We start from the raw sequence: 53,572 nt of genomic DNA on the forward strand, positions 1-53,572 counted from the left end.
GCGAATGGGTGAGGACCGGCGTGATGCCAGGGAGCGCGCCACCGCCTGCGCCTCCGCCGAAGATTCCCGACCACAGCGGGTGGATGCCCGGTTTGATCGTGTTCGGTTTGCTGACGATCCTCAAAATCACGTCGTCGGCGTTGGGGCCGGTCCGGTCGCCGGGGCCGCCGCCGACGCCCGCTCCTTTTGTGATCCCACCAGGCGGGGACAGGGTTCAGTCCCTCGTACAGCAAATTCCAAATCCGGCCGTGTCATTCTACAACCGGGGCATTTCCTATGACAAGGCGGGGGAATTCGACCGCGCGATTGAAGAGTATAGCCAGGCGATCCGGTTTAATCCGAATTACGCGTTGGCCTACTACAATCGTGGCCTGGACTATGCCAGCAAGGGGCGGCTTCCCCTTGCGATCGATGACTACGATCAAGCCATCCGGTTGAACCCCAGCAATGCCGACAATTTTGTCAGTCGGGGCGCCGCCTACGACGGACAGGGGAAATATGACCGCGCCATCCAGGACTACGATCAGGCGCTGCGCCTGAAGCCTGGGTATGTCTTGGCGTTTGTCAATCGTGGCATCGCCTACGCCAACAAGGAGTGGTACGACCGCGCGATCATGGATTACGACGCGGCCCTCCGGATCAAGCCAAACGATCCCGATGCGTTGTACAACCGCGGTCAGGCGAAGCGCGCAAATGGGGATATCGCGGGAGGCGACGCTGATATCGCCAAGGCCGGAAAATAATGTTGGAAAATCGCGCTGACCCGCGCTGCCAGTCACCGCGAAGCGCTTCGGCCTTTTAACGTCCTCCCATGTGGAGGACGTTTTGCTTTCTCAGAACAGCTTCGCGACGCTCGTTCCGTCCTTCGGATGGATCTCCACCGTCGCGGTACGGCCGGCAACAAGCTTCGTGGTTGCGGGAACGTTGTCGAGTGCGATGCGTACCGGCACGCGCTGGGCGAGACGCACCCAGCTGAATGTCGGCGTGACATTGGCGAGCAGGTTGCTGCCTGCGGTGCGGTCGCGGTCCTCGATGCCGGCGGCGATGCTCTCCACATGGCCATGGAGGCGGTTGGTGTCGCCCATCAGATGCACAGTGACGTTGTCGCCCACATGAATGCGCGGTAGTTTCGTTTCTTCGAAATAGCCGTCAACATGCAGGCTGTCGGTATCGACCAGCGCCATGATGCCCTTGCCCGCAGCGACATAAGTGCCCGGCCGCAGATCCATGTTGGAGATGATGCCGTTGACGGAGGCACGCACTTCGCTGCGGTCGAGATTGAGCTGAGCCACCGCGCGATCCGCGATCGCCTGATCATAGGCCGCCTTGGCCTGCAACTGGGTGGCCAGTACCTGCTCCTGCTTCTGTTGCGAAACTTCGTCGTGGGTGAGGCCGCGATAGCGCTTCAGGTCCAACTCCGCCTGATCGAGCATGGCATGGCGGCCGGCGATGACGGCGTCGGCCTGTTGCAGGGCCAGCGTGAAGCGCTCGCGGTCGATGCGAAACAGCACGTCGCCGCGTTTCACCTGCTGATTGTCTTTCACCAGGATGTCGGTGACGAGGCCGGAGACATCCGGTGCCACGCTGACGATGTCGGCACGGACGCGGCCGTCTCGGGTCCATGGCGCTTCCATGTAGTAATCCCACAGATACACACCGACCGCGAGCGCGGCGGCGACCGACAGCGCTGTGACGAAGAGGCGACGGATGAAGTCGAGAGGCTTGGTCATGACAGGTACCCGGAAGACAGATAGACGACGCCGCCGAGCAGGCAGACGTACAAGGCAAGATCGAACAGCGCGCGATGCCACACGAAGCGATAAAAGCCGGTGCGTTCAGCCAGCCGGCGCAGCAGTGTGCCGAGTGCATAGGCGACGATGAGCCACATCAGCAGCGTCGGTACGAAAACTCCGAACAGATCGAGGTCGTATCTCATGCGGCTACACTCCGCGCTGTCTGCTCAGCGGCGATCGGCTGATAGGGGAGGGCTGCAGGGAAAAGGCCGCGGCGAATGCCGACGAGGCCGATCAACGCATCGCCGCGCACATCGTCGCGCGCTTCGCTCATCACGTCAGTAAGAGCGCGATCGATCCGCGCGAGCAGCTCTGCCGGCATCTCGCCGCCGTCATGCTTGCGGAAGTTCTGCGCAAGCTCGTCGAGCATCGCATCCATCGCGGACAACGCGTGCGGCGGCAAGCCATGACGGGCGCGGCGCAGGTCCACAATGTTGAGGCCGACGCGCACGTCGCGCAGGCTGTCGACAGTGTGCAGTCCGCTGTCGGGCAGCGCGGCAAGCCGTGGCGCCAGCAATCCGATACGGTTGATCATTAATCCTGCAAAGGTGGCGCGGTCGCGGTTGCCGCGTTGTTCGGCGGTGAGCGCCACAGCGGTCCAGCTCTGGCGCATCAAGCGGCGCACGCTCCACTCCGCACCTACGGAACGCGCCAGCCGGGTGATGATGATCGCGAGCTCGGTTCCGAGGAGAAAGGCGATGCTCGCATTCACGAAGCCCGCAAAATCGGCGCTGTAAGTTTCCTGCAGCGCCATCACGCTTGCGGTGTTCACGGCAAGCAGCATCCCGATGAAAAGCGTTGCCGGCCGCGCGGCCAGGAAGCCGAACAGCAGGAATGCGGGCGCGAGCGCCAGCAGCAATAGTTCAACGCGGGAAATGGCGGGCAGGATGGCGAACAGATAGATAGCAGCAACGATAATGGCGACGATCGACCAGTTGGCGAAACCGCGCAGGCCGACGGTCGGATCATCCTGCGTCGCGAAGAACGCGCAGCCCACCGCCGCCATCATCGGCGCCGAAGCACCGTCGACCCAGCCGCCTGCGATCCAGAACGCGCAACAGACAAGCACGACCAGCACGGCACCTGCCGCTGACCACAGCGCCATGCCGTGATCGATGTGTCTTGCCGCAGCCGCGCCGCCTTCGGGACGAAACGCCAACTCCACGCCGGGCGGGCGGTGGCCATCTGCGATGGCGTGATTGAGCGCGCGGCAGTCGTGCGAAATATCCACCAGTTCGCGCAGCCGCATCAGCAGGTTTGCCACGATGATCTCGTCCCACGACGAATTGGAATTCAGCGCCGGTTGCTGGGCTGCGATGGCGGCGCGCAGCTGTTCGGCAGGCTCGCGTTCGGTATCGCTCACGCCGACCCAGCGGGCGAGGTCATCAACGAGGGTCATCAACGCTGGGTGCGTTGTGCGCACGTCCGGGCCGAGCGCTGTGAGGCGGTCGCCGATGGAGGCAAGCAGCGGCAGCAACATCAGCATGCGCAGCCGCAGCGCGCGCATCCACCGCACCACGGCGGGATCGACCGTTGGATCATAAGCGAGATGATCCGACAGCGTGTCGATCTCGATCGCATCGGCAGCAAGTTGCAGCCGCTGTGCACGCGTTGCTTTTTCGGCGTCACCACCGGCGAGCACGGTCTGGCTGAGCTGTTGCGCTTTGAGAAGCCAGGTATCGACCCGGGACGACACTGCTGCTCCGACGCCGCGCGGCAGCACGATGGTGGAGACAAGGCTGGCGCAGACGATGCCAAGGATGATCTCTTCACTGCGCGACACCGCGACATCGAAAATCGTGCCGGGCTCCGACACCGCGGGAAAACCGATCAGCGCGGCGGTATAGCCCGCGAGCATGAACATGTAGCTGCGCGGTGTGCGGTCGAGCAGCGAGAGATAGAGGCAAAGCCCGATCCACAGTGCGATCGCAAGGCTTAGCAACTCCGGCGCGTTGGCGAGATTGGGCACCATCACCACGGTGGCGGCGGCCCCGATCAACGTACCAGCCACGCGGAAGAATGCTTTCGATCGCGTTGCGCCGGCCAGCGGCTGCGACGCGATATAAACGGTCGCGAGCGCCCAATAAGGCCGCGGCAGATCCGCCCACAGCGCGATCAGCAGCGCCAACACCGCAGCGGCGAAGGTCTTCAGCGAGAAGATGATGTCAGCGTGACGAACCAGGAATGGCGGACGAACGGCTGTCATGATTACGCATCCACATCCTCGGCGATCTCAAGCGAACGCAGCGCAGCCGCTTCGATCCTGCGCAAGACGTCGAAGGTGGTCGCCAGTTCGTCGGCGGAAATGCCCTTGTAAATCTCGGCGCGAACCCGGCGCAGCACGCCGTGCATCTCCTCGACCTTGGCTTCGCCGAGCGGCGTGATCTGAAGCATCTTGGCGCGGCGGTCGGTCGGGTCTTCCTGACGCTCCACTAGTCCTTCGGCGGCGAGCAGATCGATCAGGCGGACGAGGGAGGGGCCTTCCATACCGAGTTCTTCGGCCAATACGCCTTGGCGGACCCGTTTGCCCCCGCGCGCGAGCATGCGTAGCGGATGGGAGGTTGCTTCCGAGATGCCGTGCTCCGCCAAGACCTGATCGACCCGGCGGCGCCAGATGCGCGATAGCCGCAGGACCAGGAGGCCGAGTTCCGATTGAACGTGGGATTGTGTGAGTGCCATGGCCAATTAGATAGCATCCTATCTATTAGGCCGCAAATGGTTTTGACGCTATCTATTCACCTTGCGGTGAGGGCGCCGTCGGCGTCGTGGGGTTCGGACAATGCCTCGATAATTCTGCATTCAGAAACGCGGCCATGACCGCATTCCACGATCATCCGACGAAGCTCTTCGCGAAGTGTCGAAAGCTGCGCGATGCGTCGATCGACATCGAGCAAGTGCCGCCGTGCGATGACGTCCACTTCCTCGCATGAGCGCTCGGGCTGACTGGAAAACGTCAGCAATTCGCGAATATCGTTGATCTCAAATCCGAGATCGCGCGCGTGCCGAACGAAGTTCAACCGCGCGACATCCTCCGGCCTGTAACGCCGCTGCTTGCCTTCCGTCCGAGGAGGCGCCGCCAGCAATCCAATGCTTTCATAATAGCGGATCGTCGGGACCTTGATGCCCGTCAGCCGGGAGACTTCACCTATTGCGTAATCCATTTTGTCCTTGAACCTCTAGTCGCTAGAGGTTGTACGCTCTTTTCCGACCATCGAAAAGGAGCCGCCATGGCTGACCAATGCTGCAGCTCGCACGACAAGTGCGGCACACCGAGTGCCATCGAGATTCCAACCGAGCGCGGAAACTCGGCCACAGCTTTCGGTACATCCGGCGATGCCTGTTGCTCGGGCGGCGTGCCGGTTTTTGATGGTATGGATCCCCGTTACAAGCGCGTCCTTTGGACGGTGATCGCAATCAATGGCCTCATGTTTCTGGTCGAGACAGTCGCCGGTCATGTGGCGGGCTCACAAGCCCTCAAGGCCGACGCGCTCGATTTTTTGGCGGACACTGTGACGTACGGCCTGAGCCTGTGGGTTATCGGGGCCAGTATCAAGGCGAGGTCTACCGCCGCGCTTTTCAAAGGCCTCTCTTTGAGTGTCATGGCCGTATGGGTGTTCGGGTCCACTGTGTACCGAGCTTTTGTCCTCGGCCTGCCGAGCGCGGAAGTCATGGGCAGTATCGGCGCGATGGCGCTGGCCGCCAACGTGACATCGGTCCTGCTGCTGATGCGCTACAAGGATGGCGACGCCAATGTTCGCTCGGTCTGGCTTTGCTCCCGCAACGACGCAATCGGGAACATCGTTGTTATGATCGCCGCGCTGGGCGTTTGGAGTTCATCGTCTGCGTGGCCGGACATTGCCGTGGCGGCTCTGATGGCGGGAATATTCCTCACATCATCTGTGCAGATTCTCCGGCAAGCCTGGAGCGAGTATCGCGCCGACGGCGTCCACCTCAGACCAGCCGAAGAACACAGATGAGGCTCCTATTCCGCCGGGTGAATGCGAACCTCTCCAGCTTTGCTATCAGTTGTAGTCGTTGCGAATTGTTGCGCTTTCACCAATCCGAAGATCGCAGGGATGACAATCAACGTGAGAACCGTCGATGAGATCATGCCGCCGATCATCGGCACGGCAATGCGCTGCATGATCTCTGAGCCGGTGCCGGTGCTCCACATGATCGGCAGCAGGCCCGCCATGATGGCGACCACCGTCATCATCTTGGGCCGCACCCGTTCCACCGCACCTTCCATGATGGCGTCGTAGAGATCGCATCGTGTGAATGCGCGGTTTTCGTTCGCGCATTGCGCCTGCCGCTCTGCGAGAGCGTGGTTGAGGTAGATCAGCATCACCACGCCGGTCTCGGCAGCAACGCCCGCAAGCGCGATGAAGCCGACCGCGACGGCAACAGACAGGTTGAAGCCGAGCCACCACATCAGCCACAGCCCGCCGACCAGCGCGAACGGCAGCGACAGCATCACGATCAGGGTCTCCGTGATCGAACGGAAGTTGAGATAGAGCAGCAGGAAGATGATTAGAAGTGTGACTGGTACGACGATCTTGAGCCGCGCCGTGGCACGTTCGAGATATTCGTACTGGCCGCTCCACATCACGTAGGCGCCGGGCGAAAACTGAATGCTGGCTTCCACCGCGTGCTTCGCGTCCGCAACGTAGCTGCCGATGTCACGATCACGAATATCGACATAGATGTACGTCGCGAGCTGTCCGTTCTCGGTGCGGATCGTGGTCGGCCCGCGTGCGGGTGTGACCTTCGCCACTTCGCCGAGCGGCACCGCGCCGCCTGCGGGCATCGGTACCAGCACATCGCTGGCGATGGCTTGCGGACTGTCGCGTAGGTCGCGCGGGTAGCGCATGTTGACGGTAAAGCGCTGGCGGCCTTCGACTGTCGTCGTGACGGTCTGGCCGCCGAGCGCGGTGGCGATGGTGTCCTGCACGTCCTGCACCATGATGCCGTAACGTGCCAGTGCTTCGCGATCCGGCGTCACGTCGAGATAGTAGCCGCCGATGCCGCGTTCCGCGTACGCCGACGACGTGCCCGGCACGGCTTTCAGCACCTGTTCGATCTGCTTCGCGAGTTTGTCGATTTCGACGAGATCGGTACCGATCACCTTGACGCCGATCGGTGTTCTGATCCCGGTCGACAACATGTCGATGCGCGCCTTGATCGGCATGGTCCATGCGTTCGAGACGCCAGGAAACTGCAGTGCTTTGTCCATCTCGGCAATGAGGCTGTCCACGGTCACGCCGGGTCGCCATTCTTCCCTCGGCTTCAGGTTGACGATGGTCTCGAACATTTCCGAGGGGGCGGGGTCGGTCGCGGTCGCGGCGCGCCCCGCCTTGCCGTAGACCGATGCCACTTCCGGAAACGAGCGGATGATCCTGTCCTGCGTCTGCAGCAGTTCGGCGGCCTTGGTCACGGAAATGCCGGGCAGGGTCGTGGGCATATAAAGAAGCGTGCCCTCGTTGAGGTTGGGCATGAACTCGGTGCCGAGCTGACGCGCGGGCCAGACCGTCACCGCCAGCACCGCGAGCGCCAGTGCGATGACGAGAACCTTCGCGCGCAGCACGCCTTTGATCACCGGACGATAGATCCAGATCAGGAAGCGATTGATGGGATTTTTGTGTTCGGGAATGATCTTGCCGCGCACGAAGATCACCATCAGCGCGGGCACCAGCGTCACCGAGAGTAGGGCAGCGGCTGCCATCGCAAAAGTCTTGGTGAAGGCGAGGGGGCTGAACAGCCGCCCTTCCTGCGATTCCAGCGTGAAGATCGGCATGAATGACACGGTGATGATCAGCAGGCTGAAGAACAGAGCCGGTCCCACTTCGGAGGCGGCCCCAATAAGAATACTGCTGCGCGATTTCCCCGGCTTTGCGCGTTCGAGATGCTTGTGGGCGTTCTCGATCATCACGATGGCCGCATCGACCATGGCGCCGATGGCAATGGCGATGCCGCCGAGACTCATGATGTTGGAGCCGATCCCGAGCAGCTTCATGGCGCCGAACGCCATCAGTACGCCGACGGGAAGCATCAGGATCGCCACCAGTGCGCTGCGGACATGCAGCAGAAACACCACGCACACCAGCGCCACCACTATGCTTTCTTCGACCAGTGTATGCCTGAGCGTGGCGATGGCGGCATGGATCAGGTTGGAGCGGTCGTAGACCGGGACGATCTCGACGGATTTCGGCAAGCTGCTCGCGATCTCGCGGAAACGCTTTTTGACGTTGTCGATGACGTCGAGCGCATTGACGCCGAAGCGCTGCAGGATGATGCCGCTCGCGACTTCGCCGTCGCCGTTCAATTCGGTGATGCCGCGCCGCTCGTCCGGGCCAAGCTCGACGCGGGCGACATCGCGCAGCAACACGGGCGTGCCGTTGTTCGTCTTCAGCACGACGTTGCCGAGGTCGTTGATGCTTTTGAGGTAGCCCTTGCCGCGAATGACGTATTCGAATTCGGAGAGTTCGACGGTTCGCCCGCCGACATCGGCATTGCTGGCGCGGATGGCATCGCGCATCTTCTGCATGGTGATGCCGAGATCGCGCATGCGCTGCGGATCAAGGATCACGTTGTACTGTTTGACGAAGCCGCCGACACTGGCGACTTCCGCCACGCCTTCAGCCTTGGCCAGCGCGAATTTCAGATTCCAGTCCTGGATGGTGCGCGTGTCGGCGAGGTTCAGTTCTTTCGACATCACCGCATACTGGTAGACCCAACCGACCCCGGTGGCGTCCGGTCCGATGGTTGGCGTGACGCCTGCAGGCAATCGCGAACTGGCACCGTTGAGAAACTCCAGCACGCGTGAGCGCGCCCAGTAAATATCGGTGCCATCCTCGAAGATGACGTACACGAACGAGACGCCGAAGAATGAGAAACCGCGCACGACTTTCGATTTCGGCACCGTCAGCATCGCGGTCGTGAGCGGATACGTCACCTGGTCTTCGATGACCTGCGGCGCCTGTCCCGGATATTCCGTGTAGACGATCACCTGCGTGTCGGAGAGATCGGGGATCGCATCGAGCGGCAGATGGATCAGAGCATAGATGCCCGCTGCGGCGGCAAAGCCGGTGCCGAACAGCACCAGCAGAAGGTTGCGTGCGGACCATGCGATGAGGCGGGCGATCATGGCTGGTCTCCCGCGTCCGAGAAGCCTTTCAGGGCAGCCTTCAGGTTGCTTTCCGCGTCGATGAGGAAGTTGGCCGAGATCACGACGGGCTCGCCGTCCGTGAGGCCATCGCGGATTTCGACATAGCCGTTGCCACGGCGACCCAGCTTAACCTCGCGTGGTTCGAAACGGCCTTCGCCTTTGTCGATGAGGACAGCCTGTCGGGTGCCACTGTCCAGAACAGCACTTTCGGGAACAGCTAACACCGGCTGGGCTGCGCCGGTGTCGATATCGGCATCGACATACATATCGGGGCGAAGCAACTCGTCCGGGTTCGTGAGTTCGACACGGATCCGTGCGGTGCGCGTTTGCGCATTCAAATGCGGATAGATCAGCGACACCGTGCCGGAGAAGCTTTGCCCTTGCACCGCGCGCGGCCGAACAATGACCTTCGCTCCGAGCGAGACTTGGGACAGATCACGTTCGGCGACGTCAATCACGACCCAAACCATGCGATGGTCGGCGATCCGGAACAGCACCTCGCCAGGAGCTGCTCGCATCCCGTTTACGGCCTTGCGTTCCAGGATTTCACCGTCTTGCGGGGCTAGCCAGGGCACGGAGAGCGAAATCTCGCGTGTGCGTTCAAGTTCGGCGATGGCTGCGTCAGGCGTATCGAGATTTTCCAGTCTTCGCCGCGCACCCTTCAAGGCCCGGCCCGTCGTCCCAGCACCCAGCGCCGTAAGGTATTCGGCGGCGGCGCTGGAGAGCGCAGAGCTATACACCTTCATCAACTCCTGGCCTTTATAGACATGCTGGCCGGTGGTGACGTCCGCAACGGATTCAACAAACCCCTCAAATCGCAGTGCGACGACGGACACACGACGTTCATCCTCCTGGATCGTCCCGAATGCTTTGACCGTCGACTTGATCGCGCGACGCATCGCGGGTTCGGATTTCGCGCCGGTGCGCTGGATCTTGCCAGGCGTCAGCTTCACCGAGCCGTCGTCAGTATCGTCGCCTTCAAACACCGGAATGTAATCCATCCCCATGGAGTCCTTCTTGGGCATGGGTGACGTGTCCGGCAATCCCATGGGATTGCGGTAGTACTTGATCTTGCGATCGGCGCGCGTCGTCGGTGCCGGCTTGCTTTCGGCTGAAGGCTCCGCATCCGACAGCACGGGCACGTAGTCGCGCCCGTCCGGCGTCTTTGTCGGCGTCGGCGAGTACAGCGGTTTGCCGTCAGGGTCCTGGTAATAGGCAGGCGCAGATGCGGCGTCGTCCGCCGCAGCAGGAGTGGCGATGACGTGTGTGAACGTCGCGGGCCGCTTCGCGCCGGCCACGACGAACGCGCCACCCGCCGCCGCGATCAATGCGACGGCGGAGGCAGCGGCAAGCGCGCGGTTCATTTTCGCGCCGTGATGACGAGCTTGCTGTTCACGGTGCCGGTTTCGCCTTGCACCTTCGCGCCGAGCGCAAGTTGCCAGCGTCCCTCCATGCCGAAGGTCGCCTTGAACTTGTAGGTGCCGGGCTCAGTGCCGGGGACTGGCGTGACCTTGGTCGCCATTTCGCCCATGCCATCCGGCGACATGTCGAGACGGCTGGCGATAATGACGGCATCCGGCACCGGCTTGCCGGTGCGGGTGTCGAGAAGGCGGACGGTGAGCACGCGGTCGGCGCCTTCCTGCACCGTTTGCTCAACGAGTTCGAATTTGTAGTCGTTGATGTCGGCGAGGGCAGCCGTGCTCGCGCTGCCGAGTGCGGCAGCGATCAGCGCGGCCTGCACGGCGCGCGCGAAGTTAAACGTCGTCATGGTTTCAAATCCTCTGATGTCCTGAATCTGCCGCGAGGCGGCATGCGTCATGCGCGCGTCAAGGCGCGCAACGGCGAACGGCGCGAGGCGCCGCTCAGATCAGGTGCCGAGGAGGATGGTCGGGAGGGGGATGATCGAGGCCGGCGAGAAGGGCGTCGTCATAAGCGGACTGAACGGTCCGGACCGGCGAGCGCATCGGGAGCATGTCGTCCATCGACGGATGGGCCTGCGCAGTCTTGAGCGTGCAGAGCGCCATCAATGGGCAATCGGGGCAGGCGTCGTTCTTCTTGTCGTTCGGGCAGCAGGGCATGTCCGCCGCCATCGGCTCCATGCCCGTCATGGACGCCATGTCATGCGTATCCATGGCCTGCATCGAATCCATGTCGGACATATCCGCCATGGATTGCATGTCCGGCCCGGCATCCGCGTGCGACATCGCATGCATGCCGCCACCCATCATACCAATGGTCTTCGCGCTCGCTGGCGTCACCAGCGGTGCAAAGGCCAGCCCTGCGATGATGAGCATCGCAAGCGGCAGGGTAATGAGGCGGCGGAGTGTCATGCCTCATATAATGGCATGTGGCGCGGGCGCGAGAAAGAGGTGCTGTTTCACAACTCTGCCAGCTGTGAGCCATAGTTGCGCGTCCGGAATCGGGTGGCTGCGGCGGGACATCGGCGACAAATTAGGGGCACGCAACGCAAGGAGCGGCACCATGGACTTTCGCATCGTCGGACTACCAGCTGAAAACTTCACCCACCTGTTCACATTGTCGGATCGCGAGCTTGCGGCCGCGGGCGGCGTCCGCCGCGTCGCGGATTATCCCTATCCCTGCCGGGTGAGCCTCACGGACGCCGAGCCGGGCGAGGAGCTGGTGCTGGTCAATTACGAACATCATCCGGTAGATTCCCCTTACCGCATGCGGTTTGCGATCTTCGTGCGCCAGGGTGACGAGACCTACGACAAAGTGAATGAGATTCCTGAACAACTCCGCAAGCGCGTGCTGGCTGTGCGATCGTTCGATGACAATGGCATGATGGTCGCGAACCGGCTGGTGGACGGGCAAGAGGTCGAACCCGTGATCACGGAGCTACTCACGCCCGCGCATGTGGCCTATCTGCATATCCACTTTGCCGCAGCCGGGTGCTACGCGGCCAAGGTGGAGAGGGCATAGGAGAGAAAAGATATAAGGAGGAAAGGGTATAAGGGCGAAGTTGTCGATCGCGCCCTAACATTCCGCGCCGCTTCACATTATATGTCGTCTCCCGTGCCAACTGCGTGCGCGCCATGACCCATGCTTCTCCCCCGGAGGCGACGTTGATTCCGTTTTCTGTTCTGGATCTTTCTCCGATCGGGGAAGGCAGCACCGCGGCACAGGCCTTTCGCAACACTGTCGATCTCGCCCAGCACGCCGAGCGATGGAATTACAAGCGGTACTGGCTTGCCGAACATCACAATATGACAGGCATTGCCAGCGCCGCGACCTCGGTGGTGATCGGCCATGTGGCGGGCGCCACTAAGACGATCCGCGTCGGCTCCGGCGGCATTATGCTGCCGAACCATTCGCCGCTGGTGATCGCCGAGCAGTTCGGCACGCTGGAGTCGCTTTATCCCGGACGCATCGATCTCGGGCTCGGCCGCGCGCCGGGCACGGACCAGCGCACCGCACGAGCGATGCGCCGCGATCTGATGCAGGCCGCCGAAAACTTCCCGCAGGATGTTCTGGAATTGCAGGCGTTGCTCGGCCCGGTGCAACCGGGGCAGGCGATCCGCGCGGTGCCGGGCGCGGGAACGAACGTGCCGCTCTGGATCCTCGGCTCCAGCACATTCGGCGCGCAACTCGCCGCCATGCTCGGCCTGCCGTTCGCGTTCGCCTCGCACTTCGCGCCACAGTCGCTGATGGAGGCGCTGGAGATTTACCGCATGCGCTTTGAGCCGTCAGCGCAGCTCGACAAGCCTTACGCCATGGTCGGTGTCAACGTGTTCGCGGCGGAGACTGATGCGCAGGCGAAGCGCCTGATGACGTCGCTGCAGCAGCAGTTCGTCAATCTGCGCCGTGGCACGCCGGGGCAGCTCAGGCCGCCGGTGGACAACATGGACGATCTCTGGTCGCCCGCCGAGCGCGTCGGCGTCGAGCAGTCGCTGGCCTATTCGGTGGTCGGCACGCGTGATGCCATTGAGCGCGGCCTGCGCGCCATCATCACCGAGACCGGCGCGGATGAACTGATGGTCACCGCGCAGATTTTTGATCACGCCGCGCGGCTGCGCTCGTTCGAGATCGCTGCCGAGGTGCGCGATGTACTCGCCGCCAAACGCGCGGCGGCCAGTGCTGCGATGTGACGCTGTTCAGGCCAGCCGGTATTTGGCGACGGCGTCCTTGTCCCAGGCGAGGCCGTTGCCGGGGCGGTTGGGGATAATGGCCTTGCCGTCCTTGATCTGCAGCGGCTGCTGCAAAATAGGATCGGCCCAATCGACATATTCGAGCCAGTGGCGTCCCGGCGTCGCGGCCATCAGATGCGCACTCACTTCGGGGAAAAGATGAGACGACACTTCGCGGTTGTATGCAGCCGCGAGTCCCACCGCGCGCTGCCAGCCGGTCACGCCGCCGATCCTGTCGAGATCGAGCATGATGTAATCCGATGCGGCGGCTTCCAGCGCCGCCGCCATTGGCGGCAGGCCAGTGAAGTTCTCGCCGATCTGGATGGGTGTTTTCGCCGCCTGCGCGATCAACGCCATGTGGCGGTAATCATCGTGCCGGATCGGCTCCTCGATCCAGTAAATTCCTTCCTCATCGAGGGCGAGGGCGTATTCCATTGCGCTGGAAAAGGTCAGGGCCTGATTGAAATCGACCATCAGCCGCACCGCGTCCGGCAACCGCTTCCGGACTGCCCTGACGGTCGCGAGGTCATGATCCATATGGCTTCGGCCGAGCCTGAGTTTGACGGCGGTGAAGCCGCCTTCCAGCAACGCTTCGGCTTCATCGGCCGCCGCTTCCGGAGACATCAATCCCAGTCCGTTGCTATTGTAGGCGAGGATCGGCTGAGGGCTGGCACCGAGATAGGTTGCGAGCGGCATGCCGGCGGATTTCGCGGCTGCATCCCACACCGCTGTATCGACCGGTGATGCGACCATGGTGATCGGTCCGGCAAGGCCGGGAAGCTTGAAATAGCGCGAAACCGTCTGGGCAAGGTCGAGCGGGACCAGAGGTTGGCCTGCGAGCTGTTCGCTCAGTTCAGCCACGATCGGCACGAGCGACCGCGCGATCGATGGCAGGTAACACCACGCGTAGCCATGGCCCTCGATGCCGTCCTCGGTGAGGAGATCGACCAGCAGCAGGCTCGCCTCATCGATGCGTTTAGCGCTGGTGCCGAGCGGCAGCTTCATCGGCACTTTCACCGCGGTGGCAGAGAGAGAACGGAGTACGGGCGTATCAAGGGTTTTCAATGTGCTTCCTCCGCAAATCCAGGCAATAGCCTCACCGGATCCCTCCTGATTATCTGTTGTGACGGGCTGACCGATCTAGAATGCCTCGCGCCCGCTGGTCAACGGCACGCGGCGCAGCGATGCCACGGTGGAAATGCAGATTGCACTGGTGGGAGAAAGCTCGGCCCGGCCGGCGGCATCCCGCTCTCATGGCAAAGGGTTCCGGCCGGGCCTTAGCCGCTGCTCTCGCTAACGACAGATTTTCAACCGGTCACAGATCGGCGCGTTCCTGCAGAGACGAGCGCGTCTCGGGGAGTTGATGGTTGATGAGATCGCCCACAAGGCGTTATCGCAAACTGGAAACGCGCAAGACGAAGGCCGGTTGGCGGGGAGAGAACGACGCCCCAACCGGCCTTTCGCTTCCCGCGCCGCGACGACAGGCGGCTGCGGTAAAATTTTGTACGCGACCCGGCAGGCTCATGTCAGACCTGCCGGGCCAGGTCTCGCCGTCTGGAATTAGGAGGGGAGCGACGGCGACGACCACGCGCACTTTGTTAAACAACGAGTGCGGGAAACGTTCCGACATTGTGAACGTGTGGTCATGGATGTTGATCGTTGGAAGCTCAGCTCATGAATGTCATGGTGTAGGCAAGGATCGCGATCAGGGCGACGCCGCCAAAGGCCGCTATGCCAAGGCAGACGCGCTGGGGCGTTGAAACCGTATCCAGAACGTCCCTGTTTTCGATGCGTTCGCGAAGTGTATGCTGGTTCTCCATCGCCTTGGTCCCTCGTCAGAGTGGGGCGGGAGCGCGACGGTCTCTCGGTCACCGATGGTTTTGCCGGGAGCTTCGCGACGAAGCAATTGTGGACCGGGCTTGGAAAAACGGCGAGTCCGTTATTTCACGAAATTCACGGAACGATGTAGCCGCCACAGGAAGGGCCAATTGCTGCACGGCAGCGGCGCGGGGCAGTACCCGTTATGGCGCCAGCCAGATGCAGAAAAGCCCGGCCGGCATGCTCATAGGGAAGCAAACCGGCCGGGCCTTTGATCACGCTCTGTGGTTTCCGTGATTAGAACGCGGCTCCCGCGAAATCGTTCCGGTTCCACGCAAAGTCCGGTGTGAACTCCTTAAATCGCTTCTTCCGCACTCTCAATCGCGGCAGGCATCTTGGCGACCGACATCAGCGTTCGTGAGACCTGGTTCAGCAACTGATCGGAATTTTCCTCTTCGGCGAGCGACTTCGACAGCAGTTCCACGAGAGCGCTGTGGCGAAGCTGCAAGGCGAGATTCTTTGCAGTCGTATAGGAGGAAATCTCATAGTGCTCGACCCGCTGCGCCGCGCCGATCAGCGCGAGGTCCGCTGCCGCATCGTCTTTTGACTTTCCAGCGTCCATCACTTCCTGGCCTTCCTCGACCAGGCCCATCATGCCTTTGCAGGGCTTGGCGCGTACGGTTGCGCCCAACAATGAGAGGCATTCATTGAGCCGCTCGACCTGGCCTTCAGTTTCCACGAGGTGCTGGTCGAACAATTCGCGAAGACGCTCGAAGCGGGCAGCCTTCGCCATTTTCGGAAGCGCCTTGGTGAGCTGCTTTTCGGCGTGCAGGATGTCGCGGAGTTCGTCGATCAGAAGGTCGTTCAGTCCCTCAGGTGCCGTGGGCGGTGAACTCTCGGTCTTGATGACGGACGCCTCTTCACCCGGTGGTTGAGCCTGAAGGGCAGGCGCGCTCACGAACTCCCAATCGCCACCCTCGTTCCAGGGGCCGCGGGTATCGATTTCGCCTTCGTCGCCCGCGCCAGTGGAGTCATTGAAGAACTGATTGACCAGTCCCGGCGTGGGCGCGAGCTTGCCGATGGAGAATGCGGGCTTGTTCATACTCTCCAGCGCCGCCGCGAACGCCTTCATGTGTGTGATCTCGCGCGTCATCAGGAACTGCAGCGCGTCCTTGCTGCCGGCATCGTCGCAGAAATTGATCAGCCGCTCGTAGACGATCTTGGCCCGAGCCTCGGCGGCTATATTGCTGCGCAGATCGACATCGAGTTCGCCGGTGATCTTCAGGTAATCGGCGGTCCAGGGATTACCCTGTGAATTGAACAGATTGACGCCGCCGCCGCCCGCAATGGCGATGAGGGGATCGGCCTCGGCTTTCTCGCGATCGAACTTCATCGGCTTGAGGTGCATGCGCGCGAGGCAGCCCACGATTTCCAGATGGCTCAGCTCTTCGGTGCCGATATCCATCAGGAGATCTTTGCGATCCGGATCTTCGCAATTCAGGCCCTGAATGGAATATTGCATGGCGGCTGCGAGCTCCCCGTTCGCGCCACCGAACTGTTCCAGGAGCATGTTGCCGAAGCGAGGATCGGGTTCGTCGACGCGAACGGTGTACATGAGCTTTTTAACGTGATGATACATGGGAGCCTCAGAGGCTGGAGGAATAGCATTGGACAATGCCTCGTATTCACGGGTGTTCCTGTTGCTTGGTTCTTTCGGGCCGCGACGGCCCGAGTGAGGTGAAGCTCGATAAACGAAGCGGTTCGCTAATCTTGGATCCCTGTTCCATAACGACGACAGACAGTGATGTGATCGGGAGACTGAATGGCGGATGCGATCTTCGATGGCGGCATGGGAACGAGCTGAAGTGAACGCCGTTGAGAGGCGACAAGCCGGAATTTGAAATGGCCCTTCCTCTTAAAGCTGCCGTGCGCGAAGATGTCCTATCCCTGCAGCGCGCACTCCATGCGTTGGAGGAGGCGAGGAAATCGCTCAAGGAGTTCTCGCGCACAGCCTCGGTAAAGCGTGATCCATCTCTCGCGGGATCGGTGGATGCAATCCGACAGAGGGTAAAGAAGGCGCGAAAGCTTGGCGCGTCGCTTGCCGAAACATGGACGCAAAAACAGAGCTAGCCTGGCGCGATCGGGCTCCTCCTCAAGCTCTGGCGAGCTTCAAGAGTTAACGTCTCGCCGAGCCCGCAAGCTTCAGCATCGATATGGCGCTGCAGAAGATGCGTCGCCGTGTGCATCACGCGCGTGCGTCATTGCGTGGCCACCCGCCCGGCTGTACCGGGCGGGTGTCCAAGCCTCTCGGGGCCCGATTGCGGTACGCAATACAGAAGTGTCCGCAATCGCGAGAGGAGCAAGTCTCACTTCATGATGGCTGCGTAGTAGATGACAGTTACAATCAGTGCGAAGCCGCCAAACGCGGCTACGCCAAGGCAAATACGCTGTGGGAACGCGATCGTTTCAAAGTCTCGGCACTCGATCTGTTCCCGAATGGTGCGCTGGTTACTCATCACGCACGCCCCCAGGCCATAAACATCGCATGCAGGAAATGACATTTCCCACTTGATGGCTGGCAAAATTTACTGTGAAGTTACCCACATAGATTGAGCCTACGGTGTGGAAAAAGCGAGTCCTTTTTTCAAAAAACACTTGATCTGGCCACGATACCGCTTCTATCGCGCAGTGCGCGTCATTATTCATTATACCAGTGCGGTGACGCGTGTTTCGCCTCTCCCGCTGGTGGTTTTCTCGCGGTGGTATCCATCGAGCACCGCCGATGACCTCAGAAAAATTTGAATCGAATGCGACGCGCTCAAATTATTTCGAAGTCTCCCGGCTTCCGTGACGGAATCCCCGCTGAGGTTCTTCAGCTCGAACAGCAAACGTAGCGCCGCCTTCTTCTGTGCGGTTTGGATCTGCGAACGGGTCTCGGTATCGTACACGGTGACGGACCAGAACAGCTTGCCTGGCAACAGGCAGTGGGGACAGTGAGGCTGTAGCGCACGGGCTGCCTTGAACCAACGCCGATGTGCCTTACCAATGATGGCGCGACAATTTACTTGCGGTGTTCCGTGCTGCGGGCGCCGTAGGTCGCACGGCGGAGTTGCACAAGCCTGTGCAGGACATTAAGTAAACCTAATGATTTTGATCGACGCATTTCCGGAATCACCGCAATTTAACTCACCTGATGGTTTTCCCGCTGACACCCGTGGTTGAACGTTAGAATGGCAAAGTCCTCGAAGCTCGTTGTCGCGAAGCGAGGCCGCGTACTTCTGGTGCGCCGGCGGCGCGATGGCTTGTGGATGTTTCCCGGCGGCCGGCGCCGCGGCGGGGAGAGCGAGAAGCGCTGCCTGCGTCGTGAAATCAAGGAAGAGTTGCCGAAGCTGAAAGTCGGGCGGCTTAAGCTCTGGAAAGATGTTCGCGTAGAGAACAAGTTCTCAGGCCGCAGGATGAGTGACGCCATCTTCCTGGCGGACAAGGTCTCCGGCGAGCTCGAGATCGGCGACAAGCGGGAACTCGATCGCGTCGGCTGGTACAAGCCGCGCGGGCTGCGGCTGACGGCGACCTCACGCTATATCAGGGACAAGCTGTTTCCCCGGCGCAGCAAGAGCAAGGCGCGGCGCAAGACCCGCTGAGCGGATCGGCTTGTGGGCAGGCGATATCGGGCCCGACAAACCCGGTCACGCACAACACGCGTCGCGATGTCCGGCTTTCAAAACTAGTGATAAGCGGACGCCTCTACGGGCGGGTCAGCAGGAGATGGTTCTTTGGTCAGCAGGGTCTTGACCGTCTCCTCGCGCTCCCGGCGCTCCTGCGCGCGAAAGGCGAGTTCGGCCTGTTCGAACGTATCAAGCTCGCGCTCGATCTGTTGAATGAGTTCCTTGTCGTCGCTGAGCCATGGTTCTGAATGCATCGACATCGAGATCTCCAAACGCATCACGCGGTACGCTTCACACGCTACTTGTCACTCTGTGTAGCTTGGCACGCTGTGTCGCTTTGAACGCTGTATAGCTTGGCACGTCGTGTATTCGCACGCTGTGTCATCTGCGTCCGATGATCTAGTGGTCCGATTCTAACATTCGCATCCCGCTTCAGCAGGCACTTCCTGCGAATGTTAGAATCAAAGGACCACTAGCAAATACAGGTTTCTAGTGGAGTTTTGGATTTGACATTCGCTTGACGAACTCGCGGTCGGATGGGAAGCGAATGTCAAATCCACTCCACTTGCATCATCGGCATTGTCTCGTTCGGCAGTCTAAAAACTAAACCGCTGCCGTGGCTGGCAGCAATACTGAAAATGGCTGCTTATACTGCCCGGCCGACCACTCATGCGCGTGATCGGCAACAGAATGATCGACCGGGCCGCGCGCGGCCAAAACCCCCGTCGGGTCGGCACAGCGAGTCCGGACAGTCAAATCCGTGTGGTGTTCACCGTCAAGTGTGGAACCGGAATTGTTATTCTTCAGCGCGTGTCTGCCACATTGATGGCCGGTGGTGTTTGCGGCGTCGCCGGGAGATAGCGTTTTGAGAGCGCGTGATAGACGCTTTCCGGGCAAATGATTTTCGACGTGCTATTGGCGATCAGCACAGTGAGCATGATCGGAATGATCAACGCATGATTTTCCGTCATCTCGGAGACAATGACGAACGACGTGATCGGAGCCTGAACGACGCCGGTCAGATACGCCGCCATGCATAGGATGCCGAGAACGGCGACAGGAACGTTCGGCAACAACAGCGCGAGGTCGCGTCCGATGCCGGCGCCGACGGACAGCGACGGCGAGAACAGGCCGCCGGGAATGCCGCTGACCGACGACAACGCTGTGGCAATCAGCTTGAGCGGTGCAAACGCTGCGGGGCTGTCCTTGCCCTCCAGAATGGCACGCGCCTGCTCATAGCCGGTCCCGTAAATGTCGACATGGCCGGCCATGGCGCAAAAGACGATAAACAATCCGCACAGGATCGCAAACGCAATCGGGTATCTCTTGATGAGTGCGCCAACGCGGCCGGGGAGCCCGCGCGAAACCTCGATGACGAACCGGCTGAAGATCCCACCCGCCAGGCCGCAGACGACGCCCGCCAGCGGCACGGCGATCCAGCCAGGGCCGATGGGAAGTGTCGCAAGCGTCGAGCCGAAATAGGCGTAGTCGCCGACCAGAGCGAGCGACGTGAGGCCAGCCGCGATCACCGTGCCGAGGATGAGGCCGCTGGTACGGATCTCAAACGAGCGGCTCATTTCCTCGATCCCGAAGATAATGCCAGCTAACGGTGCGTTGAAAGCAGCCGCCACGCCGGCCGCGGAACCGGCGAGCAACAGACCCGGCTGGCGATGTGGCTCCAGGCGGCCCAGCGCGAACATGGTCGCCGCGCCGACCTGAATGGTCGGGCCTTCGCGGCCGGCAGACGCGCCGCACAGCAATCCGAAGGTCAGGAGTACGATCTTGAAAATCGCGGTCGGAATGGAGACCAGCGTCTGGCGGACGGATTGCGTATCGATCTGATGGGCGGCGATCACCTGCGGAATGCCGCTACCGGCTGCGTTCGGCGCATACCGCCGCGTGGCCCATGCCGAGAGACCAAGGCCGAGGGGGGTGATAATCAGCGGCGACCACCAATAGGCCGTATGCATTGTCCGGAATAACGCCTGCGCCAGATCGGCGAGATAGGCGATCGCAACCGCAATGCCGCCGACGGCGAGGCCACCGGCCACAAAGAAGATCCGCCGTTGCCAGCGTGGCATCCATTTGAAACGAAATGTTTTGCGCAGAAAACGAAGAAGGAGGGAAGCTTTGGGCATTCGGTTGAAATATCGGCAATCGCATGCGGGCGCTACATCAAACTGAGCAGGGCCCGGTTGCGGGTTCGGCGCCTTTCGCTCTTTGCGCTTGATGGATTCGTGTATTTGCAGAAGGTCGGCAATTTTCCCCTCGCGGGAATCGGCTATAACTCGATCTCGGCGCGGCCTACGCCTCCTCCCTCCATTGGGAAAGTATCATTTCATACAGGGCCATTTCAGTCATCGAACCAACTGTTCGGGCACCAAGCATAAGGAGGGATTGTGGTCATTGCTCGTAATAGGAGGTTCTTAAGATGCAACTCTCTGCACCCATTTATCAATTAAAGCGCAAGGCGAAGCTTTTATCGCGCGAAGAAAAGATTCCGCTGCACGACGCGCTCAATCGGATAGCCTCACGGGAAGGCTTTGATAGCTGGAGCTTGCTTGCGGCCAAAGCCTCCGCAGTTACACCTGCTGAGAAGTTATTTGCTCGATTGGCTCCCGGCGACCTCGTTTTGGTGGGAGCGCGTCCAGGCCATGGCAAAACTCTGATGAGCCTCAACCTCGCCGTGGAGGCAATGAAGTCCGGCAATCGAAGCGCGTTCTTCACGCTGGAGTATACGGAAAAGGACGTGCTGGATTGTTTTCGCGCGATCGGGGTCGAGCCGGCGCGTTTTGATGGCGTATTCGAATTGGATAACTCGGACGACATCAGCGCTGACACCATCGTGAAGAGGTTGGCTGGCGCGCCGCGCGGCACCCTGGCAGTTATAGATTATCTGCAGTTGCTCGATCAGAAGCGCGAGAATCCGGAATTGATGGATCAGGTTCGCACGCTGCAGTCATTTGCACGTGAGAGAGGATTGATCTTCGTCTTCATCTCTCAAATTGATCGCTCGTACGATCCTCTGACAAAGCCGTATCCCGATCTGGGAGATGTCAGACTGCCGAATCCTCTGGACCTGAGGCTGTTTACGAAGACCTGTTTCCTCAACAGCGGTGAGGTTCAGTTCCGCGCGGCAGGTTAGCGCGTAACGATCAGAATATTCGCAAGCCTTAGTGGCTCTTCTGCTCGGGGTCTTTGTCTGAGAAGGCTGCCGATCAGGAGAGTTCCACCGATGAGCGAGCCCGGACGATGGAAGGGGATTCCGTAATCAGCCGACCGGGCTCGCTGCATTTCGACAGCGAGGCTTGAATAGCAAACAGAAGTTAAGATTTAGCCGTCCATGCGCGCGGCATTTGTCAGCGAATTTCGTGACGTGCGGAACTTTGGTCGAGGTTCCCGGTTCCCCATTGGGCTTCAAGAACCGTTGCATGGACAAATCCAACCTTCAAAGGTCGCACCGCTCTCTCGATGCCGCGAATTTCTGTCTCGCCGATGTCCGCGACGGCCTGGATCCATATCTCGCGATCTATCTTCTCACCGAGCAGCATTGGGACGAGGCGCGCATCGGCGTCGTGATGTCGATCGCCGCCATCGCCGGGATTGTGGCGCAGACGCCTGCCGGCGCGCTGGTCGATGCGACACGGGCGAAACGTGCGCTGATGATCGTGGCCGCCATCGTCGTCGCAGCCGGTTCGCTGTTGTTGCCATGGATGCATGGCTTCTGGCCGGTGGCGATGTCGCAATCGGCCGCACAGGCGGCGGGCGTGGTGTTTGCGCCAGCGATCGCAGCGGTGTCGCTCGGCATCTTCGGCCACGCCGGATTCACACGGCGGATCGGCCGCAACGAAACGTTCAACCACGCGGGCAACGCCTGCGCGGCGGCGGCGGCTGGGGCGCTCGCCTATGTGTGGGGACCGAGCGTGGTCTTCGTCGTTCTCGCCGTGTTGTCTTTGTGCAGCATCATCAGCATTCTGGCGATCCCGGCCAAGGCCATCGACCACGATCTCGCCCGAGGTCTTGATGACGGGCAAAAGCAGGATGAGACGGTCTCGGGCCTGAGCATACTGCTGACCTGCCGGCCGCTGCTGGTGTTCGCCGCCTGCACAGTGCTGTTTCACTTCGCCAACGCCGCCATGCTGCCAGTGGTCGGGCAAAAGCTCGCTTTACAAGACAAGAACCTCGGCACCACGCTGATGTCGACCTGCATCGTTGCCGCGCAAATTGTCATGGTGCCGGTGGCGATGCTGGTCGGTGCGAAAGCGGATGCATGGGGCCGCAAGCCGCTGTTCCTGGTGGCGCTCATGGTGCTGCCGTTGCGTGGTGCGCTCTATGTGCTGTCCGACAATCCATACTGGCTGGTTGGCGTGCAACTGCTCGACGGTGTCGGCGCGGGCATCTTTGGCGCGATCTTTCCGGTCATCATCGCCGACCTGATGCACGGCACAGGACGTTTCAACGTCGCGCAAGGCGCGGTGATTACGGCGCAGGGCATCGGTGCAGCCGCGTCTACGGCCTTCGCAGGTCTCATCATCAGCAAAGCGGGATACTCGGCTGCATTCCTAGCGCTTGGCGGCGTTGCCTTGATCGGCGCGGTGCTCTTTGCTTACGCGATGCCGGAGACGATGGAGCAGGGCGCAACACCACACGGTGGGGAACGCGCGGATGCTCTCGCGTCACCCGCCGCGCCGTCGTCCTGATCTCCGTCGCCCGCAAGAGCCGTCGTTCATACCTACGCGCATGCGCCGATAGCCAAAGGCGATGGCGCTCATTCGTTTTCGCGACGTCGCTCAAGCCGGATTTGCCGGCTTGGCCTCCGGGAATTTCCATTTGCCACTGAGAATTTCCGGGCGCGGGCGATACATCCGCACGGTGTAATTCCAGCCTTTGGTGATCGGCAGGCAATTGGGAATCTTGCCGTCGCAGCCGCCGAACTGCACATCCACCGAACCATCCGGGTTCTTCTTGGCTGTGAGGTCGTTCAGCGAATAGGCGTTGTACTTGTTCGGCTCGAAGAAGCCCTTGTCGTTGTAGACGCTGATCGACCAGAACGCCTCCACCGGCACGTTCTTCACGCGCAGTTTGTAGACGGTGTTGCCGTCGTTCTTTGCCGGCGTGAAGCTGGCATAGGCGGCGTCACGGTCCGGATTGCCGCCCCAACCAGCAGCGGTGCCGAGCAAATGGCGGATAGGATCGACCTGACCCTTAGCGCCGAAAGCGTTTTTGAAACCGTCAGCGGTGGAGGCGAGCACGAGCAAGGCGTCGCGCACCTTTTTCTGTGATGTCTCCTCCCAGTTCGGAATCTCAAATTTGCCTTCCGCCTTCTGCTGGACCGTGATCGCGTCCTGCAGCGCATGTACTTCTTTCAGGTCGTTCGGCTCCGTCGGGTTCACCAGCGTACGCACGCCGACCATGACATAGCGCGTGCCGGCCTTGTCCTTGGAGATCGTGAGCTTGCGGGGCGCATAAGCCACCGGGATGGGAACGTAATGATCCTGGTTGATGACCTGTGCTGACATGAAGCGCTTGCCGCTATTCGGGAGCGTGACCGTCACAGGGCCCGCATCGAGATCGAACGTGCCCCACGAGTAAAGCGTATCGCGGTTCATCCGGATCACAGTCTGCTTGTCGATTTCTGTCGGCGTGCGGTTGTGTGCGAACTTGCCGAAGCCGCCATCCTTCGTGGTCTTCGCCATGTACATGTCGGACTCGGCCCGTGGGAAATTGTCGACGGTGACGGGTCCCGGCGATCCTGATTGTGCGTACGCAACGGAAAGGGAAGAAATCAAAGCAATTGCAGCGAAAATTGAACGCATTCTGTCGTCCTCCTGCATGCCGAGGACAGCAGCATAGCAGAGAGAGATGACAGGAGGAGAGGCTAGATCGATCGCGCGGTCGCAGTCACGCGATGAACGGCAGCACTGCGGACGCGACCGCGCGTTTGTAGGTTTCTTGTGGAGGCTTGCGTGCTTACAGCGCGCGGACGATTTGCATCGCCGCGATCAGTGCGCCGACCGACAGCACCACCGAGGCGATCATGTAGGCCATGGCCGAGAAGCTTTCGCCGCGCTCGACGAGAACCCAGGCATCGAGCGAGAAGGTGGAGAAGGTGGTGTAGCCACCGCAGATGCCGACGGTGAGGAAGATGCGCGCTGCCTGTGGCAGGTCCCACTTGCTGGCGAACAGGCCGACGAACGCGCCGATCAGGAATGAGCCGGTGACGTTGATGATCAGCGTACCCCAGGGGAAGTTGGTGCCGAACAATTTGCCGGACCCGATGCCGACCAGATAGCGCATCACCGAACCGGTCGCGCCGCCGACGGCCACCGCCAGAATGAAGAGGGGATTCATACGCTCATGCTCCTGCCCGCGCTCTCGCGCGTTTTGTAGGAGTCATCAGCCACCATGGCGGTTGTCGGGGGCACCCCATCCCCATCACTCTATATAGGGCTTTATTTACCCGCCGCCGGGTTCCGGTTCAAGGCGGAACCAGTGCTTTGTTGCCTTCGGAAGTGGACGTCGAGGGGCGGTCTGGCGACGGGAAGGGTTGATTCAGGGGGAATAGGTCTGCCCAGCGCGGTCCGCGCCTTGCCTCACAGCGGGCGATGCATTTGCGATAGATCAATATCCGCCAGGGTAACGTTCTGTGTCGTGGCCGCACGATGAAGAACACGGCTTCGGAGAGCGATAGAAGAAATAGCGCGCCCGTCGCATCAGCGTGCGACGCTGTCGGCGTATTGATGCAGTTCGCCGCCATGATGATCGGCGCCGGAAACACCGCAACACGAACGCGCGAAATGATGGACGCGATCGCGAAAAAGATGGGCCTTGATAGCCTGGCGGTGAGCTTTTCACTCGACAGCATCACAGCCAGCATTCGCTGCTCAGGGGAATGGATCACGGCAGTGCGCGAGACCGGGCCTCCATCGGTCAATGTTTGGCAGATTGCGGAGTTGGAGCGGCTTGTCAAAACGCTTGGACCGGAGCCGTCGTTGCGAGAAATTGAACTCAAGCTCGCGCATCTCAAATCCACGGCTCATCACTATTCCATGTTGCAGATTGTGGCCGCTGTCGCCATGGCGAGCGGGGCTTTTGCGTTTCTCAACGGCGCCGCCGCGCCGGAAATGATGGCGGCGGCTATCGGCGGCGGAGCTGGCCAGTGGTTACGTATGAGGCTATCGCGCAGCCATCTCAATCACTACGGAACTGCCGCATTGTCTGCCGCTACGGCATCCGGGGTGTTCGTGATCGTCGGCGGGCTGTCGGGATTGCTTGGTTTGAAATTTACGCACTATCCGGCGGGTTTCATTTCGTCCGTGCTGTTCCTGGTTCCTGGTTTTCCTCTGATCGCCGGTTTGTTCGATCTTCTGCAGTACCAGACCGTTGCCGCCGTCAGCCGCTTTGCCTACGGCGCGATGCTCTTGCTTTCGGTCGCTTTGGGGCTGAGCTTTGTGATCGCAATTGCGGGAATTGACATATCGCGCCAGCCACCGCTTGAAGTTGCGTATTTACTGAAATTTGCCCTGCGCGCCGTTCTCAGCTTCGTTGCGGCCGGGGCTTTTGCAATGCTGTTCAACACGCCGGCGCCCATTGCGGTAGCCGCCGGTTTATTGGCTTTGGTTGCGAACAGCCTGCGTCTGGTCCTCAACGACATCGGCATGATGCCGGCTCCGGCCGCATTTTGTGCGGCGCTGGTTATCGGGATTGTGGCCATGCTGACCAATCGTCACTTCAATGTGCCGCGCCTTGCAATGACGGTCTCACCAATCGTCATCATGATACCGGGTGTCTTCGCATTCGAGATGATCGTGCTGTTCAACCACGGACGAATGGTCGAGGCTTTGCAGGCATCTGCGTCTTGCGCGTTCGTCATCGGTGCTTTGACGATGGGACTGGCGACGGCGCGGTTTTTCAGGCCGAAATGAGTTAACTACGCGCCTGCAACGACGCTTGTCCCGTCACTTGCCCTGTTTCGGCGCCGTGCCCGTGGCTGCGCCGGGCTGGGCTTCTTCACACTTCGGGCACACCAGCGAGCGGCGACGGCCCTCGAAGACGACCGTCATCTCCGATTGGCAGCGTGGGCAGAGGTCACGTGTCGTCATTGCGCTCTCAAACATTGAGGCGAAAGCACAAAACTTTCAGTCACCGGTGATGCCAAAGCGGGGGCGGTGATGGAATCGAGGATAGGCCGGGTTCCATCCGGATGCGAGCCCTGTTTACAGGCATGCTAGTGCGCTGGATTTGACGTTCGTATGAGCATGCGGCGAGTCCTGATTACGAACGTCAAATCCAAAAGCGCACTAGTTTCATCAAGTTGCCTAGTGTCCCTTCTGGTTCTAACGTTCGCAAACGAGAGTGCTGCAAAGTAATGCGAACGTTAGAACCGGGACACTAGGTCCGGTTCCCGACCCTGTCTTGAAGGGTTCCAGTGTGCATCGTTGCCGCACCCACTGCGCTACCTCTCGACAGGCGGGAACTTGCGCGACATCCTGAGCGGATTGCCGATCAGGATTTTTTTGAAATGTTTGGACCTTTCAGATTGCACCCGGAGCTCGGGGGCACGGTGATTGTGAATCCGAGCGAGGCCGCGATGTTTATTCAGCGGCTGAACGCGGCAGACAAGGGCAAGCCGCACTGGCGGCTCGCCATGAGCATGATCGAGACGGCAGCGAGTTCAGAGGAGCAGGAGGAGCGGGCGGCAAGCGCCTTCGCCACCGCGCTCAGGACCGAAATGTGGCTCGAGGATTGATCTCACCTGAAGCCGAAAAAGCCTTGGAAGAATGACGGTTGCGCCCACGCTTGGCGCTGCATGTATTGCTGCCGCGGCGGATCGTGACGCGCGATCTTGCGTGGTTTCGGCTTCGGCTTTGACGCGGCAGGCTTGGGCTGATCGACCTGCGCCATTGCCTCGACGCGACGGTCGCCCGTATTAGCGGCGGTTCCGTCAACCTTCGCATACGCCGCTTCAACCGGCTTGCTCGTAGCCATTTTCGATGCCGGTGGCGGCACGATGGTCGGCTGGCTGGTGTCGTAGACGACTGGAGCTTCCGTGACCCTGTTCGACGTGATGCGGATAGTGCTGCGATCAAATCCCGGCGCGTTCGCCTGCATCGGCGCCGGTGGCGGCGGAGCATAGGCATTGATCGCGAACAAGACCGCGATCAGCGCAGCTCCAACATAAAGAAAATAACGGAAGACAGGCATTTGACACCGGACACAAACGCAAAAGACGCTAACAACACTGACGCCGAGAAGTTTCCGACATACGAAAACACTCAGCGCATTCAAGTTGTCTCACAAAGTTTTGTTCCTCGTGGTTAAGCGGCCAGCGTTCACTGCTGCGTGAAAGCGCTCCGTTCACCATCATTCTTTAGACTTATGACGTGCGACGCACGCGCGAGGTTCGATGGTGGCCGACAAAGCGAGCGGCGCGAATTGTGGCAACGCGCTTGAGCTCACGCTTCGTTGCAGGGAGCGACAAAAACCTGCCCGTCTTTAAGGCGGCGAATTGCGTGTGTCCAAACGGTGGGCAGAACAGCTCTCTGAGCGACAGCAGCGGTGACAGATGTGTTCGGCGTCGCGCGTTGGCTTATTGTGCGCGGGCGGCAGTCTTTCCGAGGGAGACAACGGGCCTGCGGAATCCCATCGCGACCCAGGCGCCGAGCAGCTTCAGGATAAATTTGCCGGGAGGACCGGCATAGACAGGCACGTCATTCGCGAGTGTCACGCCCGCGGGCCGTTCCTTCGTCATCATCCGCATCTCGAGGGGCGGCGCACCTTCGGAAATGCGATCGCGATAGACCGACAACCAGTGTCCTTTGGTGAAGTCGAGAAACATCGCCGAATTGCAGCACGTGGAAACGACGCGTCGCGTCGGCGACTCCGGCCTGAGCCGGCGCTCTTCAAGATACTCCTGTCCCATGACGCAATGGACGCGGTCCTTCCGGTAGAGGACGAAGCTCGTTCCTCCATCGGCACCGAGCACCGGCGGCGCGAATAGCAGCTGCTCGATCTGATGTCCGGCTTGTTGGCAGCTCGTGCAATAGCACACCCCGGTCAGGATCGGCGCGCCGATCGCCTCGAGCTTGACCTTGCCGCATTGGCATATCGCAGAAAGATATGTGTGCTGCTTTTGGCTCATGACATCCCCATTCATGAGTTGGATTTGAGACAACTATTCTGTCGGCAGTGTGAAAGTTCGGCAACAGATCATTCGCTGCACTGCGTTCATGCTTGATGATATTAGCGCGTGCATTTCCTGCGCGTTGTAAGCATTTCATTTTAATCGATGTGTCCGAACGCACGACATGTGAGATAGGGCGCAACCGTCAGGGTTGGCCTATCAAACGATACGCGGTAGCATGAGTTCTCTTCGTGGACTGCTTCAACCTCCCTGGAGGATCATTATGACGTCCATGTTACCCCGCCGGCTCGGTTCGGCGGCATCAGTTGTTGCGCTGTTTTCTTGTCTGTTCGCCGTTGCAGCAAGCGTGGCGCAAGCCCAGCAAGCTCCTCCACAAACTCAGCAGCCCAGCGGTCCGGTTACGCTATTCGAAAATGTCAGAGTGTTCGACGGCACCGGCACGCCGCTGTCCGAGCCGACCAACGTTCTGGTGCGCGGCAACCTGATCGAGAAAATCACCACCGCGCCGATCCCGGTGGATCGCATGGCGACCACCACCATCGTCAATGGTGGCGGGCGCACGTTGATGCCGGGGCTGATCGATGCGCATTGGCATGCGATGCTGATCAGGCTCAATCCGTTGCAGTCGATTCACGGCGACGTCGGCTTCGCCAATCTCGCGGCCGGTGCGGAAGCGACCGACACACTGATGCGCGGTTTCACCACCGTGCGCGATGTGGGCGGGCCCGTGTTCGGTCTCAAGCAAGCCATCGACGCGGGCATTCTCCCAGGCCCGCGCATTTTTCCTTCCGGTGCAATGATCACCATCACCAGTGGCCACGGCGATTTCCGCCAGATGTCCGATCTGCCGCGCACGATTGGCTCGCTCACGCGCATGGAGCAGATCGGCGGCGCCATGGTTGCGGACAGTCCGGACGAAGTGCGCATGCGTGTGCGCGAGCAACTGATGCAGGGCGCGTCACAGATCAAACTGACGGCGGGTGGTGGTGTATCGTCTCCGCACAGTCCGCTCGACGTCACCACCTTCACGGAGGAAGAACTGCGCGCCGCGGTGCAAGCCGCGAACAACTGGGGGACTTACGTCACCACCCATGCGTTTACGCCGGAAGCGATCCAGCGCTCGGTGGCCGCGGGCGCAAAGTGCATCGAGCACGGCTTCCTGATGGATGAGGCGACCGCGAAGCTACTCGCCGATAAAGACATCTGGCTGAGCCTGCAGCCGATCGCCGAGGAAATGGTGAACAACTTTCCCGAGGGCTCGGTACAGCGCGTCAAGGCAGGCGTGGTGTTCCAAGGCATCGACAGGACGTATCAACTCGCGAAGAAGTACAAGCTGAAGACCGCGTTCGGCACCGACATTCTGTTTTCGCCTGCGCTGGCACAGCGCCAGGGCGAATTGCTCACCATGCTGGTGAAGTGGTACACGCCCGCTGAGACGCTCGCCATGGCCACAGGGACCAATGCGCAGTTGCTGGCGATGTCCGGCAAGCGCACGCCCTATCCGGGCAAGCTTGGCGTGGTGCAGGAGGGCGCGCTGGCGGACCTGCTGCTGGTGGATGGCAATCCGCTGGACAACATCAAGCTGATTGCTGATCCCACCAACAACTTCAAGGTCATCATGAAGGACGGCAAGATCTACAAGAACACGATGACGCGGTGAGCAAAGGTATGGAGCGCTATCACTGCGCTCTTTTTACCCGCTCAGGATACCAACCGGTGAACTTCACGGCCGCGATGAGCGCGACGATAATCACGATAACGCCCAAGCGGTGCGACATTCCGGGCAGATAAAGCAAAGCCAGTTCAGCGAGCACCATCACGGCAAATGCGAGAGCCCAGGCAGCCGTGATCACGTAATTAGTACGGATAAATTCCGGCCGATCCCAGTACTGCGCATCGACGGTTTCTCGCGCATATTGCAAGGTGAACGGCTTTCCAATCACCATCGAGATCAATACGATCAAGAATAGTCCGGTGTCGACAAGCAGCCTCACTCCAATAATGGACCAGGCTGGTTGAGCCACATAGGTATAAATCGCGAGTCCAGCGAAAAGCGTAAATGTCCCGATTTCCAGAATTTTGGCTGAGCGGCCAGAGGCGATAAAATCTCGCGCTATCAAAATAACGGAGGTCGCGGCACCGGCCATCAAACCAGCCGAAGAACCTACGAGTCTATCGACAATAGCGAAAACGATAAACGGCGCGAAAGCCAAAAGAACGCCCATCAGGCCCCTCCAACCCCAGATAGCCGATGCATAGCCTAGCATCCGGGCCACTGAAGGAAACGGTAAAATGGCAGTGACGCCAGAGACGCCAGGCACCTCCGATGCTCTGCTCACCCATCCCGAAGAGATGCGGGCCACCTTCGATCTGCGGGTCGGCAAGAGCATCAATCTGAAAGGCACGGCGCGCGTGACTCCGGCAGGATTGATTTGCGCTGGGATTGCTGGCGTTGCAATTCTGGTCGCCGCTACGGCGTTGGTCCAAGCCGCGCGGCGCGCCTAAGCCGGCGCTTGGTCGTCGGGATTCGCTATCTATCCGTCGCGGGCAGAAAGGCGAACGGCTTGGCCGGCTCGAATTTGCTCGCGGCGTTTCCGGCATAGACCTTGCCGCCGGCCACCGTCAGCTTCATGGGCGGCGCGCCTTCCGTGAAGTTGAGGTTTGACAACGGCACCCAGAACGCATTGGGGCTGGTCGCGGAGTCGAAATACACGACCTTGTTCTTGTGATCGTGAACCACGCGCCACAGCGTCGAGGAGATGTTGGGCTTGGTCGGGTGCTTCACGCCGAGTGGTGTGCCGACAGAGCGCACGACGCCGAGCACGCTGGCCACTGCCTGGCGCTCGAAGGTGCCGCCGGGCACGGCGCTGATGGTGTTCGGATCAAGCTTGGTCGGAACGGCGCCGATCAGGAACGAGGCGCGGACAAAGCGGTCGGCGGCGCTGATCGAGCCGGGCAGGAAGGTGAGGGGATCGACGCCTTTCCAGTATTTTTCGATGGCCAACTGATCGTCGAACTTTGGCGAATTTGTCATCACCCGGTAGTCCTTGCCATGGTGGACCAAGAGCTTGCCGTCGAGCCATTCGAAGATCGCGGAGTCGCCGTTCGGGTCCGACAGTGACATGTGCACGGTCGCGCCTTTTCCATTGGGGAGTGTCGGCGCGATGATGCGGAAGGTATCGCCGCGCAAGGCCTCGACGGCTTCCGCGACGGTGGCGAAATTGTCCAGCACATACTGTCCGGCGATCATGACGGACATGGTCAAGCGGTTGTCAGGCTTGCCGTAGTCGGACTCCGCGAGGTAGAGCCCATTCATCACTAGGCCTTTCTCGTTCATGCCGTCGGCAATGCCCGCATCATAGGCGGATATGCCGAGGCTGCCGTACTTCGATATCCACGTCATGCTGTTGGGGCCTGCAGCGCCGTCGCGCTTCTGGCCGCGCGGAAACACCCACAGGTTCGAGTGCATGTCCTCGCCCCAATCCATGGAGCGCCCGGTGATGACCAGCCCGCCGTCGCCGACGTAAAGCACCCGTGTGCAGGCCTCGGCGAGACCAAGGCTGGCGGCGGCAAACATGATCGCCGCGAGAGCCGGCGCGCATGTCGTCAACTTCGATCGCAAGACCATTGTCGTCTCTCCCGTTCGATAGCTGTTGCCGTGTGCGCTGAAAGTACCTCACCCGGTTCGACGAAGCTTGATGAAGATTTGCCGCAACAAGACCAGCCTTTGTGGCGCCCGCAATGTCACGCCATCTCCGGTGACGAACGCGAACTCACCGCGCCGTATTGAACCGGATGCTGAAAACCCGCGACCAATGAACGTGCAGGTATCGAGGTACTTGCATTCCATCACGGGGTGCGATTGGATGCCCTGCGGTCTGGGGGGATCGAGGAAATGAGTGCTACAGTTCCGGAGGAGGCCCGCAAACAGGGTTTCGTCCATAAGGCATTGGTGCTGCTTCTTTGGATTGTCAGCGCATTCGTGCTCTTTTGGCTTCTGCAAGCCGTGGATTAGCGCGGATACCGGACGCGGGCCTTTGCCAGCGGTCTTTGCCAAGCGTCGTTGCGTCGGTGGTGATACCGGCCTTCACCATCCCCGCCGTCCTTCAGCAACGAGACTTCGGTATCCATGCTGTGGCTTGGGCTATGGCTGATCACCTGCATCGCCGTGACGCTTCTCGTTCCGGAATTCACGACGATCGCGGCATTCATCATCTTCGCGGTGAAGGGCATGAAAGCGCGATGGATGCGACGGCGCGCAGGCCATGCAAATTAGTCACACCCGCGAACATTGTGCGGATGTTCATCGTGCGTTCACAGGAGTTGATGAGGGCTGCCCATTATCCGCCGTATGATCACTGCATCAATGACCGCATGAGTTTGGGGCCAGAAGATTTGGGGCCGGGAGACTCGGGGTTGGAAGACTTGGGGTACGGGGGCGTTGGGGAGAGCGTTGTGCTCCGCTCTTAAGGAGAGCCGCTATGCCAGCATATAGTCAGCAACAGCATCATGCAATCCATGCGCCTATGATGGTGTGTCCAAGCTGCAACCGCCTGCCGATGCAGTTCACGAACGTTGAGCCACACTGGAGCGCCTCAAAGCTCGATCTGGTGTTCGAGTGCCCGGAGTGTTGCCACGAAGTGCGCGAGACAGTGACAAAACAATAACAGAGGGCCTCACGCGTCGCCGGGGGCGATGCCGACGCCGTAATAATCGGCGCGGCCGGCCGATCTGAATTTTCGCGTCAATTCGCCTGCGCGCTGGAACGCCTTCGTCGTATCGCTCGCGCTGAGCGCGACAGTGGTGGTGATGTCGGTGAGGCTTCCGCCGGCGGAGGCCGCGAGTACCGCTGAGATCATGGTCGGCTCGTCCGGCGCTTCGGCGATGAGCAGCCAGTCGTAGTGTCCCAGAGTTAGATACCAGCCGATCAGCCGGCCACCGGCGGCGGCGAATAGTTCTGCAACGGCTTCCGAGCGGTCTTCAGGCTTCGCGGTCATGCCGCGGATGGCGGCGGATGTGTAACGGCCTTGCGAGATGTAGATCGTCATAAGGATCTCCTCTGTTCACGCTCACTTCCAACATGGCATTCCGCGCTCTAAGCTCAAGATGAGTTATACGCTGATCCCGCCACGTTGGAGTTCAACCATGTGGAGCGTCTCTCGGCATCGATCAGTTCAGTTCGCTTTTTTGGTTTTATGTATTGCGGGCCACGCTTTGCCTGCTGCGTCGCAAGAAAGCACGATATCGCCGGCGGCGGTGACGGTGCGTGCGCCGGATGCGTTCTATGATCCACCCACTGGGCGTCCGGGCAAGCCGGGCGAATTGTTGCGCAGCGAGCCACTGAAAGATGTGACCTTGCCGTATGGCCTGCGCGGCTGGCGCATTCTCTACACCACGACGATTGACGATCAGACGCCCGCGACTGCTGTCGCCACAGTGTTCGCACCCGGCAACATGCCGGAAGGTCCGCGCCCCGTGATCATGTGGGAGCACGGCACCATGGGCCTGCTGCAGAAGTGTATGCCCTCGCTGACCTCCGCGCCGACCATGGGCATTCCCGCGCTTGATCACATAGCGCGGGCCGGATGGGTGATCGTCGCGACGGATTATGCCTTCGCGGAGAAGGGTGGTCCGCATCCTTACATCATCGGCGAGGGCGAGGCGCGCTCGGGCCTCGACTCTGTCCGTGCGGCGCGGCAGATGCCGGAGTTGAACCTCGATCCACGCACGGTGGTGTGGGGCCATTCGCAAGGCGGACATGCCGCGCTGTGGACCGGCATCGTCGGTCCGCGTTACGCGCCCGATGTCGAGATCGCGGGCATCGCGGCCATCGCGCCGCCGGGCAACATGCTGGATCTGTTGAACATGAACCTGCCGCTCGACAAGCGGCTCGGGCCGTATCTGGCGATGGCTTACAGCCGCTTTTATCCGGATATCAAATTCGATGACGTTGTGCGCCCCGAGGCGCGCGCGGCGGCCCGCGAGATGACAAGTCTCTGCGGCTTTCTTCCGCTCGAAGACCCGCCGCGGATGATGACACTTGCCGGGACATTCGACGGCCGCGCGCTGGCCATCAGGATCAATGCGGCACTGGATGCGCGGCTGGCGCAGAACACGGCGAAAGATCCGATCGCAGCACCGCTCGTGATCGCGCAAGGCTTGTCGGATGTCGTCGTGTTGCCGGACGCGACGACCATCTATGTCAAGCAGCGTTGTGCCGCCGGCCAGCAGATCGACTACTGGACGTTCATGGGTATCGATCATGGCACCATCATCCAGCCCGGCTCGCCGTTGGAAGCACCGCTCGTCGCGTGGACCATCGCGCGCTTTGCGGACGATCTGCAGCTTCCCGGCTGCGAGCGGAAGGTGTTTTAATCTGCGGGCGGGATGTTGTGGTTCATGCGAAAGAGATTGAGTGGATCGTATCGCTTCTTGATTGCGGCAAGCCGGTCGTAACGCTCAGTGCCGTAGATCGCGCGCAGTTCCTCAGGCGTGGTGCCTTGCTGCGCACTGAGCAGGTTGGGTGACGTCTCCTGTTGTGCCCAGGGGGCGACCGCGTCCATCAATGCGGCGAGTTGCCGCTCGAACACCGGCGCAAGATCAGGAGGACCGCCTCCCACGCCGAGCAGCGACCAGCGCGCGTCGCGGCCGGGCAGGGCGTCCGGCACCGCGGGCGCACGTTCCAGCGCCCCGCCGAGCGGCCGCAATACGGCGAAGCCTAAATCGGTGCGTGAATTGGGACCAAGCAAAGCGAGCAGAGCGTTGGCGGCTTCGCTCGTGAAGCATCGCAGCATGGCCGCGCGCTCGACCCACGGCACCGGCGCGGCGGGCTCAATGAACAGCGAACCCGCCTCGCGGTAGGGCATATCGGCCATGGTGTCGCGCAGCGTCGGTGCAATTGCGCGCATCGGCGCGAGAACGCCGTCCGATTCCTCTTTCGAGCGCAGCGAGGAGAACCGCACGTGCATCACAAATGTACCCTGTAGCCATTGCGGCACTTCGGGTAGCGAGGGCAAGCGCATGAAGGCGATGGATGAACTCATCTCCGTTGGCAGGTTGACGACCCATTCCCGCCAGCGGTGCAGCACTTTCGCGGCGTGTTCGCCCGCAAAGAAAAGACCGCCGCCGTAGAACCGCCTGATCGGGAACAGCGTGAACTCGAGCGTGGTGACCACACCGAAGTTGCCCTTGCCGCCGCGCAGCGCCCAGAACAGATCCGGCTCCGAGGACGCCGTAACGTGCCGTAGCTCGCCATCCGCAGTGACGATCTCGATCGCCTGGATGTGATCGGACGCATAACCATGCGTGCGGCCGAGAACGGGGCTTGCTCCGCCGCCGAGGTGATAGCCGATCACGCCCACGGTCGGTGACGTCCCGCTCACCGGAGCGAGGCCGTATCTGTCAGTCTCGTTGAGAACCTGTTGCCAGCGGATGCCGCCTTTCACGCGGGCAAGGTTGCGTGTGGGGTCGATCTGCAGCGCGTTCATCCGCGACATATTGATCAGCACCGCGCCATTGGCGGCGTGCACCACCTGATGTCCCGTGGTGAGCACGGCGATCGGCAACTCGCGGTTGGCGGCGAAGCGCACCGCGGCCTGCACGTCCGCCGCGCAGATGGCGCCGACGGCGACGGCCGGGTGCACAGGAGTCATCAGATTGAAGGTGGCACATTCGGTTTGGAAGTCGGCGTCATCGGGCATCAGGACCAGACCGGCAACGCTTTTCATGAGACCGGCAGTTTCGGCGTGACTAAGCACAGCCGTATCGAACACGCTCATACAATTGCCCCTATGAGATCGTGATGGCGGATGCGGCGCGTCTTTCGACACGCTGATCACATCATTGGAGTGGGCTTGCTTGCGGGTGTCCGGTCTCGCGAACAACTGTCGCGACAATCCCGATGAGGCTCGCCGGGTGTGTCTTCCTTGTAAGATAGATAAAGGAACACGGTCCAATCAAAGGGGTGTGAATCGAAACGGCGCCGTGCTCGCGTCGCGTTGCGCGTGATGTGATCTCGCAAGAGCCGGCGCTGCTTGAACTGAAACCGGAAGATCATGGCCTAGACCGCAATGCGGATCATGGACCTTCTACAGAGAGCCACGCAGCTGCATGATCGAGCGCGTGGGATCATTACCAGCGTAACGATGAGGAGAAGTGTTATGCATCGATCGTCGATATTCGCTTGTATCTTTGCAGGACTGTTATTCAGCTCGGCTGGCGCTTCCGCGCAAGAGGCGACCAAACTGAGCGAGCTTGTTTCCGGTATGCCCAAGGGCGAAAAGCAACAAATTCGCGTGCTGACTGCCACCCTTAAACCGGGCGAGAAATCCGTTTTCCATACCCACCGTTTCCAAGTGAGTTTGTACGTGCTGGAGGGCGCTTTCACGCTCGAACTGGAGGGACGTTCGCCGGTCACGGTCAAGGCGGGCGAAGCCATGGTCGAGCCGCCACACGTGAAGATGGTCGGTTACAATTCCAGCACAACTGAACCGATGCGCGTTGTCACCTTCTACGTCAGTGATCCCGACACGCCTTTCCTCGATCCGATTCACTAGACAGTGCTGGCGATGAGTCTGTCAGGTGAGTTAGCCCAAGCGTGGGACTTTCGATCGTCCATCGATAGGGAGTTGCGACCATGAGCCAGCATTCGTGTGCAAATAGATCCGTTTTCGTGGCCGGCGCGTCGGGCGCTATCGGCCGGCAGCTCCTGCCGATATTGATCGAAGCGGGGTACAAGGTCTTCGGCACCACCCGGAAGCCGGACAAAACCGCTCAAATGGAAGCGATCGGAGTTCACCCGGTTGTGGTTGATGCCTTCGACCGCTCCGCGCTGATCGCTGCGGTGGGTGAGGCGAAACCGGACGTGATCATTCACCAGCTCACCGATCTTTCAGCGGCAGATTTCGCGGGAACGGATCGCTTGCGTATCGTTGGCACACGGAATCTGGTCGATGCCGCGAAGGCGGCGGGAGTGCGCCGGATAATCGCGCAGAGTCTGGCGATCGTGTACGCGCCCGGAACGCAGCCCGCCACCGAGCAGGATCCGCTTGCTGATGAGTCACCCACGCAGCGAGACATTGTGAAGGGCGTGCGCGCGCTCGAGACGGCTGTGGCAGAACTCTCCGAGGGAGTCATTCTTCGCTATGCTCTGCTGTACGGTCCCGGCACCTGGTACTCCAAAGTCGGTCCCTTTGCTCATGCGGTGCGGCAGCGTGAGCAACCGGCCGGCAAAGGTGTCTTTTCATTCGTCCATGTCAAAGATGCCGCGCGCGCCGCGATGCTCGCGATCGACTGGCCGGCAGGTGTATTCAACATCGCCGACGACGAACCTGCTGCGGGCACGGAATGGCTACCCCGCTTTGCTGCGGCGATTGGAGCACCGCCTCCGCTGATGGACACACACGGCACCGAGCGAGGCGTCTCGAACAAGAAGGCGCGGCAGGAACTCGGATGGGAGCTGATTCACCCGACATGGCGTGATGGGTTTCAGACGGCCCTCGATTGAGCGGATCAGGTGAAGCTCTTCTGACCGATTTGCTCGTGGCTATGCAGGATCATTCACGCGGCTCATGTAAGCCAAGGCCATGCGCTTTGCGATTTGTTCTTCAATTCAGCGCGAGGTCCGTTGTTCCAATCGTGAGGAGGCGCAACGCCACCGGTCATCACGCACAAATGGAGTTGGTGTATACTCGGCCGGCGCAGCGCGTCCGCGGCCGCCGCCTTGGCGGCAGGGCGGATCATTGTTGGGCGGGAGTTGAACCAATGGCCAGTGTTGAATCGAAGCTGCCAGGAGACGTCGCGCCCAGGCCGATTGCCCATCCGCTTGTGAGCTCGCCACCCTCAGAGACGCCCGCTGTCGTGGGCTATCTTGCGGCATTTGTAATGACTGCCTTCGCCACGGTCGTGGCTGTCGGCGTTGACCTCAATGTGACGATCCCAAACCTCTCCCTCGTATTTGTCGTGCCGGTGGTGGTTGCGGGTATCAGTTTCGGTTTAGGCCCGTCCCTTTGCTCGGCCGTGCTCGGCGCTCTCGCTTACAACTTTTTCCTGACTGAGCCTCGTTACTCACTGGCTGTCGATGACGCGGCAAACATCTGGGCGATTGGACTGCTGTTTCTCGTCGGACTTATCGTGAGTGGCGTTGCCTTCACTTCCAAGCGGAGGGCAACCGATGCGGCGCTCCTGAGAATGCGGGCAACCGTGCTGCAAGGTTACAGCCGCGACATCGTAGCGGCCGGTACCACGAACGAGATCGTCTCAATCACGTCTGAGGCTCTTGCAGCGCTTTTCCAGGTTCCCGCCGTCGTGATGCTCTTTATGGAGGGCGAAGAAGTTTCGGTGAACGGTGCCGGCGGCGCGGAGCCCAAGGAGGCCGACTTCGAGGCGGCGCGATCGTCGCTGGAGACGGGGACTATGGTACGCGCCGGCGTCTATCCTGCTTTGGCTTCGCGGTTTGACTTCTGGCCTGTGGCAACGGCGTTGGGCCAACGTGCCGTCATTGGTGTTGCCTTCGATCCCGACGAACGTCCTTCAGCGCCAGATACGGCCGTCAACGTCGTTGCGAATGTTTTGGCGCTGGCGCTTCAACGCCAGCATTTCAGCGGGAGGCGTGATGCGCAGCCCGCATCATGAACCTTAAGAGAGTGATGGTAGAGTCGTTTCCCTTGGAGACTCGTGAAGGATATCCCGCTCGGCCACGCCTGCCATATCGAACGCGTTACATGTCGAGTTCACCAGGGCACGCAGCGCGGTTTCCTTGTCCATCGGCAGCAGGCCGCGGGTGATGAGGATCTCGCAGTAAGTTGTGAGGCGCGCGACCGCGAGGCGTTGGTCGGAGACATTCATCGTCATGCTGCCTCGTGCTTGCGCAGATCGCGTGCGTGATCGAAGCGCGCGGCTTGGGTGTCGATCGGCTCCAACGGCTCGTCCCACAGGCCCGCTTCGCGCAGCAGCTCCTCGGTCACATCATTGCAGATGTTTTCCGCTGGATTGCATTCGAGGATCGTCATCACGTCGCCCCACTGACCGGAGGTGATGTGCGCCACGGTGGTCTTGCGGTCGGCGTCGTTGACGCTGCGCTCCACCCAGGCGATGCCGGCTTTGCCGAAATCCGCCAGAACGAAGTACGTGAACACGTCATGCGCCCTGGCGCGCTGCGGGCGGGGCGGGCGCCTGTCCTGAAAGCTTGGCATCGCGTCTCGTTCCATCTCCCTGTCTTTCCGTTGCGCCGCGTCGCCGCTCGCAGCAATGACAGTAGAAGATTTTCGACTTTCTCGTAGAGAGTTTCCTATCGTGTTTTCACAACTAAATGTTCTTGATTTGTTCTTTTGATGGAGTCAGGTTGTTGGGAGAGGTGCTCAATGACATCTGTGACTTACTATGTGGCCCAGCCGTTCGAATTCACCAGCGCGGGCCGGCTGGTGGCCGGCGCGCCTCAGCAGGTACAAACCGCATCCGAAGCGGTGCGGCGCGCGGAATACATGGCGCGCAAGGGCGGGGCCATCGCCTTCAGCCGCACCGGCGATCTCTCATCCGGCGATTTCGACGACGCGGTGATCCTTAGATCATTCGGACAGGTACCGGAGGATGTGGGGACGTAAGGCGACAACTGCCAGGGCGCCCTAGCCCAAGTGCTTATTGAGATGCGCAATTAGAAGTTGCATAACGCCGATGGGCTCTTCCTCAGAGCCCAAGATGCCCCGGGGGTGCAATGGAAATTTTGATTTATCTGGTTGTTGGCTTCGCAGTTTTTGTTGGCGTGATCCTTTTCGCAGTCAGTTCCTACACTGGAAAGCTTTGAGCGGTGTGTGCGGTGGCGCGACATCGCCACGCTTTAGAAAATCCAAAATACCCGAATGGGTGATTGTCCCGCTGCCGGGACTTAGCCAACGTGACGCAGCACAGCCAATGAAAGGCAGTCCGTCATGTTCACACGACGCCTGTTTACCGCGGGCTCGCTGCTTGCGGCCCCGTTGTTGATGCGCGATCCGTTGCACGCGCAATTGTCCGAGATGCCACCGGTTGGCCGGTCCGAAGCCGAGCAGATTGCGATCGATGCCTACCTCTACGGTTATTCGCTGATCACCACGGAAGTCACACGCGTGCAGATGTCTAACGTGGCGAAGGCCGAGGCGCTGCGGGCGCCGATGGGGCAGTTCACCAATGTGCCGCGCTATCCGCCGGCGGATTATCGCGGCGTCTCCGCGCCGAACGCCGACACGCTTTACTCGCTGGCGTGGCTTGATGTCGGCCCCGAGCCGATGGTGTTCTCGCATCCTGACATGGGCAAGCGCTTCTATCTGTTTCCGATGTACAGCCTCTGGATGCCGGTATTTGCCGTGCCGAGCCAGCGCACGGCCGGCGGTTCTGCTGCGACGTATGTCATCACGGGTCCGGGATGGAAGGGCAAAGTGCCCGCGGGCATGAAGCAGATCAAAGCGCCGACGCGCTACTTCGTCATTCTCGGACGCACCTACGCCGACGGCAGCGATGCGGATTACAAGGCGGTGAATGCCTTGCAGGACAAATACGCCGTGGTGCCGCTGAGCGCGTACGGCAAGCCGTACACGCCACCGCCTGCCAAGGTCGATCCCAATCCCGGCTTCAGCATGACAGACAAGCCGCAGGCGGTGATCGACGCTATGGATACGCAGGCCTACTTCAGCATGATGACGCGGCTGATGGGCGAGGCCGCGCCGCCCGCGCCGGAAGATGCGCCGATGGTGGCGCGCATGGCTAAGATCGGTCTCGTGCCCGGCAAGCCGTTCGACATGTCGAAGCTTGATCCTGCGACGCAGGCCCTGCTGAAGGATGTGCCGAAGAAAGCGTGGGCGAAGATCGCCGCCGCGCAAACCGACTCCGGCTATTTGCGCAACGGCTGGCACATTCCGGCTGCAGCCGGTTCCTACGGCACAAACTATCTCGCGCGTGCGCTTGTTGCGGCATTCGGCTGGCCCGCAAATCTTGCGGCAGATGCAGTGTATCCCTATGCGATGCAGGACAGCGCCGGGCGTAAGCTTTCCGGCGCCAACAAATACACGGTAACGTTTGCGAAGGGGCAGACACCGCCAGTGGAAGGCTTCTGGTCCATCACGATGTACATCATCGATAGCGGGTGGTGGTTCAATCCCAATCCGCTCAACAAGTTCACTGTGAGCATGCGCGACAAGCCGGTGTTTAATCCCGATGGCTCGCTCACGCTGTATTTCCAGAACGAGTCGCCGGGGAAAGACAAGGAGGCCAACTGGCTGCCTGCGCCGAAAGGCGACTTCCTGCTGATGATGCGGATGTACTGGCCGCGCTCGAAGCCGCCGTCGATCCTGCCGCCGGGACAAGGCACGTGGGAGCCGCCGCCGGTGATGCAGGTCGATCGCCGCGCGGTGTGATAGTCGCGAGGAGTCCGCAGCCTAGGTGAGACCGTGGTCTTGACGGCCGCCCCATGCAAACCCGCGATGCAGGGCGAACCGACTAAAATACGCCTGCAGGACTTGATCTGTCTTCATCCTGATCTCTGCGAGAGCATCTGCATTTGCGCTCGTACCTTGAACAGAGAAGAATGTCACATCACGCAGTCCGATGATTTCGAGCACAGTCGTCAGATATGGTGTCAGGAAGTCCGGCTGCCGTGCGTGTTCGCCTGAAAATTTCGCGCCCGAAGAAATGGCGACGAATACGGGACGGTCGCGGAGCTTGCCGATATATCCTTCGCTCGTGATGTTGAAGGTCCGGCGAACGCGGACAATGTGATCGATCCACGCCTTCAGCGCGGACGGCACAGTGAAGTTGTGCATCGGCGTTCCGATCACCACGACATCCGCGCTCTCCAGTTCCTGAATGAGTTGTTCGGACAGCGCCATGGAGCCTTCCGGAAACAGCTCCACAAGTGATGCCTGTGACGCGCCAAGGGTCGTCGCGTATGGCGTATCGATCTGCGGAATCGTGCCAGTACCTAGAGCCCGCGTGATGACGGTTGCCGCAGGCTCGCTCCCCAGCAGAAAGTTGATGATGCTCTGGGCAAGCCTGTTGCTCTCGGCAAACTCCCCGCGAGGACTGCAATTCAGATGCAGGATGATCATCGGCTCATATCCCGGTTGTTCGTGATTGCCGTTCGTGAGACCTGACAATTGGTGGCCTCGATACGTCATCACTTACAACTTCATGACCTAAACCGAAGAGCCATGAATTGATCTTTCGGTTGGTCCATGATTGCTGGAATGCGTTATGATTTGCGACGGGACCCGCACAGCGTCATGATGGCTTCGTCGCTTTTCACCGATGTTGAAAGATGAGTGGTCCATGAGCGTCGCGAAGACCGGCAAGATTGCTCCGCTGGATGCAACTGCGGCCGAACCGTTTTACCGCCAGATCTATGATCGCTTTCGCGGTGCGATTGCCAGCGGCGTGCTCAATCCGGGGGATCGCATTCCCTCGGCCCGCGCGCTGACCAAGGAGTTGGGGCTGGCACGCGGCACCATCGAAGCCGCGTATTCATTGCTGGCGGCGGAGGGATATATCGAAGCACGCGGCCAGGCCGGTACGATCGTGTCGCCGAGCCTCAAACCGCGCATGCCTGCCGCAAGCCCGTTGCCGCCGCCCGAACGCAGCATGGCTGCCACGAGCTTTCGGCCGGACTCGATCATGCCGTTTCAGATGGGCTTGCCTGCGCTCGATGCGTTTCCGCGCAAGATCTGGGCGCGCCTTTGTGCGCGCTCGGTGCGGGCGATGCAGCCGTCCGACATGACGCATCCTGCGGTCGTCGGCATGCCGGCGCTGCGGGCGCAGATCGCGGCCTATCTTCAGGTGTCGCGCGGGATCAACTGCGCGCCATCGCAGGTGTTCGTGACATCGGGCTATCGCCACACCATCGCACTGATTGCGCATGCCGTGTTGAAGGCGGGAGATCGCGTCTGGCTTGAAGACCCGGGATATCCGCCGACGCGTGAATTGCTGGAGCACATGAAGATGACGGCTGTCCCCGTGCTAGTGGACGGGGAGGGCCTGGTTGTTGCTGAGGGCATCAAGGTGGCGCCACGGGCGCGTGCGGCGGTGGTAACGCCTGCGCATCAGTCGCCGCTGTGCGTGTCGTTATCATTGCCGCGACGTCTGGCGCTGCTGGACTGGGCCACCCGAAACAACGCATGGATCATCGAAGACGATTATGATGGCGAGTACCGCTATGTGAGCCGGCCGCTGCCAGCGCTGAAGAGCCTCGATCGCGACGGCCGCGTGCTCTATGCGGGCACATTCAGCAAGGTGTTGTTTCCGAGTCTTCGTCTTGCCTATCTTGTCGTGCCGGAAACGCAGGTGGAGCGGTTCGAGCAAATCACCGAACTTCTCGCGGCAGGAAGCCCGCAACTGACACAAGCCATCGTCACAGCTTTCATCACCGAAGGGCATTTCGCGCGTCATATCCAGCGCATGCGCAAACTCTATGCCGAACGCCGGGATGCAACGGCCGCGGGGCTGGAAAGCGTGTTGGGTAAACACATGCAGATCGATTCACAGCCGGGCGGGATGCATCTGATTTTGCGGCTGCGCGGCCGGCGCTCGGATCGCAGGCTTGCTGCAAGTATGCGTGAAGAGGGGCTGTTCGCGGATGTGCTATCGGAGTGGATGATGAAGCGCGAGGAAGCCTCGGCTTTGCTTCTCAACTTCACCAACGTGGATTCTCAGCGCACGGCCGAGAATCTGGGAAGGCGCATCCTGAAACTGATCTGAACGTCGCAATTGCCGGACAAAGGTTCCGGCATGAAGGCTTCGCGATCAACCATCAGGAGCCGATATTACCGCTGTAATGCGGAACATGAACATCGCAATCGCGGCGCAGCGCGCGTCATCCATCGCGCGACGATGCCTGCCTGGCCGTGGCCGGTATGAAAAGCAAGGCAGCATATGAGGCATCCGCTCAACCATTCACCGCGCTGGCATACCAAGACGACGTCTCACGCCAAGGTATTGGTCAAGGAAAGCGGCGAGGGCGGAACGCCGGTGCCCATAAATTCGAGGGTCTCCACGAGGCATCCATCCCCGGCGTCTGGCGCGGTCAACCGCGCGCAGCCTGGATGATTACGGCTGTAACACAGAGCCCGAAAATCGCAATCGCGGCGCAACCCGCGTGATGTGGAGTCCACTGCACGACGATCACATTCGCAGCAGGGAAGAACATCATGAGTAATCGGCGTTACGCAACGCGGAGCCGTCCGATCCTGATCGTGACGGCCTTGAAAAGCGAGTTGGATGCCGAGCGCACCGTGAGCGGCGTGGAAGTGGTGTTTTCAGGGGTGGGGAAGGTCAATGCCGCATTGGCAACAGCACAAGCGCTTCTCCGCGAGGAGCGCACGCTCGTCGTCAACTACGGCACCTGCGGCAAGATCAGCAAAAGCCTCCACGGCCTGATTGAAATCTCGCGCGTGATCCAGCGCGACATGATGGCAATGCCGCTCTCACCGCGCGGCATCACACCGTACAGCGATGAGGACCATATCCTGGAATCCGGTCGCGTCGGCTGGGTCTGCGGCACAGGCGACAGCTTCGTGATGTCGGAGGATCCGTGGCTCACCGAGAATAGGGTCGACGTGGTCGACATGGAGCTCTTTGCCATCGCCAGCGCCTGCAAGCATTTCGGCGTGCCGTGGCGTGCATTCAAATACGTCACCGACGCGGCGGATGACGATGCACATGATGATTGGAACGAAAACTGTGCGAGCGGTGCAGATCTCTTCTGGGATTGGATGAACGCGACGCTTGTTTGCGACGCTTAGAGAGGTGGAGAAAGCCATGACTGTAGTGACGCACTTGCGGCCGATCGGGAACGACACCATGGTGGATACCATCGTGGCTTTGCACGGCTCGTTGAGCTCGAGTGAACAATGGGCGAAATTGATTGAGGCGTGCAACGGCAGATATAACATTGTCGCTCCCGACATCTCGGGTTACGGCAGCGATTGGCCCTGTTCCGAGCCCGCGCCGTCACGGCTGGTGACGGAAGTCGAACATCTCTCCGGGGTGCTGAACAAGCTTGCGGGCAAGATTCATCTCGTTGGACATTCATTCGGTGGCGCACTCGCGTTCAAGCTTGCGACCAGCGGACGTTATGCGCATCGGGTTCGAAGCCTGACTTTGATCGAGCCCTCACTGCCGGCGATCCTGCTTGACCAGGATGCCGATCGCCCCCTGTACGAACTCTTCGCGCGGGGAGCAGCACATATCTGTTCGCCGCTCTGGTCCGGTGACAGGGAGCTTGCCTTGGAGAGATTCCTGACATTCTGGAACGGACCGCGGAGTTGGGACAGCCTGTCACCGGACAAAAGAGTGGATTTGCTGGAGCGCGTCACGAAGGTTGCCGGCGATTTTTCGGCAATCTTCGATGAAACGGGCGTATGCGTGGCGGCCAGGCGGCTCATGGTGCCGACATTGCTCTTGTCAGGAGGCAAGTCGCCGCCTCTGTTACAGCAGATTGTCAAGCGTCTCGCATCGATGATGCCTCACGCCCGGCACATGCATCTCCCGGCAGCAGCCCACATGTTGCCGATAACGCATGCGTCCGAGATCAACCCGCAGATCCTGCAACTCGTCGATGTTGCGCGGGCGAAGTCCGGAACAGTGTCGTCGTTCAAGGCGAGATCCGTACGATGATTGGGGCGCGAATTGTGCGAGCTGAACACAACGCGCGTTTGTGATCCTGAGGTGGATCGGTGGAGAAAACCATGACTGCAGTGACGCACTCGCGGCCGCCCGTGAACGACAACATGGTGGACAACATCGTGGCCTTGCATTGCTCGCTGGGCTCGGGGCAACAATGGGATCGATTGATCGAGGCGTGCGGCGACAGATATCACGCGATTGCGCCCGACATTCTGGGCTATGGCGAGAATCCGCCTTATCACAATCCAGCGCCGCCGTCTGGGCTGGACGTTGAAGCCGAGCACCTCTCCGGGAAACTGGAGAGGCTTGCAGGCCCGCTTCATCTCATCGGCCATTCGTATGGCGGCTCCATTGCGTTCAAGATTGCCACTAGTGGGCGTTATGCGCATCGGGTTCGGAGCCTGACATTGATCGAGCCGGTTCTGCCGGCGATCCTGCTTGAAGAAGATGCCGATCGCCCGCTGTACGAGCTCTTTGCCCGCGAGTGTGCCTATATTTGCTCGCCGATATGGTCGGGCGAGAAGGACCTTGCCCTGCGGAGGTTTCTGACGTTCTGGCAGGGGCCGAAATATTGGGATGACCTTTCACCGGACAGAAAGGGCGCCTTTCTCACGCGCACCAACAAGCTTGCGGGAGAGTACTCGGCCGTCCTCGGCGAAACGGGCATGGGCGAAGCGGCGCGGCGGCTCACGGTGCCGACATTGCTGTTTTCGGGAGGTGCATCACCGCGCTACACCCAGCAGGTTGTGAAGCGTCTTTCATTAATCATGCAGAATGTCCGGCACATCCATCTGCCGGCAGCAGGCCATTTGTTGCCAATCACGCATGCGTCCGAAGTCAATTCGAAAATCCTGCAGCACATCGATGCGACCCAGTCGAGAGCCGGAGTGGCGCAGTTGCCCTTGGCCAAGTCCCTGTATCGCGGCGAGCCGGAAGCCCGTGACCAGGCGGATCATGGCCCACTCGATAAGGCACATCATGGACCTTTCTGAATAGGCCAAGATGCCGCATGGTTGAATCCTGAAACGTACCAACGATGAAGGATTTGATCATGAGCCAACGTCTCGATTACGCCAAAGCGGCGCCTGAAGGTTACAAGGCTTTTGGAGGCGTGTATGTCGCTGTCCAGAAGAGCGGATTGCCGAAAGAACTGATCAATCTCGTGTATCTGCGGGTGTCGCAGATCAACGGCTGCGCTTATTGCATCGACATGCATTCGACCGATCTGCTCAAGGACGGACTTGCAGTCGCCAAGCTCGTGCTGGTGCCGGTGTGGCATGAATCCGGTCCTGTGTTCAGCAAGCGCGAACGTGCCGCGCTCGCCTGGGCCGAAACCGTCACGCGCGTTGCGCAGACGGGTGTTCCCGATGCCGACTATGAAGCAGCTAAAGCCGAGTTCAGCGACAAAGAACTCGCCGATCTAACCTATGCCATCGGTCTGATGAACGCCTTCAACCGGCTGGGGATTTCGTTCCGCGTGCCGCCTGCGGCTGCGGCGAAAGCGTAAACGTCCCGCCTCGCTGGGCGGGGACGACCAGCGACAACGAAGGATATTCAGCATATGGCATGGACTCTCCTGAGCATCGCCGGCATTTTCGAAATTGCATTCGCGCTCGGAATGAAGGCGTCTGCGGGTTTCACGAAATTGATGCCCGCGGGGGTTACGGTCGTTACCGGCCTGTCGTCTCTCTATCTTCTTTCCCTGTCGCTTCGCACCTTGCCGGTGGGGACGGCCTACGCGGTCTGGACCGGCATTGGTGCTGCCGGAACCGCGATCTTGGGAATGGCTGTGATGGGTGACTCGGCGGCGCCGCTTCGTTTGTTCTGCATTGCGCTCATCCTGGCCGGCGTGATCGGGCTCAAGCTGGTCACGGGAAACTGAAGGTGGTGCAGGCGAAGTAAAGCCTACCAGCGGGCTGGCGAGAGGACTATGCTCGCCGGTCCGGCCACGGACGGACATCGCGAGCCGGTTGTGACGCAAGGAGGCGGATGTGCGTAACATCATCCGGAAGGCGTCCTTTGTGTTGCCGGCCTCTCTTGTGCCGGCCTTGGCGTGCCTGCTTGTGCTCATCACGCCTGCAACGGCGCAGTTCAAGAACAAGCCGGTTCTCGTCAACGTGCACAATTTCGTCCGCGCCGAGACCGATCTTTATTTCAGCCGCCTTGCTGTCGCGGGCTTCGGCAAGTTCAGCCATCGCCGCACGCCGCCGTCGGTTGATGATCAAACGGTGGTGCGGATGAACCGCGACACGCTCTATTCGTCGGCGATTTTCGATCTCGATGCCGCGCCGGTGACAGTGACACTGCCCGATGCAGGCGGGCGCTTCATGTCGATGCAGGCGATCTCGCAGGATCACTATTCGCCTGATGTCGTCTACGGGCCGGGCCGCTTCACCTTCGATCGCGCTAGCATCGGCACGCGCTACATGGCGCTCATTATCCGCACGCTTGCCAACGCCGAGGATGCCAAGGACGTCGCTGCCGCCAACAAGCTGCAGGATGCGGTGACGGTGGTGCAGGCGAGCACCGGTGCATTCGAGATTCCGCTGTGGGATGCCGCTTCGCAGGACAGGGTGCGCGGTGCGCTGTTTGCGCTGGGTGCGCTCGGCAATGTGGTGAACAGGTTCGGCAAGAAGAGCGAGGTGGATCCGATCGATCACCTGATCGGCACGGCAACCGGGTGGGGCGGCAATCCACGCACGGCTGCGGAATATCAAAACGTCTATCCGTTCCGGAATGACGGCGAGACGGCGTATCGCCTGACGTTGAAGGACGTGCCGGTGGACGGCTTCTGGTCGGTCAGCGTCTACAACGCCGACGGTTATTTCGTGAAGAACGACCTCAACGCCTATTCGATCAACAATCTGACGGCGAAGACAAACGGCGATGGCGCGGTAACGATCCAGTTCGGTGGCTGCGCGAAGGACATTCTGAACTGCCTGCCGGTGATGCAGGGGTGGAATTTCACCATGCGCTTCTATCGCCCGCGCAACGCAATCCTCGACGGCAGCTGGAAGGTGCCGGTCCTGCAGCCCGTGGAATGAGGGGGGCGTATAAGACAGCAGTGCTCACGCGCCCGGCGTTAGCCTTCCGGCTCGTGGTTCTCGCGGTTGACGTAGTGGAACACGTCGCTCCTGCGGTCGAGCACTTTGGCGACAACCCAGCCGACCGTGGCCAGGAAGCCCATAACAATGACAGCAATTATCAAGTCCGACACTCCGAAAGGCATTGCCTTACTCCTGCCGGTCAAATGTTCAATCGCGTCCTCAGTTTAACCTCACCAATCAACCTTAACAGAGGCGGCAGAATGTCGCTGGAATATTATCACAGGGCAGATCCACGCGTGCGGGACCGACGTGGGGCGCGTTTGCTGTCTGATGCGAGCCCGGAACACGACTGAGATCAGCCATCAGCGGCTGACTTCATAGGCAGCGCTACGACTTGCACGTGGCCTAACCTCTCCAATAGCTACCCGGATTCATGAACCAGTGCTTGTTTTCATTCGTCGCGAAAACATCGAGCTGTGCTGTATCGACATGATAGCGGAAGAAGATCGCGACCAGTTCGCGCAACGAGTCATCGGCCAGCGAGGTGTCGCACTTAATGTAGAGGCAACGGCCGCTTCCGTAAATATCTCGAACTTCAGGAAGAGCCTTGAGGCGATAGAAGAAGCTATCTTCATCCTGTTGCGAGTAGTAGCGGACGCTTTCTGCCCTGAGCTCGATCATTGCCGCGTGACCTCCCGCCTGCATCACGCCGCCTCCTCGTGATGATGCGGGCAGGGATGCACTTCCACGGTGACGTGCGACAGGCCTTCAATTCCATGCAGCCGTTCCTTGTAGATCGCGGGCGGCTGCGGGCGATCTGATACGAGAGCCGCGATGACGCCGGTGTGGCCGGGGCCGAGCCGCCACAGATGCAGGTCCGACACCTTGTCGCCGTTCACCTCCAGCCGCGTGCGGATGGTCTTCGACAGCGAGGTATTCGGCACGGTGTCGAGCAGCACCGCACCGGACGAGCGGATCAGGCTCACCGCCCACGCAATGATAACAGCCGCGCCAATGAGGCCCATGGCAGGGTCCATCCATGTCAGCCCGTAATACTTGCCCGCCAGCAGCGCCACGATCGCGAGCACAGAGGTGAAGGCATCCGCCAGCACGTGAACATAAGCCGCGCGCATGTTGCTGTCGTGATGGCCGGGATGCGCGTGGTGATCATCATGATGATGCGCGTCGTGGTGATGATCGTCATGATGATGATCTTGGGCGTGATCGTGATCATGGTGATCTTGCTCATGATGATCATGCGCGTGGCCGTGATGATAGCCATGGCTATGACCATGATGATGGTCGCCGTCGTGCAGCAGCGCGGCGCTGGCGATGTTGACCACGAGGCCGAGTATGGAGATGGGCAATGCTTCTGAAAAAGCAATCGTCACCGGATCGAACAGCCGCGTCACGCTTTCATAGCCGATCAGGAGCGCGATCATCGCGAGAATAAGCGCGCTGGCGAAGCCTGCCAGTTCGCCGAGTTTGCCGGTGCCGAAGGAAAAGCGCGGATCGTGCGCGTGCGCGCGGGCAAAGCGATAGGCAAGAGCCGCGATGGTCAGCGCAGCGGCGTGGGTGGACATGTGCCAGCCGTCTGCCACCAGCGCCATGGAGCCGAACAACGTGCCGCCAATAATCTCCGCCACCATCATCGCTGCGGTGAGGATCACCACAAACCACGTGCGCCGCTCGTTGCGGTCGTGCGACTGGCCGAGGAACACGTGGTCGTGGGTCCAGGTCTCCATGGAGTGGCTGTGCATGAGGATGTTCCTTGCAAACGCTTCGCATATGCGCACAGCTGAAACCGCGCGCGTTTCTCAACACTATATAGCGCAGCTTCGCAAAGTTGCGCGTGCGCAAGGTTGCATAAGACCAACTGCATCCCGCCGCCGCCTCACGGTATGTGCCGGGAGGCGGCGGGGGCAGTGGAACGCGCGGGGGTGCGGGTGGGGGTTCGCAGCGCGTTCAACCGTTGTAACTTTTTAACCGTCCGTGCCGCAGGCCGCGGGTATAGCCTTGCGACACCTTGGTCTCCAGTTCGTACTCGAGATACTCATTGACCAGGATCAGCATGCGAACGGTGGCGCGGAGGTCGCCGCCCGCCATAGCGATGGCTTCATTCGCCGCCGCGTCGAGGCGATCCAATTCCGATGAGGGATTTGGCTCAGGTAAAGCCGACATGGCGCTGGTCCGGTGGTGGATGGTACGCGGTGATGTTCTCTTTTTGTTCTTATGGAGTCAAGCGGAGTCTTGATCGATTTGTTGGCCGATTTTTAAGTCGGCTTGGCCGGTTTGATGTCGGACGTGAATTGTCACGGCAGCGTGCTTTCGCGCCGTCAGCCCGATCCCATATATTCACTGGAAAGCAGTAAGCCGGAGCCGCCATATGATCCCGTTGATCATCGCCGCGATCCTGTATTCCAGTCTCATCTATGTGTGCGGGCGCCATACGGCGAACTACGCCGCACAGAGGGGACGCTCGCGGATCGCCTGGTTCATCTGGGGCGGCTTGCTTTATCCTCTGCCGTACATTGTCTTGGCGCTGTTACCGTCTCGTCGCAAAGAGATGATCGCCTGAGGCTGCATTAGCCCGTTTTTCACTCTCGCGTGGTTCGGTTTGATCTTGGCCGTGACGTCGTTTGCCAGGTCACGCGAGAACCGGAACGTCATGATGGGATGGCTGAGACTACTCCAAGCGGTGGGCGCTTACGTTGCCAGTGTGGCTGTCGCCGTGTTTGTGGCCTGGCACGGATGCGACGAACTGTACCGGTGGTACACGACAGGCGAGCTGCTGACTCGTTTGGATAGCGGAACGCGCTGGGCTCACTGGCAACTCATCACGTTTGACAGCCACCCGTTCAACTTCATCATCGCTTTTGCCATCGATGCGTCGATCGCCGCCATCGGACTGGCGGCCTGCGTGCTCCAATATTTGGTCATCCGGAAGTGGTGGATGAACAAGCCGAAGGCGGTGGAGTGAGGCCGCTTCAACGGGCGCCTTGCTGCTTGCGCAAGCAGCGCGATTTCGAAAATCGGCGGAATAGGGCTCGACATGGGCCCAAACAAAAACCCCGGCGCAAGGCCGGGGTTTTGTCGTTTCGCGATAGGTGCGCTGGTCAGTACTTGGCGACGACCGGCGAATTGAAGTGATAGTTCAAGCCGGTGCGGAAGACGTGCTCCTGCACCTTGGTGCTGAACGAATGCTCGGCACCTGCGAGCGTATAGGTATCCGTTGTACGGCCCAGATCGACGAACAGATACTCGGTCTTGGTCGTCCAATTTGGTCCGAGCAGGCCGAGGAAATCGAGTGGGGATTCGATGCCGCCGCCGACAACGTAACCGGTTTTCGTGCGGTCGAAGGTGGTGTCGATGAAGCTGCCCCCCAAGCTTTCCTGCACGCGCGTCTTGACGTTGCCGTAGGCAAGACCGCCGGTGACGTAGAAGAGGGACGATCCGAGCGCATAGCCGGCGCGGCCACGTACCGTTCCAAACCACTGAAGCTTCTGATCGAAGGTCGCGAACAGACTGGGCTGGCAAGTGACCAGACAGTTCTTGTCGTCCCGCAGGGATGAGCCCTGGAAATCTGTTTCGACGCCGTGCACGAAATTAGCCGCCTGGAAGTTGTAACCAATCTGCGCGCCGCCGATGAAGCCATCGGGGCTGAGGTTGAACTTCTCGTTAAGGGCGCCAACACCGAAGCTGCTGCGGTTCAGCGCCGTGGCACCGCCGGCATTGCCGCCGATGTAGAGGCCGGCCCAGTTCGCGGTCGGGGCCGGTGTGTAGACAGCATTTCCGCCGATCCGATAGTTCACGCCGACTCGAAAGATCTGTTCACGGATATCGGAGCCGAACGTATACGCGCCTCCAGGGCTGATACCGCTCTGGTTGCCGAGGTCGAGATAGAGATATTCGATCTTGCCGGTCCAGTTGCCGCCGAGCGATGCCTCAACGCCGCTGCCGATGGTCCAGCCGGTCCGCGTGTTGCTGAATGTCGCCGATTCACCTGGCGCGGTGGGAAGGTTGAACGACGTCTTGGCGCTGCCATACGCGAAGCCGCCGGTGAAATAGCTCAGCACAGGGCCTGTCGCGAGGCCGACGCGACCGCGGACGGTGCCGAACCAGTCGAGCTTCTGGTCGTAGAGAAAGCCCGTG

Annotated in this window: 60 protein-coding genes and 1 riboswitch (2 of these 61 only partly in view); of the genes, 27 read left to right on the forward strand and 33 right to left on the reverse strand. The window is 60.5% G+C overall.

Going from position 1 to position 53,572, the window contains the following annotated elements:
- On the forward strand, positions 1–743 hold the final stretch of the coding sequence (locus tag ACZ5C3_RS08640; RefSeq protein ID WP_464036893.1) for a J domain-containing protein. The gene continues 901 nt to the left of window position 1, outside the view; 743 of the gene's 1,644 nt are visible here — the last part of the coding sequence; the start codon falls outside the window, past its left edge; the stop codon is at positions 741–743.
- A gap of 90 nt (positions 744–833) precedes the next feature.
- On the opposite strand, the gene ACZ5C3_RS08645 is transcribed toward ACZ5C3_RS08640, so the two are convergent.
- Genes ACZ5C3_RS08645 through ACZ5C3_RS08665 form a run of 5 tightly spaced genes read right to left on the reverse strand, consistent with a single transcriptional unit; the run spans position 834 to position 4,954 of the window.
- On the reverse strand, positions 834–1,730 hold the full coding sequence (locus tag ACZ5C3_RS08645; protein ID WP_464036895.1) for an efflux RND transporter periplasmic adaptor subunit: 897 nt from the start codon (positions 1,728–1,730) through the stop codon (positions 834–836).
- A complete protein-coding gene (locus ACZ5C3_RS08650; protein ID WP_464036896.1) occupies positions 1,727–1,936 on the reverse strand; it encodes a DUF1656 domain-containing protein in 210 nt (69 codons plus the stop codon). The genes ACZ5C3_RS08645 and ACZ5C3_RS08650 overlap by 4 nt, the downstream gene beginning before the upstream one ends.
- A complete protein-coding gene (locus ACZ5C3_RS08655) occupies positions 1,933–3,999 on the reverse strand; it encodes an FUSC family protein (RefSeq protein ID WP_464036898.1) in 2,067 nt (688 codons plus the stop codon). The genes ACZ5C3_RS08650 and ACZ5C3_RS08655 overlap by 4 nt, the downstream gene beginning before the upstream one ends.
- A gap of 2 nt (positions 4,000–4,001) precedes the next feature.
- Complete coding sequence (locus tag ACZ5C3_RS08660) at positions 4,002–4,472, reverse strand: MarR family winged helix-turn-helix transcriptional regulator (protein WP_464036900.1); 471 nt, start codon at positions 4,470–4,472, stop codon at positions 4,002–4,004.
- A gap of 56 nt (positions 4,473–4,528) precedes the next feature.
- A complete protein-coding gene (locus tag ACZ5C3_RS08665) occupies positions 4,529–4,954 on the reverse strand; it encodes a MerR family transcriptional regulator (RefSeq protein WP_464036902.1) in 426 nt (141 codons plus the stop codon).
- A gap of 66 nt (positions 4,955–5,020) precedes the next feature.
- On the opposite strand from ACZ5C3_RS08665, the gene ACZ5C3_RS08670 reads away from it, so the two are divergent.
- On the forward strand, positions 5,021–5,770 hold the full coding sequence (locus ACZ5C3_RS08670) for a cation efflux transmembrane domain-containing protein (protein WP_464036903.1): 750 nt from the start codon (positions 5,021–5,023) through the stop codon (positions 5,768–5,770).
- A 5-nt stretch (positions 5,771–5,775) separates the two neighbouring features.
- On the opposite strand, the gene ACZ5C3_RS08675 is transcribed toward ACZ5C3_RS08670, so the two are convergent.
- From ACZ5C3_RS08675 to ACZ5C3_RS08690, 4 genes are all read right to left on the reverse strand, one after another.
- Positions 5,776–8,937 carry an efflux RND transporter permease subunit gene (locus ACZ5C3_RS08675; protein WP_464044649.1) on the reverse strand — a complete coding sequence of 1,054 codons (3,162 nt, stop codon included), beginning with the start codon at positions 8,935–8,937 and terminating at the stop codon, positions 5,776–5,778.
- Complete coding sequence (locus ACZ5C3_RS08680; RefSeq protein WP_464036905.1) at positions 8,934–10,322, reverse strand: efflux RND transporter periplasmic adaptor subunit; 1,389 nt, start codon at positions 10,320–10,322, stop codon at positions 8,934–8,936. The genes ACZ5C3_RS08675 and ACZ5C3_RS08680 overlap by 4 nt, the downstream gene beginning before the upstream one ends.
- Entirely contained in the window at positions 10,319–10,726 is a 408-nt protein-coding gene (locus ACZ5C3_RS08685) for a FixH family protein (RefSeq protein ID WP_464036906.1), read from the reverse strand. Before ACZ5C3_RS08685 ends, ACZ5C3_RS08680 begins: the two co-directional genes overlap by 4 nt.
- 94 nt (positions 10,727–10,820) lie before the next feature.
- Positions 10,821–11,288 (reverse strand): hypothetical protein, encoded by a 468-nt coding sequence (locus tag ACZ5C3_RS08690; protein ID WP_464036908.1) that lies wholly within the window; start codon positions 11,286–11,288, stop codon positions 10,821–10,823.
- Positions 11,289–11,439: 151 nt separating this feature from the next.
- Between ACZ5C3_RS08690 and ACZ5C3_RS08695 the strand changes: the two genes are divergently transcribed.
- Positions 11,440–11,898 carry a DUF1203 domain-containing protein gene (locus ACZ5C3_RS08695; RefSeq protein WP_464036910.1) on the forward strand — a complete coding sequence of 153 codons (459 nt, stop codon included), beginning with the start codon at positions 11,440–11,442 and terminating at the stop codon, positions 11,896–11,898.
- A gap of 143 nt (positions 11,899–12,041) precedes the next feature.
- Entirely contained in the window at positions 12,042–13,064 is a 1,023-nt protein-coding gene (locus ACZ5C3_RS08700; protein WP_464044650.1) for an LLM class flavin-dependent oxidoreductase, read from the forward strand.
- 6 nt (positions 13,065–13,070) lie between these two features.
- Here the strand turns inward: ACZ5C3_RS08700 and ACZ5C3_RS08705 are convergent, their stop codons facing one another.
- The 5 genes from ACZ5C3_RS08705 to ACZ5C3_RS08725 all read right to left on the reverse strand — a co-directional run bounded on the left by ACZ5C3_RS08705 (position 13,071) and on the right by ACZ5C3_RS08725 (position 17,899).
- Positions 13,071–14,168 (reverse strand): enolase C-terminal domain-like protein, encoded by a 1,098-nt coding sequence (locus tag ACZ5C3_RS08705; protein WP_464036914.1) that lies wholly within the window; start codon positions 14,166–14,168, stop codon positions 13,071–13,073.
- Between the two features lie 602 nt (positions 14,169–14,770).
- Positions 14,771–14,923: a hypothetical protein gene (locus tag ACZ5C3_RS08710; protein WP_464036916.1), complete on the reverse strand. Its 153-nt coding sequence runs from the start codon at positions 14,921–14,923 to the stop codon at positions 14,771–14,773.
- A gap of 353 nt (positions 14,924–15,276) precedes the next feature.
- Positions 15,277–16,560 carry a DUF892 family protein gene (locus ACZ5C3_RS08715; protein WP_464036917.1) on the reverse strand — a complete coding sequence of 428 codons (1,284 nt, stop codon included), beginning with the start codon at positions 16,558–16,560 and terminating at the stop codon, positions 15,277–15,279.
- A 727-nt stretch (positions 16,561–17,287) separates the two neighbouring features.
- Positions 17,288–17,437, reverse strand: coding sequence for a hypothetical protein (locus ACZ5C3_RS08720; RefSeq protein ID WP_464036919.1), 150 nt, complete (start codon positions 17,435–17,437; stop codon positions 17,288–17,290).
- Positions 17,438–17,626: 189 nt separating this feature from the next.
- Entirely contained in the window at positions 17,627–17,899 is a 273-nt protein-coding gene (locus tag ACZ5C3_RS08725; protein WP_464044651.1) for a hypothetical protein, read from the reverse strand.
- 252 nt (positions 17,900–18,151) lie between these two features.
- Between ACZ5C3_RS08725 and ACZ5C3_RS08730 the strand changes: the two genes are divergently transcribed.
- The gene (locus tag ACZ5C3_RS08730; protein WP_464036923.1) at positions 18,152–18,562 is read left to right on the forward strand and encodes an NUDIX hydrolase; all 411 of its coding nucleotides are present in this window, start codon (positions 18,152–18,154) and stop codon (positions 18,560–18,562) included.
- A gap of 83 nt (positions 18,563–18,645) precedes the next feature.
- Here ACZ5C3_RS08730 and ACZ5C3_RS08735 read toward each other — a convergent pair whose 3' ends face one another.
- Positions 18,646–18,846, reverse strand: a complete 201-nt coding sequence (locus ACZ5C3_RS08735) for a hypothetical protein (protein WP_464036924.1) — start codon at positions 18,844–18,846, stop codon at positions 18,646–18,648.
- A gap of 543 nt (positions 18,847–19,389) precedes the next feature.
- On the reverse strand, positions 19,390–20,724 hold the full coding sequence (locus ACZ5C3_RS08740) for a chloride channel protein (RefSeq protein WP_464044652.1): 1,335 nt from the start codon (positions 20,722–20,724) through the stop codon (positions 19,390–19,392).
- A 293-nt stretch (positions 20,725–21,017) separates the two neighbouring features.
- Here ACZ5C3_RS08740 and ACZ5C3_RS08745 point away from each other — a divergent pair, with 293 nt between their 5' ends.
- Positions 21,018–21,731: a DNA helicase gene (locus tag ACZ5C3_RS08745; protein WP_464036927.1), complete on the forward strand. Its 714-nt coding sequence runs from the start codon at positions 21,018–21,020 to the stop codon at positions 21,729–21,731.
- Positions 21,732–22,017: 286 nt separating this feature from the next.
- Positions 22,018–23,286 (forward strand): MFS transporter, encoded by a 1,269-nt coding sequence (locus tag ACZ5C3_RS08750; protein ID WP_464036928.1) that lies wholly within the window; start codon positions 22,018–22,020, stop codon positions 23,284–23,286.
- Between the two features lie 90 nt (positions 23,287–23,376).
- Here ACZ5C3_RS08750 and ACZ5C3_RS08755 read toward each other — a convergent pair whose 3' ends face one another.
- Positions 23,377–24,402, reverse strand: a complete 1,026-nt coding sequence (locus tag ACZ5C3_RS08755) for a DUF1214 domain-containing protein (RefSeq protein ID WP_464036930.1) — start codon at positions 24,400–24,402, stop codon at positions 23,377–23,379.
- 154 nt (positions 24,403–24,556) lie between these two features.
- Positions 24,557–24,937 carry a fluoride efflux transporter CrcB gene (gene crcB / locus ACZ5C3_RS08760; RefSeq protein ID WP_464044653.1) on the reverse strand — a complete coding sequence of 127 codons (381 nt, stop codon included), beginning with the start codon at positions 24,935–24,937 and terminating at the stop codon, positions 24,557–24,559.
- A 29-nt stretch (positions 24,938–24,966) separates the two neighbouring features.
- Positions 24,967–25,029: riboswitch (Fluoride riboswitch) on the reverse strand.
- A 297-nt stretch (positions 25,030–25,326) separates the two neighbouring features.
- On the opposite strand from crcB, the gene ACZ5C3_RS08765 reads away from it, so the two are divergent.
- On the forward strand, positions 25,327–26,511 hold the full coding sequence (locus tag ACZ5C3_RS08765; protein WP_464036933.1) for a threonine/serine exporter family protein: 1,185 nt from the start codon (positions 25,327–25,329) through the stop codon (positions 26,509–26,511).
- 33 nt (positions 26,512–26,544) lie between these two features.
- On the opposite strand, the gene ACZ5C3_RS08770 is transcribed toward ACZ5C3_RS08765, so the two are convergent.
- On the reverse strand, positions 26,545–26,688 hold the full coding sequence (locus tag ACZ5C3_RS08770) for a hypothetical protein (protein WP_464036935.1): 144 nt from the start codon (positions 26,686–26,688) through the stop codon (positions 26,545–26,547).
- Between the two features lie 419 nt (positions 26,689–27,107).
- Here ACZ5C3_RS08770 and ACZ5C3_RS08775 point away from each other — a divergent pair, with 419 nt between their 5' ends.
- The gene (locus ACZ5C3_RS08775; RefSeq protein WP_464044654.1) at positions 27,108–27,335 is read left to right on the forward strand and encodes a hypothetical protein; all 228 of its coding nucleotides are present in this window, start codon (positions 27,108–27,110) and stop codon (positions 27,333–27,335) included.
- A 2-nt stretch (positions 27,336–27,337) separates the two neighbouring features.
- Here ACZ5C3_RS08775 and ACZ5C3_RS08780 read toward each other — a convergent pair whose 3' ends face one another.
- Positions 27,338–27,790, reverse strand: a complete 453-nt coding sequence (locus tag ACZ5C3_RS08780) for a hypothetical protein (protein WP_464036939.1) — start codon at positions 27,788–27,790, stop codon at positions 27,338–27,340.
- A gap of 385 nt (positions 27,791–28,175) precedes the next feature.
- Positions 28,176–28,727 carry a GFA family protein gene (locus ACZ5C3_RS08785; RefSeq protein WP_464036941.1) on the reverse strand — a complete coding sequence of 184 codons (552 nt, stop codon included), beginning with the start codon at positions 28,725–28,727 and terminating at the stop codon, positions 28,176–28,178.
- 265 nt (positions 28,728–28,992) lie between these two features.
- Between ACZ5C3_RS08785 and ACZ5C3_RS08790 the strand changes: the two genes are divergently transcribed.
- Positions 28,993–30,390, forward strand: a complete 1,398-nt coding sequence (locus ACZ5C3_RS08790) for a metal-dependent hydrolase family protein (RefSeq protein ID WP_464036943.1) — start codon at positions 28,993–28,995, stop codon at positions 30,388–30,390.
- A gap of 19 nt (positions 30,391–30,409) precedes the next feature.
- Here the strand turns inward: ACZ5C3_RS08790 and ACZ5C3_RS08795 are convergent, their stop codons facing one another.
- On the reverse strand, positions 30,410–30,955 hold the full coding sequence (locus tag ACZ5C3_RS08795; protein WP_464036945.1) for a hypothetical protein: 546 nt from the start codon (positions 30,953–30,955) through the stop codon (positions 30,410–30,412).
- A 67-nt stretch (positions 30,956–31,022) separates the two neighbouring features.
- Here ACZ5C3_RS08795 and ACZ5C3_RS08800 point away from each other — a divergent pair, with 67 nt between their 5' ends.
- Positions 31,023–31,235: a hypothetical protein gene (locus tag ACZ5C3_RS08800; RefSeq protein ID WP_464036947.1), complete on the forward strand. Its 213-nt coding sequence runs from the start codon at positions 31,023–31,025 to the stop codon at positions 31,233–31,235.
- Between the two features lie 25 nt (positions 31,236–31,260).
- On the opposite strand, the gene ACZ5C3_RS08805 is transcribed toward ACZ5C3_RS08800, so the two are convergent.
- The gene (locus ACZ5C3_RS08805; protein ID WP_464036949.1) at positions 31,261–32,358 is read right to left on the reverse strand and encodes a linear amide C-N hydrolase; all 1,098 of its coding nucleotides are present in this window, start codon (positions 32,356–32,358) and stop codon (positions 31,261–31,263) included.
- Positions 32,359–32,859: 501 nt separating this feature from the next.
- On the opposite strand from ACZ5C3_RS08805, the gene ACZ5C3_RS08810 reads away from it, so the two are divergent.
- Complete coding sequence (locus ACZ5C3_RS08810) at positions 32,860–33,006, forward strand: hypothetical protein (protein ID WP_464036951.1); 147 nt, start codon at positions 32,860–32,862, stop codon at positions 33,004–33,006.
- A 400-nt stretch (positions 33,007–33,406) separates the two neighbouring features.
- On the opposite strand, the gene ACZ5C3_RS08815 is transcribed toward ACZ5C3_RS08810, so the two are convergent.
- Positions 33,407–33,778: a GYD domain-containing protein gene (locus ACZ5C3_RS08815; protein ID WP_464036952.1), complete on the reverse strand. Its 372-nt coding sequence runs from the start codon at positions 33,776–33,778 to the stop codon at positions 33,407–33,409.
- Between the two features lie 214 nt (positions 33,779–33,992).
- On the opposite strand from ACZ5C3_RS08815, the gene ACZ5C3_RS08820 reads away from it, so the two are divergent.
- Positions 33,993–35,105 (forward strand): alpha/beta hydrolase family protein, encoded by a 1,113-nt coding sequence (locus ACZ5C3_RS08820; RefSeq protein WP_464036954.1) that lies wholly within the window; start codon positions 33,993–33,995, stop codon positions 35,103–35,105.
- Here ACZ5C3_RS08820 and ACZ5C3_RS08825 read toward each other — a convergent pair.
- Positions 35,102–36,508, reverse strand: coding sequence for an FAD-binding oxidoreductase (locus ACZ5C3_RS08825; protein ID WP_464036955.1), 1,407 nt, complete (start codon positions 36,506–36,508; stop codon positions 35,102–35,104). The two genes, ACZ5C3_RS08820 and ACZ5C3_RS08825, sit on opposite strands and share 4 nt — an antisense overlap.
- A 381-nt stretch (positions 36,509–36,889) precedes the next feature.
- Here ACZ5C3_RS08825 and ACZ5C3_RS08830 point away from each other — a divergent pair, with 381 nt between their 5' ends.
- The 3 genes from ACZ5C3_RS08830 (at position 36,890) to ACZ5C3_RS08840 (ending at position 39,362) form a co-directional block, all read left to right on the forward strand.
- Positions 36,890–37,285, forward strand: coding sequence for a cupin domain-containing protein (locus ACZ5C3_RS08830; protein WP_464036957.1), 396 nt, complete (start codon positions 36,890–36,892; stop codon positions 37,283–37,285).
- A gap of 80 nt (positions 37,286–37,365) precedes the next feature.
- A complete protein-coding gene (locus tag ACZ5C3_RS08835) occupies positions 37,366–38,235 on the forward strand; it encodes an NAD-dependent epimerase/dehydratase family protein (RefSeq protein ID WP_464036959.1) in 870 nt (289 codons plus the stop codon).
- Positions 38,236–38,492: 257 nt separating this feature from the next.
- Complete coding sequence (locus ACZ5C3_RS08840; RefSeq protein ID WP_464036961.1) at positions 38,493–39,362, forward strand: DUF4118 domain-containing protein; 870 nt, start codon at positions 38,493–38,495, stop codon at positions 39,360–39,362.
- Positions 39,363–39,365: 3 nt separating this feature from the next.
- Here the strand turns inward: ACZ5C3_RS08840 and ACZ5C3_RS08845 are convergent, their stop codons facing one another.
- Together ACZ5C3_RS08845 and ACZ5C3_RS08850 are read right to left on the reverse strand one after the other, a co-directional pair.
- Positions 39,366–39,581, reverse strand: a complete 216-nt coding sequence (locus ACZ5C3_RS08845) for a hypothetical protein (protein ID WP_464036963.1) — start codon at positions 39,579–39,581, stop codon at positions 39,366–39,368.
- On the reverse strand, positions 39,578–39,937 hold the full coding sequence (locus tag ACZ5C3_RS08850; protein ID WP_464036965.1) for a hypothetical protein: 360 nt from the start codon (positions 39,935–39,937) through the stop codon (positions 39,578–39,580). Before ACZ5C3_RS08850 ends, ACZ5C3_RS08845 begins: the two co-directional genes overlap by 4 nt.
- A 153-nt stretch (positions 39,938–40,090) precedes the next feature.
- Between ACZ5C3_RS08850 and ACZ5C3_RS08855 the strand changes: the two genes are divergently transcribed.
- Positions 40,091–40,330: a hypothetical protein gene (locus tag ACZ5C3_RS08855; RefSeq protein WP_464036966.1), complete on the forward strand. Its 240-nt coding sequence runs from the start codon at positions 40,091–40,093 to the stop codon at positions 40,328–40,330.
- 324 nt (positions 40,331–40,654) lie between these two features.
- Positions 40,655–42,115 carry a DUF1254 domain-containing protein gene (locus ACZ5C3_RS08860; protein WP_464036968.1) on the forward strand — a complete coding sequence of 487 codons (1,461 nt, stop codon included), beginning with the start codon at positions 40,655–40,657 and terminating at the stop codon, positions 42,113–42,115.
- Positions 42,116–42,136: 21 nt separating this feature from the next.
- On the opposite strand, the gene ACZ5C3_RS08865 is transcribed toward ACZ5C3_RS08860, so the two are convergent.
- Positions 42,137–42,874: an FMN-dependent NADH-azoreductase gene (locus tag ACZ5C3_RS08865; RefSeq protein WP_464044781.1), complete on the reverse strand. Its 738-nt coding sequence runs from the start codon at positions 42,872–42,874 to the stop codon at positions 42,137–42,139.
- Between the two features lie 151 nt (positions 42,875–43,025).
- Here ACZ5C3_RS08865 and pdxR point away from each other — a divergent pair, with 151 nt between their 5' ends.
- The 7 genes from pdxR (at position 43,026) to ACZ5C3_RS08900 (ending at position 49,417) form a co-directional block, all read left to right on the forward strand.
- Positions 43,026–44,447 (forward strand): MocR-like pyridoxine biosynthesis transcription factor PdxR, encoded by a 1,422-nt coding sequence (pdxR, locus tag ACZ5C3_RS08870; protein ID WP_464036972.1) that lies wholly within the window; start codon positions 43,026–43,028, stop codon positions 44,445–44,447.
- Positions 44,448–44,896: 449 nt separating this feature from the next.
- Entirely contained in the window at positions 44,897–45,490 is a 594-nt protein-coding gene (locus tag ACZ5C3_RS08875; RefSeq protein WP_464036974.1) for a phosphorylase family protein, read from the forward strand.
- Between the two features lie 16 nt (positions 45,491–45,506).
- Positions 45,507–46,364, forward strand: a complete 858-nt coding sequence (locus ACZ5C3_RS08880) for an alpha/beta fold hydrolase (RefSeq protein ID WP_464044655.1) — start codon at positions 45,507–45,509, stop codon at positions 46,362–46,364.
- 71 nt (positions 46,365–46,435) lie between these two features.
- The gene (locus tag ACZ5C3_RS08885) at positions 46,436–47,365 is read left to right on the forward strand and encodes an alpha/beta fold hydrolase (protein ID WP_464036977.1); all 930 of its coding nucleotides are present in this window, start codon (positions 46,436–46,438) and stop codon (positions 47,363–47,365) included.
- A 59-nt stretch (positions 47,366–47,424) separates the two neighbouring features.
- Entirely contained in the window at positions 47,425–47,880 is a 456-nt protein-coding gene (locus ACZ5C3_RS08890; RefSeq protein WP_464036979.1) for a carboxymuconolactone decarboxylase family protein, read from the forward strand.
- 54 nt (positions 47,881–47,934) lie between these two features.
- Complete coding sequence (locus tag ACZ5C3_RS08895) at positions 47,935–48,255, forward strand: DMT family transporter (protein WP_464036981.1); 321 nt, start codon at positions 47,935–47,937, stop codon at positions 48,253–48,255.
- 109 nt (positions 48,256–48,364) lie between these two features.
- Positions 48,365–49,417: a DUF1214 domain-containing protein gene (locus ACZ5C3_RS08900; RefSeq protein ID WP_464036982.1), complete on the forward strand. Its 1,053-nt coding sequence runs from the start codon at positions 48,365–48,367 to the stop codon at positions 49,415–49,417.
- Positions 49,418–49,455: 38 nt separating this feature from the next.
- Here the strand turns inward: ACZ5C3_RS08900 and ACZ5C3_RS08905 are convergent, their stop codons facing one another.
- The 4 genes from ACZ5C3_RS08905 to ACZ5C3_RS08920 all read right to left on the reverse strand — a co-directional run bounded on the left by ACZ5C3_RS08905 (position 49,456) and on the right by ACZ5C3_RS08920 (position 51,601).
- Positions 49,456–49,602 carry a hypothetical protein gene (locus ACZ5C3_RS08905; protein WP_464036984.1) on the reverse strand — a complete coding sequence of 49 codons (147 nt, stop codon included), beginning with the start codon at positions 49,600–49,602 and terminating at the stop codon, positions 49,456–49,458.
- Between the two features lie 223 nt (positions 49,603–49,825).
- The gene (locus ACZ5C3_RS08910; protein ID WP_464036985.1) at positions 49,826–50,125 is read right to left on the reverse strand and encodes a hypothetical protein; all 300 of its coding nucleotides are present in this window, start codon (positions 50,123–50,125) and stop codon (positions 49,826–49,828) included.
- Positions 50,125–51,180 carry a CDF family Co(II)/Ni(II) efflux transporter DmeF gene (gene dmeF, locus ACZ5C3_RS08915; protein ID WP_464036987.1) on the reverse strand — a complete coding sequence of 352 codons (1,056 nt, stop codon included), beginning with the start codon at positions 51,178–51,180 and terminating at the stop codon, positions 50,125–50,127. The genes ACZ5C3_RS08910 and dmeF overlap by 1 nt, the downstream gene beginning before the upstream one ends.
- Positions 51,181–51,385: 205 nt before the next feature.
- Entirely contained in the window at positions 51,386–51,601 is a 216-nt protein-coding gene (locus ACZ5C3_RS08920) for a hypothetical protein (RefSeq protein WP_464036989.1), read from the reverse strand.
- A 205-nt stretch (positions 51,602–51,806) separates the two neighbouring features.
- On the opposite strand from ACZ5C3_RS08920, the gene ACZ5C3_RS08925 reads away from it, so the two are divergent.
- Both ACZ5C3_RS08925 and ACZ5C3_RS08930 read left to right on the forward strand, forming a co-directional pair.
- Positions 51,807–51,998 (forward strand): hypothetical protein, encoded by a 192-nt coding sequence (locus ACZ5C3_RS08925; protein WP_464036991.1) that lies wholly within the window; start codon positions 51,807–51,809, stop codon positions 51,996–51,998.
- A gap of 90 nt (positions 51,999–52,088) precedes the next feature.
- Positions 52,089–52,400: a hypothetical protein gene (locus ACZ5C3_RS08930; RefSeq protein WP_464044656.1), complete on the forward strand. Its 312-nt coding sequence runs from the start codon at positions 52,089–52,091 to the stop codon at positions 52,398–52,400.
- Positions 52,401–52,536: 136 nt separating this feature from the next.
- Here ACZ5C3_RS08930 and ACZ5C3_RS08935 read toward each other — a convergent pair whose 3' ends face one another.
- Positions 52,537–53,572 carry the 3' portion of an outer membrane protein gene (locus ACZ5C3_RS08935; protein ID WP_464036994.1) on the reverse strand. Its footprint extends 365 nt past the window's final position, so 1,036 of the gene's 1,401 nt are visible here — the last part of the coding sequence; its start codon lies off the right edge, out of view; it ends in the stop codon at positions 52,537–52,539.

This window comes from Afipia dichlorophenoxyacetatis, from assembly GCF_055386385.1.

Bases quoted from the DNA above. Each gene is read 5' to 3' on its own strand.
- ACZ5C3_RS08645 (WP_464036895.1), bottom strand. From the start codon at position 1,730: ATGACCAAGCCTCTCGACTTCATCCGTCGCCTCTTCGTCACAGCGCTG.
- ACZ5C3_RS08650 (WP_464036896.1), bottom strand. From the start codon at position 1,936: ATGAGATACGACCTCGATCTGTTCGGAGTTTTCGTACCGACGCTGCTG.
- ACZ5C3_RS08655 (WP_464036898.1), bottom strand. From the start codon at position 3,999: ATGACAGCCGTTCGTCCGCCATTCCTGGTTCGTCACGCTGACATCATC.
- ACZ5C3_RS08660 (WP_464036900.1), bottom strand. From the start codon at position 4,472: ATGGCACTCACACAATCCCACGTTCAATCGGAACTCGGCCTCCTGGTC.
- ACZ5C3_RS08665 (WP_464036902.1), bottom strand. From the start codon at position 4,954: ATGGATTACGCAATAGGTGAAGTCTCCCGGCTGACGGGCATCAAGGTC.
- ACZ5C3_RS08670 (WP_464036903.1), top strand. From the start codon at position 5,021: ATGGCTGACCAATGCTGCAGCTCGCACGACAAGTGCGGCACACCGAGT.
- ACZ5C3_RS08675 (WP_464044649.1), bottom strand. From the start codon at position 8,937: ATGATCGCCCGCCTCATCGCATGGTCCGCACGCAACCTTCTGCTGGTG.
- ACZ5C3_RS08680 (WP_464036905.1), bottom strand. From the start codon at position 10,322: ATGAACCGCGCGCTTGCCGCTGCCTCCGCCGTCGCATTGATCGCGGCG.
- ACZ5C3_RS08685 (WP_464036906.1), bottom strand. From the start codon at position 10,726: ATGACGACGTTTAACTTCGCGCGCGCCGTGCAGGCCGCGCTGATCGCT.
- ACZ5C3_RS08690 (WP_464036908.1), bottom strand. From the start codon at position 11,288: ATGACACTCCGCCGCCTCATTACCCTGCCGCTTGCGATGCTCATCATC.
- ACZ5C3_RS08695 (WP_464036910.1), top strand. From the start codon at position 11,440: ATGGACTTTCGCATCGTCGGACTACCAGCTGAAAACTTCACCCACCTG.
- ACZ5C3_RS08710 (WP_464036916.1), bottom strand. From the start codon at position 14,923: ATGGAGAACCAGCATACACTTCGCGAACGCATCGAAAACAGGGACGTT.
- ACZ5C3_RS08715 (WP_464036917.1), bottom strand. From the start codon at position 16,560: ATGTATCATCACGTTAAAAAGCTCATGTACACCGTTCGCGTCGACGAA.
- ACZ5C3_RS08720 (WP_464036919.1), bottom strand. From the start codon at position 17,437: ATGAGTAACCAGCGCACCATTCGGGAACAGATCGAGTGCCGAGACTTT.
- ACZ5C3_RS08730 (WP_464036923.1), top strand. From the start codon at position 18,152: ATGGCAAAGTCCTCGAAGCTCGTTGTCGCGAAGCGAGGCCGCGTACTT.
- ACZ5C3_RS08735 (WP_464036924.1), bottom strand. From the start codon at position 18,846: ATGTCGATGCATTCAGAACCATGGCTCAGCGACGACAAGGAACTCATT.
- ACZ5C3_RS08740 (WP_464044652.1), bottom strand. From the start codon at position 20,724: ATGCCCAAAGCTTCCCTCCTTCTTCGTTTTCTGCGCAAAACATTTCGT.
- ACZ5C3_RS08745 (WP_464036927.1), top strand. From the start codon at position 21,018: ATGCAACTCTCTGCACCCATTTATCAATTAAAGCGCAAGGCGAAGCTT.
- ACZ5C3_RS08750 (WP_464036928.1), top strand. From the start codon at position 22,018: ATGGACAAATCCAACCTTCAAAGGTCGCACCGCTCTCTCGATGCCGCG.
- ACZ5C3_RS08755 (WP_464036930.1), bottom strand. From the start codon at position 24,402: ATGCGTTCAATTTTCGCTGCAATTGCTTTGATTTCTTCCCTTTCCGTT.
- crcB (WP_464044653.1), bottom strand. From the start codon at position 24,937: ATGAATCCCCTCTTCATTCTGGCGGTGGCCGTCGGCGGCGCGACCGGT.
- ACZ5C3_RS08765 (WP_464036933.1), top strand. From the start codon at position 25,327: ATGCAGTTCGCCGCCATGATGATCGGCGCCGGAAACACCGCAACACGA.
- ACZ5C3_RS08770 (WP_464036935.1), bottom strand. From the start codon at position 26,688: ATGACGACACGTGACCTCTGCCCACGCTGCCAATCGGAGATGACGGTC.
- ACZ5C3_RS08775 (WP_464044654.1), top strand. From the start codon at position 27,108: ATGTTTGGACCTTTCAGATTGCACCCGGAGCTCGGGGGCACGGTGATT.
- ACZ5C3_RS08780 (WP_464036939.1), bottom strand. From the start codon at position 27,790: ATGCCTGTCTTCCGTTATTTTCTTTATGTTGGAGCTGCGCTGATCGCG.
- ACZ5C3_RS08785 (WP_464036941.1), bottom strand. From the start codon at position 28,727: ATGAGCCAAAAGCAGCACACATATCTTTCTGCGATATGCCAATGCGGC.
- ACZ5C3_RS08790 (WP_464036943.1), top strand. From the start codon at position 28,993: ATGACGTCCATGTTACCCCGCCGGCTCGGTTCGGCGGCATCAGTTGTT.
- ACZ5C3_RS08795 (WP_464036945.1), bottom strand. From the start codon at position 30,955: ATGGGCGTTCTTTTGGCTTTCGCGCCGTTTATCGTTTTCGCTATTGTC.
- ACZ5C3_RS08800 (WP_464036947.1), top strand. From the start codon at position 31,023: ATGGCAGTGACGCCAGAGACGCCAGGCACCTCCGATGCTCTGCTCACC.
- ACZ5C3_RS08805 (WP_464036949.1), bottom strand. From the start codon at position 32,358: ATGGTCTTGCGATCGAAGTTGACGACATGCGCGCCGGCTCTCGCGGCG.
- ACZ5C3_RS08810 (WP_464036951.1), top strand. From the start codon at position 32,860: ATGCTGTGGCTTGGGCTATGGCTGATCACCTGCATCGCCGTGACGCTT.
- ACZ5C3_RS08815 (WP_464036952.1), bottom strand. From the start codon at position 33,778: ATGACGATCTACATCTCGCAAGGCCGTTACACATCCGCCGCCATCCGC.
- ACZ5C3_RS08825 (WP_464036955.1), bottom strand. From the start codon at position 36,508: ATGAGCGTGTTCGATACGGCTGTGCTTAGTCACGCCGAAACTGCCGGT.
- ACZ5C3_RS08830 (WP_464036957.1), top strand. From the start codon at position 36,890: ATGCATCGATCGTCGATATTCGCTTGTATCTTTGCAGGACTGTTATTC.
- ACZ5C3_RS08835 (WP_464036959.1), top strand. From the start codon at position 37,366: ATGAGCCAGCATTCGTGTGCAAATAGATCCGTTTTCGTGGCCGGCGCG.
- ACZ5C3_RS08840 (WP_464036961.1), top strand. From the start codon at position 38,493: ATGGCCAGTGTTGAATCGAAGCTGCCAGGAGACGTCGCGCCCAGGCCG.
- ACZ5C3_RS08845 (WP_464036963.1), bottom strand. From the start codon at position 39,581: ATGACGATGAATGTCTCCGACCAACGCCTCGCGGTCGCGCGCCTCACA.
- ACZ5C3_RS08850 (WP_464036965.1), bottom strand. From the start codon at position 39,937: ATGGAACGAGACGCGATGCCAAGCTTTCAGGACAGGCGCCCGCCCCGC.
- ACZ5C3_RS08855 (WP_464036966.1), top strand. From the start codon at position 40,091: ATGACATCTGTGACTTACTATGTGGCCCAGCCGTTCGAATTCACCAGC.
- ACZ5C3_RS08860 (WP_464036968.1), top strand. From the start codon at position 40,655: ATGTTCACACGACGCCTGTTTACCGCGGGCTCGCTGCTTGCGGCCCCG.
- ACZ5C3_RS08865 (WP_464044781.1), bottom strand. From the start codon at position 42,874: ATGACGTATCGAGGCCACCAATTGTCAGGTCTCACGAACGGCAATCAC.
- pdxR (WP_464036972.1), top strand. From the start codon at position 43,026: ATGAGCGTCGCGAAGACCGGCAAGATTGCTCCGCTGGATGCAACTGCG.
- ACZ5C3_RS08875 (WP_464036974.1), top strand. From the start codon at position 44,897: ATGAGTAATCGGCGTTACGCAACGCGGAGCCGTCCGATCCTGATCGTG.
- ACZ5C3_RS08880 (WP_464044655.1), top strand. From the start codon at position 45,507: ATGACTGTAGTGACGCACTTGCGGCCGATCGGGAACGACACCATGGTG.
- ACZ5C3_RS08885 (WP_464036977.1), top strand. From the start codon at position 46,436: ATGACTGCAGTGACGCACTCGCGGCCGCCCGTGAACGACAACATGGTG.
- ACZ5C3_RS08890 (WP_464036979.1), top strand. From the start codon at position 47,425: ATGAGCCAACGTCTCGATTACGCCAAAGCGGCGCCTGAAGGTTACAAG.
- ACZ5C3_RS08895 (WP_464036981.1), top strand. From the start codon at position 47,935: ATGGCATGGACTCTCCTGAGCATCGCCGGCATTTTCGAAATTGCATTC.
- ACZ5C3_RS08905 (WP_464036984.1), bottom strand. From the start codon at position 49,602: ATGCCTTTCGGAGTGTCGGACTTGATAATTGCTGTCATTGTTATGGGC.
- ACZ5C3_RS08910 (WP_464036985.1), bottom strand. From the start codon at position 50,125: ATGCAGGCGGGAGGTCACGCGGCAATGATCGAGCTCAGGGCAGAAAGC.
- dmeF (WP_464036987.1), bottom strand. From the start codon at position 51,180: ATGCACAGCCACTCCATGGAGACCTGGACCCACGACCACGTGTTCCTC.
- ACZ5C3_RS08920 (WP_464036989.1), bottom strand. From the start codon at position 51,601: ATGTCGGCTTTACCTGAGCCAAATCCCTCATCGGAATTGGATCGCCTC.
- ACZ5C3_RS08925 (WP_464036991.1), top strand. From the start codon at position 51,807: ATGATCCCGTTGATCATCGCCGCGATCCTGTATTCCAGTCTCATCTAT.
- ACZ5C3_RS08930 (WP_464044656.1), top strand. From the start codon at position 52,089: ATGATGGGATGGCTGAGACTACTCCAAGCGGTGGGCGCTTACGTTGCC.